This window comes from Streptococcus sp. SCPM-O-B-15294 (M123) (assembly GCF_058200455.1).
The window spans coordinates 1-57,671 of sequence record NZ_JBYQGU010000009.1; the positions used below are offsets into that span (position 1 = coordinate 1).

Sequence of the window (57,671 nt, forward strand, 5' to 3'; positions counted from 1 at the left end):
TTTTTTCCGCCATAGCTCAGTTGGTAGTAGCGCATGACTGTTAATCATGATGTCGTAGGTTCGAGTCCTACTGGCGGAGTAAGTACCCGAAAGGGTTTTTTTATTTCTCTTTTATTAATAAATTAAAAAAAGGTTCTTTCGAACCTTTTTTCTTAGTTAAAGAAAACATCGTATAGAGCTTTAATAGCCTGTTTTTCTTGTTCTTGGTTGACGACGAACATGATGGAAACTTCGCTGGATCCTTGAGAAATCATTTGGATATTGATGTTATTTTCGGATAAAGCCTTTGTGGCTGTAGCTGTTACACCGATTTGATTTTTCATATTCTCTCCGACAATCATAATAATGGAAAGATCATGTTCAATTTCGGCATGGTCCACTTGTAAATCTTGGATTAAATGTTTTAAAATTTCTTGTTCTTTAATTGGTGTTAATTCTTTTGAACGGAGAATGACTGATAAGTCGTCAATACCTGTTGGCATGTGATCCCAACTGATGTTCAAATCTTCTAAAATTTGTAATAATTTTCTACCAAAACCGACTTCTCTATTCATCAGGTATTTGGTGGTATTAATGCTGACAAATCCAGAGTCTCCTGCAATTCCAACAACTTTAACATTTTCATCGGTATGGTTCAGCACAATCTTCGTACCTGGATGTTTTGGATTGTTGGTGTTCTTGATTACCATTGGAATCTTTCCACGATATGCAGGAACGAGTGCTTCATCATGGAGGACACTAAAGCCAGCATAGGCTAATTCCCGCATCTCTTTATAGGTTAATTCAGGAATAGAATGTGGCTGTTTAATAATGCCTGGGTGAGCTGCAAAAATACCATCGACGTCTGTAAAGTTCTCGTAGAGATCTGCTTTAACTCCGGCTGCGATAATTGATCCTGTAATATCTGAACCACCTCTTGAAAAAGTACAGACTTGTCCTTCTTTTGTAATTCCAAAGAATCCAGGGATCACTAAAATTTCATTATGATTTCTCAGTTCTTCAATCTTGTCATAACTAGAAGGAAGAATGCGAGCATTGCAAGGTTCGCTTGTTACAAAGATACCTGCATCTTTTGGATGAATATATTTTGCTTCTAAACCCTTTTTAACAAAGTAAGCTGCAATGAGTTTTGCATTGTTGTTTTCTCCAGCAGCTAAGAAGGTATCATATAAGAAAGTATTGTCGGACTTGGGCAGTGTTGCAAGGGATTTGATATCTCTAGCAATCTCTTCGATAATTTCCTCGTCTAAGTCTAACTCCTCTGTAATAGATCGATAGCGATTGATAATCCATTCTTGACTTTGGTTCGTATCTTTTCCGTTGGTATATTCTTTAAAATACTTGATGAGGGCATCTGTGACTTTTGTGTCCTCCGCATTGCGTTTCCCTGGAGCAGAAACGACCACGTATTGACGGGCTTCATCTTCTTTAACGATATTGAATACTTTTTCTAACTGGGTAGCAGATGCTAATGAACTACCACCAAATTTAACTACTTTCATGTGGACTCCTTTACACAACTTTCTTTAAATTATACCAAAGATAGAGCTTGGTTACAATCTAAAACAGCACTGCTATCAAGCAAGTCTTTCGGCTGAGACACTTTGTTATGAAAATGTAATTTACTTCTCAAAGTAGTTGTGCTAAAATAATATAAAAATAAATAAGTTCAACTATCAAACAATTTGAACAGCTAATTAGTAAAGAGGTGGCTTATGGTGTTCGAAACGATTATATATTCTGTTGAAGAGGATCTCGCATCTATTATTTTAAATAGACCTGAGGTTTCAAATGGTTTTAACATTCCAATGTGTCAGGAAATCCTTGAAGCATTAGAATTAGCTGAGAAGAATCCAGATATTCGTTTTATTCTATTTAAAGCAGTCGGTAAGGTTTTTTCGGTTGGTGGTGATTTAGCAGAGATGAAGCGGGCTGTCGATGCCGATGATATCGATTCGTTAACGCAAATTGCGGAATTGGTTAATCAAATCTCTAAAAAAATGAAGCAACTTCCAAAACCTGTGATTATGGTAGCAGATGGTGCGGTTGCAGGAGCAACTGCTAATATGGCAGTAGCAGCAGATTTTTGTATTGCTTCTGATAAATCCAAGTTTATTCAAGCCTTTGTTGGAGTAGGTTTAGCTCCTGATGCTGGTGGTCTTTTCCTTTTAGGAAGAGCCATTGGTTTGAGTAGAGCAACTCAGTTAGCGATGACCGGTGAACCATTAGGTGCTGAAAAGGCTCTGGAATATGGCGTTGTGTATAAGGTTTCTGAAGTAGATAAATTAGACAAGACTGTTAACCAACTTCTCATGAAGTTAAGACGTAGCTCAGACAATTCTTTTGCTGCGATTAAAGAGTTGGCCTGGTCTAGCATGCTGACTGATTGGGATCGCTATGCTGAAATTGAGTTGAGATTGCAAAGAAATCTATCTTTAAAAGAAGACTTTAAAGAGGGAGTTATTGCCTATTCAGAGCGTCGACGTCCAAAATTTATAGGAAAATAAAAACGTAAAATTTTTATGTTTTTGTTGTTGAGACTTGCTATTTGCTTTGAATTTTGATAAAATTCGATTATCAAAGTAATGAATAGGGGGTGTGGTTTTTGAATTTTCAACTAGTCAATGATTACCTTACATCCATTTTTAACAACGTTTTAGTCATCGAAGAAACTAGTTTACGTAGCAGTCGATTTAATGATGTTTCTATTAAGGAAATGCACACAATAGATGTCATCGGCTCAACACCAAACGCAACTCCAAGTGATATTTCGCGTTCGTTAATGGTAACGTTAGGTACAGTCACAACCAGTTTAAATAACCTTGAACGAAAAGGTTATATTGAACGAACCAGATCTGAAGTTGATCGTCGGGTTGTCCATTTGAGTTTGACCAAAAGAGGAAAACTCTTGTATCGGCTTCACCAACAATTTCACAAGCGGATGGTTAATCAGATTATAGATGGGATGTCTCCAGATGAACGGAAAGTGATGCAAAAAGGGTTGCAGAACCTTTATCGTTTCTTGGAGGATTTGAAATAATGACTTTTGCAAAAATTAGTCAGGCAGCCCATTATGCGCCAATCCAAGTGATTTCCAATCAGGATCTTTCTGAACGGATGGATACCAGTGATGAGTGGATTGCTAGTCGGACAGGAATTCGGAAGCGTCATATTTCTCAATCAGAATCAACCAGCGATTTAGCTACGGAAGTGGCTCGTCGCTTGCTTGAAAAAAGTGGTTTACAAGCGGATCAGTTGGATTTTATCTTTGTTGCTACGATTTCACCGGATTCCATGATGCCATCTACAGCTGCTCGTGTTCAAGCTAAAATTGGTGCCTCTAAAGCCTTTGTTTTTGATTTGACCGCTGCTTGTAGTGGATTTGTATTTGCGCTTGCGACTGCTGAAAAGTATATTCGCTCTGGCCAGTACAAACGAGGAATCGTTATCGGAAGTGAAACCTTATCGAAAGTGATCGATTGGGAAGATCGGACAACAGCAGTCTTGTTTGGGGATGGTGCTGGCGGTGTTTTATTGGAAGCTTCCGAGCAACAAACTTTTTTAGCAGAAAGTCTGTTTTCAGACGGTTCCCGTGGAGAAGTTCTTCAATCATCATCTGTTGGTTTATCTTCACCATATTCTGATAAGGAAGAAGATAAAAAATATTTGTCAATGGATGGGAGAGCAGTCTTTGATTTTGCCATTCGGGATGTGGCTAAGAGTATTAAAAATACGTTAGCAGATGCTCTAGTGCCTGTTGAAGAGATTGATTTTTTTCTTCTGCACCAAGCAAATGACCGTATCTTAGATAAAATGGCTAAGAAAATCGGGGTTGATCGGGAAAAACTTCCTGCAAACATGATGGAATATGGTAACACGAGTGCCGCAAGTATTCCAATTTTATTATCGGAGTGTGTCGACCAAGGACTGATCAAATTGGATGGAAGTCAAACAATTCTTCTGTCTGGATTTGGTGGAGGTTTGACATGGGGCTCACTTCTTGTTACAATCTAGTTAAACATGTGGTAACACATTTTAAAAATTTTTTATTATTTTAAGGAGGCCAATCATGGCAGTATTTGAAAAAGTACAAGAAATTATCGTTGAAGAACTTGGTAAAGAACCATCAGAAGTAACACTTGAGTCTACTTTTGAAGATCTTGAAGCTGATTCATTGGATTTGTTCCAAGTGATTTCAGAAATTGAAGATGCATTCGACATTCAAATTGAAACTGAAGAAGGATTGTCTACTGTAGGTGACCTTGTTGCTTACGTAGAAGAAAAAACTAAATAATAATGGATGAGAGTATCGAAAGATATTCTCTCTTGTTTAGGTAATAGTTTGACGCTCAAAGCAAAGAACCGCTTTCAAACTATTACTTAAGCGAAAATGAGGAAGGTACTATGCAAACACGAATTACAGAATTATTAAACATTAAATATCCAATTTTCCAAGGTGGTATGGCTTGGGTAGCAGATGGAGATCTTGCTGGAGCTGTATCCAATGCAGGTGGTCTTGGGATCATCGGTGGAGGAAATGCACCTAAAGAAGTTGTCAAAGCGAATATTGATCGTGTCAAATCCATTACTGACAAACCTTTTGGAGTGAATATCATGCTCCTCTCTCCTTTTGCAGATGACATTGTTGACTTGGTTATCGAAGAAGGGGTTAAAGTTGTTACCACTGGTGCAGGGAATCCTGGGAAATATATGGATCGTTTCCACGAAGCTGGCATTACCGTTATTCCAGTTGTACCTTCAGTAGCTTTAGCAAAACGGATGGAAAAACTAGGTGCGGATGCTGTGATTGCTGAAGGAATGGAAGCAGGTGGGCATATTGGTAAATTGACTACCATGACCCTGGTTCGTCAAGTGGTCGAAGCTGTTTCTATTCCCGTTATTGGTGCTGGTGGTGTGGCTGATGGTGCTGGAGCAGCTGCAGTCTTCATGCTTGGAGCAGCTGCTGTTCAAGTGGGAACACGATTTGTCGTAGCTAAAGAATCAAATGCTCACCAAAACTTTAAGAATAAAATCTTGAAAGCTAAAGACATTGATACAGTAGTGTCTGCGTCAGTTGTTGGCCATCCAGTTCGTGCGATTAAGAATAAATTGGCTTCTGCCTATAACCAAGCGGAAAAAGATTTCTTGGCAGGTAAGAAGACTCAAGAAGAAATTGAAGAATTAGGAGCAGGTGCTCTTCGCAATGCTGTTGTGGACGGAGACGTTGATAACGGATCTGTGATGGCAGGACAAATTGCAGGTCTCGTAGGTAAAGAAGAAACCTGTGCTGAAATCTTGGAAGATATCTATTTTGGAGCTGCTAAAGTCATTCAGAAAGAAGCAGCTCGCTGGGCAGATGTCAAATTCTAACAAGTAAAGGAAAGGAAGAGGACAGTGACAAAACGTGCTTTCTTATTTGCTGGTCAAGGTGCCCAAAAATTGGGGATGGCTAGTGACTTGTATGCAACTTATCCGATTGTTAAGGAGACATTTGATACTGCAAGTCAGATTTTGGGCTATGATTTACGAGAATTGATTGATTCTGATGAAGACAAGCTCAATCAAACACGCTTTACCCAACCGGCTATTTTGACAACTTCAGTAGCTATTTATCGTCTATTAGCAGAAAAGGGCATGACACCGGATATTGTTGCCGGTCTTTCTCTAGGAGAATATTCTGCTTTGGTTGCTGCAGGTGCTCTTTCTTTTGAAGAAGCAGTCGCTTTGGTAGCCAAGCGGGGTGAATTTATGGAAACAGCTGCGCCTGCTGGAAGCGGGAAGATGGTAGCTGTCATGAATACTGATCCTGCCTTGATTGAAGAAATCTGTCAACAGGCTTCTGAAAAGGGAGTTGTAACACCAGCTAACTACAATACTCCTGCCCAAATTGTGATTGGTGGAGAGGTTGAAGCTGTGGATTATGCAGTTGAACTCTTACAAGAAGCAGGGGCAAAACGGTTGATTCCTCTAAATGTCTCTGGTCCTTTCCATACGGCCTTACTTGCTTCTGCTAGTGAAAAACTAGCGACTGAACTTGAAAAAGTTACTTTTAAGGACTTTAGCTTGCCTTTGGTTGGGAATACAGAAGCAAAGATCATGAAATCAGACGAAATCAAAGCTTTATTAGCTCGCCAGGTGATGGAGCCTGTTCGTTTCTATGATTCGATTGCAACGATTCAAGAGTTTGGAGTAGATGAAGTGATTGAAATTGGTCCAGGTAAGGTCTTGACTGGTTTCTTGAAAAAAATTGATAAAACTCTTCCAACGAAAAATGTTGAGGATCAAGCAAGCCTTGATGCCTTACTGAACGAATAAGATGAGGTGACTATGGAACTGAAGAATAAAAATGTATTTGTTACTGGCTCAAGTCGAGGCATTGGATTGGCTATTGCACATAAATTTGCGTCAAAAGGTGCCAACATTGTCTTAAATAGTCGTGGAGAGCTCCCTGCAGGTCTAGTGGATGAATTTGCCTCATACGGTGTGAAGGTAGTTGGCGTTACTGGGGATGTATCCCAAGCTACGGAAGCGAAACGAATGGTCGCGGAAGCGATTGAAGCACTTGGCTCAGTAGACATCCTTGTTAACAATGCTGGGATTACCAATGATAAGCTCATGTTAAAATTGACGGAAGAAGATTTTGAGCAAGTCTTGAAGGTGAATTTGACTGGTGCTTTTAATATGACACAATCAGTCTTAAAGCCGATGACCAAGGCGCGTGAAGGTGCTATCATTAACATGTCGAGTGTTGTCGGTCTAACCGGAAATGTTGGACAAGCTAACTATGCAGCCTCAAAAGCTGGTTTGATTGGTTTTTCTAAATCGGTAGCGCGTGAAGTAGCTGGTAGAAATGTCCGAGTCAATGTCATTGCGCCGGGCTTCATTGAGTCTGATATGACAGAAGGACTTCCGGAAAAAATTAAAGAAATGTCTCTCGCTCAAATTCCAATGAAACGATTTGGAAATACAGAAGAAGTAGCAGATGTTGCAGTCTTTCTTGCGACTCAAGAATATCTAACAGGGCAAGTCATCGCAATTGATGGTGGCTTAACCATGCAATAAAAAGAGGTAGGTTTTGAAATGAAATTAAATCGTGTTGTTGTAACAGGCTATGGCTTGACATCTCCAATCGGAAACACTCCAGAAGAATTTTGGAATAGCTTAAAAGAAGGAAAAATTGGAATTGGTCCGATTACAAAATTTGACCACAGTGACTTTGCTGTTCATAATGCAGCTGAAATCCAAGATTTCCCATTTGATAAATACTTTATCAAAAAAGATACAAACCGCTTTGACAACTACTCATTATATGCTTTGTATGCCGCTCAAGAAGCTGTGAATCATGCAGGTTTAGATGTAGAAGCTATTGATAAAGATCGTTTTGGTGTCATTGTTGCTTCTGGTATCGGTGGTATCAAAGAAATCGAAGATCAAGTGATTCGCTTGCATGAAAAAGGGCCAAAACGTGTCAAACCAATGACCCTTCCAAAAGCTCTGCCAAATATGGCATCTGGTAATGTTGCTATGCGTTTTGGAGCTAATGGAATTTGTAAATCGATCAATACTGCTTGTGCCTCTTCCAATGATGCGATTGGGGATGCTTTCCGTGCCATTAAATTTGGTTTCCAAGATTTGATGTTGGTAGGTGGTTCAGAAGCTTCTATTACGCCATTTGCAATTGCCGGTTTCCAAGCCCTAACAGCTCTTTCAACAACAGAAGATCCAACTCGTGCTTCTATTCCATTTGATAAAGATCGGAATGGATTTGTAATGGGTGAAGGATCAGGTATGTTGGTACTTGAAAGTTTGGAACACGCTGAAAAACGTGGTGCAACCATTCTTGCTGAAGTGGTGGGCTACGGTAATACCTGTGATGCTTACCATATGACTTCTCCACATCCAGAAGGTCAAGGTGCTATCAAGGCAATGAAGTTGGCTTTGGATGAGGCAGAAATTGAACCAGCTCAAGTTGATTATGTCAACGCCCATGGAACCTCTACTCCAGCAAATGAAAAAGGAGAAAGTGGTGCAATCGTTTCTGTATTTGGTACAGAAGTTCCAGTATCTTCTACAAAATCATTTACAGGTCACCTCTTGGGAGCAGCAGGGGCAGTTGAAGCTATTGCGACAATTGAAGCAATTCGCCATCAATATGTTCCAAAAACTGCTGGAACACAAGAGTTATCAGATTATATTGAAGCCAATGTCATCTTTGGTGAAGGGCAAGAACGTCCGATTTCCTATGCTATTTCCAATACATTTGGATTTGGAGGACACAATGCTGTCTTAGCCTTTAAACGTTGGGAGGGATAAAGTGAATATTCAAGAAATTAAAGACCTAATGAGTCAATTTGACCAATCCAGTCTTCGTGAATTTAGCTATCAAAATGCAACGGATGTGCTATCATTTAGTAAAAATACTGGCAGTGTAGCTAGCTCGCAACCTGCTACGCCAGCTCCTGTAGTTCAGGAAGTGGCGCCCGCTGTTGAAAGCCCTGTTGTTCTCGCAGAAGAACCAGCTGCTCCGTCAGCTCCAGAAGTTGCTCCAACAGTAGCAGCAGAAGGGGAAGTAGTTGAAAGTCCTCTTGTCGGTGTAGCTTATTTAGCTTCAGGTCCAGATAAACCAGCTTTTGTTCAGGTTGGAGATAGCGTTTCAAAAGGCCAAACTTTATTGATTATTGAAGCAATGAAAGTCATGAATGAAGTTCCTGCGCCAAGAGATGGAATCGTCACTGAAATCCTTGTTTCAAATGAAGAAATGGTCGAGTTTGGGAAAGGATTGGTACGGATTAAATGATCGATATTCAAGCTATTAAAGAGGCTCTTCCGCATCGCTATCCGATGTTGTTGGTGGATCGCGTCCTTGAAACAAGTGAGGATACGATTGTAGCCATTAAGAATGTGACGATCAATGAGCCCTTCTTTAATGGGCACTTTCCAAGCTACCCAGTAATGCCAGGTGTCCTCATTATGGAAGCCTTGGCACAAACTGCCGGTGTCTTAGAATTATCCAAACCAGAAAATAAAGGGAAATTAGTCTTTTACGCTGGAATGGATAAGGTTAAATTTAAAAAACAAGTCGTTCCGGGAGATCAGCTCGTGATGACGGCTACCTTTGTCAAGCGTCGTGGTTCGATTGCGGTCGTGGAAGCAAAAGCGGAAGTCGATGGGAAATTAGCTGCTAGCGGGACCCTAACATTTGCAATTGGTAACTAGGGAGGTTTCTATGTTCCGAAAAATTTTAATCGCGAATCGTGGTGAAATTGCGGTCCGGATTATTCGAGCTGCTCGTGAATTAGGAATTGAAACAGTCGCTGTCTATTCAACGGCTGATAAAGAAGCCTTGCATACCTTACTAGCGGATGAAGCAGTTTGTATTGGGCCTGCCAAGTCAACCGAGTCTTATTTGAACATGAATGCTGTTTTATCTGCAGCAGTTTTGACTGGATCAGAAGCGATTCACCCAGGATTTGGATTTTTGAGTGAAAATTCGAAGTTTGCCACCATGTGTGAAGAAGTAGGGATTAAGTTTATTGGACCATCAGGATCTGTTATGGATATGATGGGTGATAAAATTAATGCCCGAGCACAAATGATCAAAGCAGGCGTACCTGTGATTCCAGGATCAGATGGTGAAGTTCATACAGCTGAAGAAGCCTTGGAAGTTGCTGATCGGATTGGCTATCCTGTTATGCTGAAGGCGTCAGCTGGAGGTGGCGGTAAAGGTATCCGTAAAGTAGAACGGGCAGAGGACCTAGTTCCAGCTTTTGAATCTGCTTCGACAGAAGCTAAGGCGGCCTTTGGCAATGGAGCTATGTACCTTGAACGCGTCATCTACCCAGCTCGTCATATTGAGGTTCAAATTTTGGCTGACCAATTTGGACATGTGGTTCATTTGGGTGAACGGGATTGTTCCCTTCAAAGAAACAACCAAAAAGTCCTCGAAGAATCTCCATCCGTAGCAATCGGTAAGACAATTCGAGACCAAATCGGATCTGCAGCTGTCCGCGCGGCAGAATCTGTTGGCTATGAAAATGCTGGGACAATCGAGTTTCTTTACGATGAAGGTAAAGGCGAATTTTACTTCATGGAGATGAATACTCGGGTTCAAGTTGAGCATCCCGTGACAGAATTTGTCACTGGAATTGATATCGTGAAAGAGCAAATTAAAATTGCTGCTGGGCAAGAATTGTCTGTAAGCCAAGAAGATATTCAAATTTCTGGCCATGCGATTGAATGCCGGATCAATGCAGAAAATCCTGCCTTTAACTTTGCACCTAGCCCAGGAAAAATCACCAATCTCTATCTTCCAAGTGGAGGAGTCGGCTTGCGCGTGGATTCTGCTGTCTATCCTGGCTATACGATTCCACCTTACTACGATAGTATGATTGCCAAAATCATTGTCCATGGAGAGAATCGTTTTGATGCCTTGATGAAGATGCAACGCGCCCTCTATGAGTTGGAAATTGACGGTGTAATGACTAACAGTGATTTCCAATTGGATTTGATTTCAGATTCGAATGTGATTGCTGGTGATTACGATACCGCCTTTCTGATGGAGACATTTTTACCAAATTATCAGAAAAATCAATAAGCAATGAACTTTGTAAATGTGAGATTCATTTTCACAAGGAATGAACGGGCACAATTACAAAGTTCTTTTACCAAGTAAGGAGAAGTTGATGGCTTTATTTTCTAAAAAAGATAAGTACATTCGAATTAATCCCAATCGGTCGGCCATTGAAGCACCTCAGCCGAAACCAGAGGTTCCAGATGAGTTGTTTTCTCAGTGTCCGGGCTGTAAACATACGATTTATCAAAAGGATCTAGGAAGTGAACGTCTGTGTCCTAAGTGTGGTTATACCTTCCGAATATCTGCGGTAGAGCGACTTCAATTGACAATTGATCCAGGAAGCTTTATTGAATTGTTTACGGGTATTGAGACCAAGGACCCGCTTAAGTTTCCAAACTACAAGAAGAAATTGGCGGCTGTTCGTGAATTGACAGGACTTGATGAAGCTGTGCTAACAGGAACTGCAAAGATCGGGGGCCATCAAGTGGCTCTCGGTATTATGGATTCTAATTTCATCATGGCTTCTATGGGCTCTGTGGTCGGTGAAAAGATTACGCGTCTATTTGAATTGGCGACAGAAGAAAAGCTCCCAGTTGTGCTCTTTACCGCTTCTGGTGGAGCTCGGATGCAAGAAGGAATCGTCAGTTTGATGCAGATGGCTAAAATCTCTGCAGCTGTTCAAAGACACTCAAAAGCAGGCTTATTTTATCTGACAGTTCTAACAGACCCAACAACAGGAGGGGTAACGGCGTCATTTGCAATGGAAGGAGATATTATCATTGCAGAGAGTCAAGCCCTTGTGGGATTTGCAGGTCGAAGAGTGATCGAGTCTACCGTACGGGAACAGTTGCCAGATAATTTCCAAAAGGCTGAATTTTTGCAGGAGCATGGCTTTGTGGATGTGATTGTCCAGCGTAGTGAAATGCGTTCAACAATCGCAGACTTGTTAGCCTTTCATGGAGGGAAGTAATGACAAGAATAACACAAATTATTAAAGAAGCTCGTGACCAAGGACGTTTGACAGCTCTCGATTATGCACATGGAATTTTTGATAACTTTATCGAATTGCATGGAGATCGGAATTTCCGAGATGACGGTGCAGTGATTGGTGGAATTGGTTGGCTAGGAGAACAAGCGGTGACGGTGGTCGGGATTCAAAAAGGAAAGAATCTTCAAGACAATCTCAGTCGAAACTTTGGTCAACCCCATCCTGAAGGCTATCGAAAAGCCTTGCGTCTGATGAAACAGGCGGAGAAATTTGGTCGTCCAGTAGTAACCTTCATCAATACCGCGGGTGCTTATCCGGGTGTTGGCGCTGAAGAACGAGGACAAGGTGAGGCTATTGCCCGTAACCTCATGGAAATGAGTGACTTAAAAGTTCCGATTATCGCGATTATCATCGGAGAAGGTGGCTCAGGTGGGGCTCTTGCTTTAGCTGTAGCAGACAAGGTCTGGATGCTTGAGAACTCCATCTATGCAGTTTTGAGTCCAGAAGGATTTGCCTCTATTCTCTGGAAAGACGGAAGCCGTGCCATGGAAGCAGCTGAATTGATGAAGATTACTTCGCATGAGTTGTTGAATATGGATATTGTGGACAAGGTGATTCCGGAGCATGGTTTTTCCAATGGCGAATTACTAGCTCAAGTGAAGAAGGAAATCCAAGCAGAATTGAAGGAGCTACAAGCCTTGCCTCTCGAAGAACTTCTAGAGCAACGTTACCAACGTTTTCGTAAATATTAAAAAACTGAGCTTGCTATTTGCAAGACTCAGTTTTTTCTTATTTTGGTGCGATGACTTCAGCGCCACCCATGTATGGACGAAGGACTTCAGGAATGGTTACAGAACCATCTTCATTTTGATAATTTTCAAGAATAGCAGCAACGGTACGTCCAACAGCCAATCCAGAACCGTTCAAGGTGTGAAGAAGTTTGACTTTACCATCTGCTTCGTCACGGTAGCGGATTTGCGCACGGCGGGCTTGGAAATCTTCTGTGTTGGAACAGCTTGAGATTTCACGGTAGGTATTTTGCGCTGGAATCCAGACTTCCAAGTCATAAGTCTTAGCAGCTGAGAAGCCCATGTCTCCCGTTGAGAGAGCCATGACACGGTATGGAAGGTTGAGTTTTTGAAGGATATTTTCAGCGTTAGCTGTCATCTTTTCCAATTCTTCATATGATTCTTCCGGTTTGGCAAATTTAACCATTTCAACCTTGTGGAATTGGTGCAAACGAATCAAACCACGAGTATCACGACCAGCAGAACCAGCTTCAGAACGGAAAGATGGACTCATAGCAGTAAAGTAGATTGGTAGATCTTTACCATCAATGATTTCATCACGGTAGTAGTTGGTCAGTGGAACTTCAGCAGTTGGAATCAAGACATAGTTGGTGTCGCTGAGTTCAAAAGTATCTTCCTTGAATTTTGGATATTGACCAGTACCAAACATAGAATCGTGGTTGACCATGTAAGGGGTGATGACTTCTGTGTATCCTTCCTTGCCATGCTCATCCAACATAAAATTGTAGATAGCACGTTCTAAGCGAGCTCCAAGCCCCTTGTAGAAGAGGAAACGAGCGCCAGTGACTTTACCACCACGTTCCCAGTCAAGGATGTCTAAGTCTTCTCCAAGGTCCCAGTGAGCTTTTGGTTCGAAGTCAAACTCGCGAGGAGTTCCCCAACGGCGAACTTCTACGTTATCGTCTTCATCAGCCCCAACAGGCACACTATCAGCAGGGATGTTTGGAAGAGTCGTAGTAAATTCTGTCAATCTCGCATCAATTTCTGCCAATTCTGCATCCAAGGCTTTGACCTCTGCAGAAAGAGTTTGCATGGCAGCAATCTTATCATCTGCATTTTCTTTGTTGCGTTTGGCTTGGGCGATTTCAGCAGATACTGTGTTACGCTCAGCCTTGAGGCTTTCTACTTTGACCAAGATGTCACGTCGCTTGGCATCGATTTCTTTCATTTCGTTCAAGATGGCAGTATCTACACCGCGTGTCGCTAATTTTTCAGCAACTGCATCAAAGTCTGTACGAATTCGTTTAATATCTAACATAGCTTCTCCTTTAACAAAAAGCACACCTGTTACAGTGTTGGAGTGGCAGGGCCACGGTTCCATCCAACTTCACAGGTGTGCACTTGATTTGATCTTCAATTTTTTGATAAACGGTAGAATTTCAATTAAGTCCTCTATCTGCTCACAGCAACCGCAGACTTTCTGAAAGATTTCCTTAATTTACTTATCCGTTTTCGTTTATTATACAAGAAAAGGAGCTATTTTGCAAATAGATTTTTAATTTTAGCTGCGATGGTTTGGATCAAGGTCGGTAGCTTGACAATTTTATCATTTCCAAGGTGTTGACGGGCAATTTTTAAGATTTTACCCGAGTCTTTAGAAGCAAATAGAAACTTGCTTTCCTTGGTGTAAATTTCAAAATGGCGGCTAATTTTACGCCCGGATACGTTGGCTCCGATCTGTTCGATTTCTTTCCAGGGAATTTGGACGTAGTCTTCTACATTAGCATCCGCATAAAATTCAAAAGCGACATTCCCAACTAGGATTTTTCCAACCTTTCCACCAACACCTAGATAAGAGACACCAGTGGTATGGAATTCCACGGTTTTATTCTGTGATTGCGCCATGTGATCCTCCTGTAACAATGTTCATTTCATTATACCATAATAAAAAGAAGGTCGAAACCTTCTTTTTTGTTGATCTTTGCTTACATCAAGCCAGCAACGTGTGCCAAGACACCGATTACAAAGAGGGCGATGATGATAGTGATTGGAGATACTTTCTTCTTAAGCAACCACATACAAGCGAAAGTAAGAAGCAATCCCATCAAACCAGGAATCAATGAATCCAAGTTTTGTTGGAAAGTCGTAACTTTTTCAGGTGTTTGAGATAGACCTGAACCAACTTGAGCGAAGGCTTCTTGGATACCCTTGTATCCTTCAGGAAGTTTATCCCAGTGGATATAAGCTTTGTCGTCTAATTTGACAGAAGAAACATTAAAGATGAATTTAATAGATACCCAACGTTCTACCAAGACAGCAAGGATGAACATCCCGAGGATAGAAGCTCCTTTAGTGATATCTTGCAAGATCCCACCAGACATATCTTTGGTAATTTCAGAACCTGCTTTGTATCCAAGTTCTTGGGTGTACCACAAGAAGGACATACGAATCGCATTCCAAGCAAAGAAGAAGATAAGTGGACCAAGGATATTACCAGTCAAGGCAAGAGATGCACCAAGTGCTCCAAGGATTGGACGAACTGTAAACCAGAAGACAGGATCTCCGATACCCGCCAAAGGTCCCATCATACCAATCTTAACCCCTTGGATAGCGGCATCATCAATCGCAGCGCCATTTGCTTTTTCTTCTTCAAGGGCAAGAGTTACCCCGATGATTGGAGCAGCTACGTATGGGTGAGTGTTGAAGAACTCCATGTGACGCTCAAGAGCAGCCGCTTGGTCTTCTTTCTTCGTGTAAAGTTTTTTGATAGCTGGGATCAATGAGTAAGCCCAACCCAAGTTTTGCATCCGTTCATAGTTCCAAGAACCTTGCAAGAAGGTTGAACGCCACCAAACTTTTTGACGATCTGATTTAGATAATTGTAATTTTTCAGTCATGATAGTGTCACACCTTTCTTAATAGTCTTCAAGGATATCGCCGATTGGGTCATTAGAAGTAGCAACTCCGCCACCTCCATTGCCACCTTTCTTAGAGAGAGAAAGGTAGATCAAGGCAAGTGCAACACCAATTGCACCAAGAGCAATCAAGGTCAATTGGCTAACGGCAGCAAGAGCAAAACCAATGGCAAAGAATGGCCAAACTTCACGGCTTGCCATCATGTTGATAACCATGGCGTAACCAACGGCTACGACCATACCACCACCGATTTGCATACCGTCTGACAACCAAGCAGGCATCGCTTCAAGAGCACCTTTAACAGTGTCAGCAGGGATCATCAAAAGAAGGGCTGCAGGAATGGCGATACGAAGACCTTGAAGGAGAAGGGCTACAAAGTGAGCGCGTTCTACGCCTTTGATATCACCTTTTTTAGCAGCAGCGTCAGCAGTGTGGACCAAACCAACGGAGAGAGTACGGACGATCATGGTCAAAAAAAGACCAGCAACTGCAAGTGGAATAGCTACACCTTGAGCCACAGCGATTCCTTTAGAGCTAAAGTCACCACCAAGAACCAAGATAATCGCAGCAGCGACTGATGCAAGAGCAGCGTCGGGTGCAACTGCGGCACCAATGTTGGCCCAGCCAAGTGCAAGTAATTGAAGGGAACCACCAAGCATAACACCGGCAGTCAAGTTACCTGTTACCAAACCGATTAAGGTACAAGCAACAAGTGGTTGGTGGAATTGGAATTGGTCAAGGATACCTTCAAGACCTGCTAAGAAGGCAACAACGACCACTAATACCATAGAAATAATAGACATGTTTAAAATCCTTTCGTAAGTAATCGATTATTGAACGTTAGCTTTGTTAATTAAGTCAAACAAATCTTTCTTAGAGTCATTTGGCACTTTACGGACATCAAATTCGACTCCAAGATCACGCATTTTTTCAAATGTAGCCACATCCTCTTTGTCCATTGACAACACATTGTTGACCATGGTTTTACCAGTTGAGTGGGCCATTGAACCAACGTTCAAGGTTTTAATCGGAACACCACCCTCGATGGCACGAAGGGCATCTTGAGGTGTTTCAAACAAGATCAAAGCATGTGTTTCACCAAAGCGTGGATCATTTGCAACGTCGATCAATTTTTGAATTGGGACAACGTTTGCTTTCACACCATTCGGTGCTGCTTGCTTGATCAACTCTTTACGGAGTTCATCTTTAGCAACTGAATCTGAAGCAACAATGATCCGATCGGCTTTTGAATCGGGTGTCCAAGCAGTTGCGACTTGTCCATGAAGCAGACGAGTGTCTAAGCGAGCAAGGTTGATCTTGAGCTTACCATCTCCAATCACTGTTCCTTCTGGAATAGCAGCTTGGGCAACAGGGGCAGCGGAAGCAGTGCTTGCTTCTTCGACTGGATTCAATTCTTCTGGAAGAGCTTTGATTCCATCTTTAGATTCTTTGATAATGTTTGCAGCGACTTTATCAACGCCGGCATTTGCATCCATCAATCGCTCTGTATAAGCTTGAATCAACATTGGAAGGTTTAATCCTGTGATGATCGCAAATTTACGATCTGGATTTTCTCCCATAACGCGACTCGCTTGGTTAAATGGAGAACCACTCCAAAGGTCAGCCAAAACCAAGACTTCATCTTCTGCATCAAATGCGGCAACAGCTGCATTAAATTTAGCATAGAGATCATCCGGGCCTTCACTTGGCATGAACGTAACCACTTGAACTTTCTCTTGATCCCCAAAGATCATCGAGCCGGATTGGTGGATTCCAGCTGCAAATTCACCGTGGCTAGCAATAATGATACCAATACTCATTATTGACATTCCTCCTTATAAAATTTGTTTGACTTTCAGTTTAAGAAAACTTTAAGCTTATCTATTATAAAACGTTTTCATAATAAAGTCAATTTTTCAGTACTAAATTAAAGGAAAAAGAGACTCTTTAATATATTAAAGTATCAACATCTATCTTTAGATGTTGGTAGACTTCTTTGGTTATTAAATTCGAAAATCCTTGATAAGAGGGGAACTAAGGGGATTCTATGTTTCTGAAAAGAGTAGTAGTAGCTTCTAATATGTAAAATAAAAATATAGCAATCCTTTTCAGGTCCTGTTTGTGAGAAACTAAAAAAGACCAGCCCATTTGGGCCAGTCTAATAGGTTCGTTTATTAGTTAGTGAAGTCAAGTACCATACGTCCTTGAATGGTTCCGGCTTCCATTTCGTCAAAGACTTTGACAGCATCTTCTACTGGACGTTTTTGAACGACTGGAACAACCAAGCCTTCTGCACCAAATTGGAAGGCTTCTTCCAAGTCTTTACGAGTTCCTACAAGAGAACCTATGACTTGGATACCATCTAATACTGTTTTCACAATGCTGAGGTCCATCATTTCAGAAGGAAGTCCGACTGCGACAACGCGACCACCTGCACGAACTGAATCCACTGCTTGGTTGAAGGCTACTTTAGAAACAGCGGTTACGACAGCAGAGTGAGCTCCACCATTTGTTTTTTCTTTGATCAAGCCTGGAACATCTTCGACTTCACGACCATTTATGACAAAATCTGCGCCAACTTCTTTCGCCAATTCGAGTTTATCATTGTTGATATCGACAGCGATGACATGTGCGTTGAAGACTTTCTTAGCATATTGAACAGCCAAGTTTCCTAGTCCCCCAGCTCCGTAGATAACAACCCATTGGCCTGGTTCAGCTTTAGCTTCTTTGATAGCTTTGTAAGTTGTAACTCCTGCACAGGTAATAGAAGAAGCTTGCGCTGGATCTAATCCTTCCGGTACTTTAACCGCGTAATCCGCAGTAACGATACATTGTTCAGCCATTCCTCCATCAACAGAGTAACCAGCATTTTTTACAGTACGGCAAAGAGTTTCACGACCAGTTGTACAGTATTCACAAGTTCCACATCCTTCGAAGAACCATGCGACACTGACACGATCCCCAACTTTTAGGCTCCTAACATCTGGAGCAACTTCTTTAACAATACCGATTCCTTCGTGTCCAAGAACACGGCCTGGAACTTTACCGAAGTCTCCATGAGCAACGTGCAAGTCAGTGTGGCAGACACCACAGTATTCGATTTGAACAAGAGCTTCCCCTGTCTCAAGTGGACGCATGTCTTTGTTTGCAACGATTTCAACACCAGTACCTTCTGGATTTACAACAACAGCTTTCATAGTTTTCCTCCTCAAGAGCTTAGTTGGATTAGAGACGGTAATAAGACGAGAAGTAACATCACTTGAATCATTATCGTATGAAACGAGCTAGGCTCCTTTTTTATTTTTGTTATGTTAATTTTATCACAAACTTTATCGGTTAGCAAGCGTTTACACAGAAAATTTTCTGAAAATAAACTTAACCGGTTAAACTATTTTCAGAAAAGCCACCTATAAGGTTCCGTATGTTTGAGAAAACAAAAAAGCTTGAATCCTTTCTTGTAAAAGGTGATTCAAGCGCTTCTCTATTTATAGGAAGAGTTTTTCTAGTTGACGAGCAACACCGTCCTGATCGTTTGTATACTCGGTTTGTTTATCGGCATAGGGGAGGAGGACAGGATTGGCGTTTTTCATTGCATAACCAGTTCCTGCGAAAGCCAACATGTCTGTATCGTTTTGTTCGTCTCCAAAGGCAATCAGATTTTTCCGATCAAGTCCGTAAGTCTCGAGGAGATAGTTGAGGGCAAAGGCCTTATTGACCCCTTTTGGAGCACATTCCAGAATGTTGAGGGGACCGCCCCAGCTATTGATTTCTAGCTCGTGATGGTAGTAATCACGCATTTCTTCGGCTAAAGCATACTTATCTTCAGCGCGCGTTTGAAAGAGGATGGCGTTTGGGTTTTCGGTAACTTTACGAGCTTCGAATTTTGTTTTGGAGGAGATTTTAGAAACCCCAAATAAAGCAGGATCAATCGTATGGTGGTAGGTGTGGGTGACATAGAACTTATTGCGATACTCTCCTGCAATAAAGTCCGCTTGGATGTCATTTTCTCTCTTGACCATATCGAGGAGGTATTTTTTATCAAGGGTCATGGATAGTTCTTTGGACCATTTTTTATTTGGAATATGAGTGAGAGCGCCGTTAAAGTTAATCATGGGACTTTCCAATCCCAATTCCTTATAGATGTGATCTGCCATTCGATAGGGACGCCCAGTTGTAATAATGATCCGGTGACCTTGTTCACTGACTTTCTGGATGGTTTCAATCGTATAAGGCGATAATTTGCTCTCGGAATTTAATAAGGTGCCATCTAAATCGACAGCGATTAGTTTTTTATTCATAGGAAGATTCCTTTCATTTGTATGGTTTTTCTTACTCTAAATGAGGAGTATAGAAGTGCCATATTTTAAGAAGAATGCTACCATTATACCAGATAAACAGGAAAATTTCAGTTTTTCAAATAGTAAATGCTGAGGCACTAAAGATTATCCAGATGAATCTCTTGTAAAAGTGAATGATATTTGATAAAATATTGGTATTGTTCGTGATTGAGTCGCGAGCAGATTTATTTTTTTAAGGAGCTTATTAGAAAAATGGATAAGTTTTTCAAACTATCTGAACACGGAACGACGGTTCGTACAGAGGTATTAGCTGGTTTAACGACCTTCTTTGCCATGTCTTATATCTTATTTGTAAACCCTCAAATGCTCTCCCAAACAGGAATGCCTGCTCAGGGAGTATTTCTAGCAACCATTATTGGGTCAGTCGTCGGGACTCTCATGATGGCTTTCTATGCGAATCTGCCTTATGCCCAAGCACCAGGAATGGGCTTGAATGCTTTCTTTACCTTTACAGTGGTATTTGGGATGGGCTATTCTTGGAAAGAAGCCTTGGGAATGGTCTTTATTTGTGGATTGATTTCCTTGATTATCACATTAACTAATGTTCGGAAAATGATTATTGAGTCCATTCCAAATGCTTTGCGTTCAGCTATTTCAGCTGGTATCGGAATTTTCTTGGCTTATGTGGGAATCAAAAATGCTGGCTTGTTGAAGTTTTCGATTGATCCGCATACCTATACGGTGGCAGGAGAGGGGGCTGACAAAGCGAATGCAGCGATTACAGCAAATTCTGCAGCGGTCCCAGGACTTGTTAGTTTCAATAGTCCGACAGTCCTCCTTGCCTTGGCTGGCTTAGCCATTACTGTTTTCTTTGTCATCAAGGGCATTAAAGGAGGAATTATCCTTTCTATCCTTACGACAACAATCCTTGGTATTGTATTTGGCATTGTTGATCTTTCAACGATTGACTTTGGTAGTACCCATCTTGGAGCAGCCGTTAATGATCTTGGCAAAATTTTTGGAGCTGCACTTGGTTCAGAAGGATTAGGTTCTTTGATTACCAATACTTCTCGTCTTCCTGAAACCTTGATGGCCATCTTGGCATTCTCCTTGACAGATATCTTTGATACGATTGGTACCTTGATCGGTACAGGAGAAAAAGTCGGAATCGTGGCTACAAATGGTGAAAATCACCAATCCGCTAAATTGGATAAAGCCCTTTATTCAGACCTTGTAGCCACATCTGTTGGTGCCATTGCAGGTACTTCAAATGTGACGACTTATGTTGAGTCAGCTGCGGGTATCGGAGCTGGTGGACGGACTGGTCTGACAGCCCTTGTAGTAGCCCTCTGTTTTGCAGTGTCAAGTATCTTTAGTCCTCTTCTTGCCATCGTACCAACTGCAGCGACAGCACCGATTTTAATCATCGTTGGGATCATGATGTTAAGTAGCTTGAAAAACATCCATTGGGATGATATGGCAGAAGCTGTACCAGCCTTCTTCACCTCTATCTTTATGGGATTCAGCTATTCCATCACAAATGGGATTGCAGCAGGTTTTATTACCTATACAGTAACCAAATTGGTCAAAGGTGAAGCCAAAGAAGTTCACAGTATGATTTGGATTTTAGATGCCTTGTTTATCTTGAACTTTATCAGTATGGCCTTGCATTAAAATGAACATAAAGGAAAGCTTGGACAAAAGGTCCAAGCTTTTTTTGATTGCTCATGTGAGGCAGGAGGTTGATCGACTAAAAATAGTGGGCAATAATCAATTATTTTTGGTATAATGGAGGAATGAAAAGTCAAAATGAACAAGAGTTGATGGCCCTTGGAAAACAGTTGGGTCAACGATTAGAAAAACAGGATGTCGTGATTCTGACGGGAGATCTGGGGGCAGGGAAAACAACCTTTACAAAAGGCCTTGCTCAAGGTTTGGATATTCGTCAGATGATCAAAAGTCCCACTTATACTATCGTGAGAGAATATGAAGGTCGCTTACCCTTGTATCACTTGGATGTCTATCGTATTGGAGATGATCCAGATTCGATTGATTTGGATGACTTTTTATTTGGTGAAGGGGTGACCGTTATTGAGTGGGGAGAATTGCTAGAGACCAGTCTTCCTGCTGGATATTTAAAGGTTGAACTGCTCAAGGACGGCGACGGACGTGAGATACGCTTGTCAGCTGTCGGTGAACGTGCAGAACAATTAAAGGACTCATTTCTAACTTCTGTAGGAGCTTGAAGATGGAACAGGTGTTGGATCTCTTTTTAAAAGAGGCTGAGGTTTCAGATGCAGAGCCTTTACTCGACTTTTTTAAAGCTGTAGCGACTGAATCTGAGTTCATGACCTTGGCTCCAGAAGGGCTTGGGATGACCAAGCAAGAGTTGGAAATATTTGCTGAAACACAAGCACAAACAGGCAATCAATTATGTCTCTTATTATACTTGGGTGAGGATCTGGTAGGTGTCTTAAATATTGCAGCGGATCAAAACAGAGCCTTGCGCCATATTGGAGATGTCTTTATCGTTGTTCGGAAGGCCTATTGGAATAAAGGCTTGGGTCGTATTCTTCTAGAAGAAGGAATCGCATGGGCAGAAGGTACCAACCTCCTTCGAAAGTTAGACCTCAGTGTCCAAGTTCGAAATGAACGGGCCATCCATCTCTACCAAACGCTAGGATTTGAAATTGAAGGTCTCCGCAAGAGAGGCGTATACAAGGAAGGGGAATATCTGGATGTTTACCTAATGGGCAAACTGATAGATGGACAGAATCAATGATTAAAAAAATTCTATTAATGTTTTTTAGTTTGTTAGCTGTAACGACAATCGGGCTTGGAGCCTATGGGCTGACCATCCTCAATCAGTCAACAAACACGTTGAGTAAGACCTTTAAAGGCATTGGCGATGAAAATAATGTCATTGCAGAAAACAAACCGATGACCATCTTGCTCATGGGGGTTGATACAGGGTCAGGTTCACGAGAGGATCAGTGGGTAGGAAACAGTGATACCATGATTCTGGTGACGGTGAATCCACAGACGCGTGAAACAACGATTATGAGTTTGGAACGGGATATCTTGACCAATATCACGAAGGATGGAGAAACTGTCCAAGCGAAGCTGAATGCGGCTTATGCTCAAGGTGGGGCAGAGTTGGCCATTGAAACCATCCAAGATTTGATGAATATTCATATTGACCGTTATGCGATGATCAATATGAAAGGTCTCGTCCAACTGGTTGATAAGGTCGGTGGTATCACGGTAAACAATCCATTTGATTTTGATATTTCAATCGAAGAAAATGAACCGGAATACACAGCGAAAATTCCACCTGGTCGTCAAGAGATTGATGGAGAGCAAGCCTTGGTATATTCACGGATGCGTTATCAAGATCCAGAAGGAGACTATGGCCGTCAAAAACGACAACGGGAAGTTATCGAAAAGATCATCAAGAAAGTATTGACTCTGGACGGTTTGAGCAACTATCAAGGAATTATTGAAGCGGTTAGTGATAATATGCAGACCAATATCTCCTTGGATACGAATAGCTTGATGCAGTTGATGGGTTATCGAGATGCCTTGAAGAATATCCGTATGGAACAGTTGAAAGGGGAAGATGCCACCCTAGCGGATGGCGGAAGTTACCAAATCGTTACTTCAGAGCACCTGCTGAAGATGCAGAATATCTTGCGTAAAAGTTTGGGCTTATCACCTTTAAGCAAGCTCAAAACAAGTGCCGTTCTATTGGATGGCGACGAAACTGGGGGAGCTTCTTCATCAGAAAGTGGCGAAAGTCCAGTAGAGGCGAGCCAGGATACAGGCGGAGGCTATTATGATCCTTCCTATGCTCCAGAGACTTCTGTAAGCTCAGAAGCAGTGACACCCTATCAACCGACAGTGACACCTTATACGGATACAACGGTAGCTGGTGCTGGAGGAAACTAAAGTCAAATACTTCTATAAATAAAAAGGTTTTGAGACGACTATCTCAAAACCTTTTTGTTTATTCATGATCGCTAGATTTCTCAGACCAAATAGTTTGGATTTGTTCTACAGAAGCGTTGGCTTGCTGAGAGAAGACCCTTGCTTTATAGGAAAAGTCTTCCAGTAGTTGATTTAAAAGGACTCTTTGCTCTTGGATGATTTCAATATTCTTTTTGATTTTTGAAAGGTTTGATTGGATTCCATCCGTTAGTTGTTTGGTTTCGTTGAATTCATTTTTCAGTGGTTCACGATTTTTAACAAGTTGATAGCTGATGGTTGCTCCAGTCGCAAACCAAAATAGATCTCTTAATTTCATAGTAAGCTCCTTTTTAATGGTTTGAGATATCCTTGGCTAATTGGGCAAGGTGTTCGAAATCAGGTTCGTGGGCAATGAAATCAATCTTTAGGTCGTCTTCTTGAGAGTAGCGTGGAAGAATATGGACGTGGGTGTGGAAGACAGACTGACCCGCAATTTCTTCCATGTTACTAATGATATTCATTCCTTGAGGCTGTGTAGCACCTTCCACTTTTTTGGTGACTCTTGAAACGATGTTAAAAAGATCAGCTGTTTCATCTTGTGTCATCTCCAATAGATTACGGGCGTGTCTTTTTGGAATCACGAGGGTATGGCCTGGAGTGACCTGAGAGATATCTAAAAAAGCAAGAAAATGGTCATCCTCGTAGACCTTAGAAGCAGGAATTTCTCCGGCAACAATCTTACAAAAAATACAATCCGAAACCATAAATGCACCTCAATTTCGCTAGATTTTGTTATAATATAAGAACATTATACCAGAAAGCTAAGAAAATATGTTAGAAATAAAAAACCTGACAGGAGGCTATGTCAATATCCCTGTCTTAAAAGATGTTAGTTTTGAGGTTGGTGATGGTCAATTAATTGGATTGATTGGCTTGAATGGAGCAGGGAAATCAACGACCATTAATGAAATAATTGGCCTATTGCGTCCCTATGCTGGCGAAATCCGAATTGATGGTTTGACTTTAGCTACTTCTCCAAGTGCTTATCGCCAAAAAATTGGTTATATTCCTGAAACACCGAGCCTTTATGAAGAGTTAACCCTGCGTGAGCATATTGAGACAGTGGCGATGGCCTATGACTTGGATCAGGAAGCAGTTTTTGCGCGTGTGACTCCTCTCTTGAAGCAATTCCGACTAGAGGAAAAATTGGATTGGTTTCCTGTCCATTTTTCTAAGGGGATGAAACAAAAGGTCATGATTATTTGTGCCTTTGCTGTTGATCCAAGTTTGTTTATTGTCGACGAGCCTTTCTTAGGTTTGGATCCAGTTGCGATCTCAGATTTAATTCAATTATTGAAGGTGGAAAAAGAGAAGGGGAAATCTATTTTAATGAGTACCCATGTGCTGGATTCTGCTGAAAAAATGTGTGATGCCTTTGTCATCCTCCATAAGGGACAGGTCCGTGCTCAGGGGACTTTAGAGGATTTGCGGACAGAATTTGGAATGGCAGATGCCGATTTGAATGAAATCTACCTTGCACTAACAAAAGAGGCGGACCGATGATTGAAGTTTTACAAAAGAGGAAGACGACCTTTCGCAATCAGTGCTTGAAATATTCTCGCTATGTGTTTAATGATCACTTTGTCCTCTTCCTCCTGATCTTTCTAGGTTTTTTAGCGGTTCAGTACAGCCAATTTTTGCGCTCCCTACCAGAAGATAAGAGCCTCCTCCTCCTTGTACTTACCCTAGCTCCTTTGCTCCTGCTTCCAGTTGGTTCTATCGCTACCTATTTTGAGAAGCCAGACATGATTTTCCTCCTGGCAAAAGAAGAGCAATTGAAAGGCTATTTGAACCAACAAATTTTACGAGCGACTATTTTCTGGGGAATTGTACAAACCCTTGTGCTTGTCCTATTTGTCCCTTTGGCTTTGGCTTTAGGACTGTCTCTTACCATTGTAGTGGTTTATTTGGCTATTCTCTTCTTGTTGAAGGTTCTTGTTTTTCAAGGGAAGGGGAAAAGATTCTATAACCAGGCGGGTCTTGATTGGAAGCGAATCGTAGAGCTAGAAAACCAGAGAAAGCAAAGTATTCTAAGATTTTTCTCCCTTTTTACCACAGTAAAAGGAATGACCAACAGCGTGAAACGGCGGGCTTACTTAGATAAGCTGACAAGCATGGTTCCGAAAGTCAGTTCCAAGACTTGGAACAATCTGTATCTCCGTTCTTATCTCAGAAATGGAGATCTGTTTTCCATGAGCCTGCGTCTATTAGGACTAGCAATCGCTGTCTTTGTTTTCATCCCGCAAACGCTAGTAGCAGTAGCCGTCGCGGGGCTCTTGAATTATTTACTTGTTTTTCAATTGCTCGGACTCTACAAGGCCTTTGATTATCAATATTTGACGCGACTCTTCCCCTTGGAAATCAGTGCTAAAACACGAGGGCTTCTTCAAACGGTTCAATCGGTGACCTTGTTTGTGGTTCTTGTCGAGGGAGGACTGGGATTACTGGTCTTTGAAGAGAAAATTCTCGTCCTGGCCTTGCTAGTTTTCACAGGCTTTTTAGCCTATGGTTATGCACCTTTCAAGGTGAGACGATTAGTTGACGAAACGCTTTAAAATTAGTAAAATAGATGGGAAACTTTTTACGGAGGAAGAGATGGACTCGAACGAAAAAGAGCTAACGTTAACCCCAATTGCTGGTAAAAGCGGAAAAGCCTTTATGGGGACTTATCCGGATGGGGGGAAAGTATTTGTCAAAATGAATACGACTCCAATATTAGCAGGGTTAGCTAAAGAACAAATTGCTCCACAACTCTTATGGAGCCGACGCTTACCTGACGGAAATGTGATGAGCGCACAAGAATGGTTAAATGGAGAAATTTTAACTCCAAATGGGATGGGGAAAAAGCAAGTGGTTCATATCCTGACTCGTTTGCACCGTTCACGTCCCTTGATGACGCAATTGAGAAAGTTGGGCTACACAGCTGAGTCGCCATTGGATTTATTGAATTCTTTGAGCAGTCAGTTGCCAATCGCTTTGCGTCAAAACAATTATTTGCAATCTGTATTAAAGAGTTTACGACAGACTGTTCCAGCTTTTCGAGAAGATTATGCAACCATTGTTCACGGAGATGTCCGTCATAGTAACTGGATTGAAACGGATAGTGGATTTATCTACTTGGTAGATTGGGATTCTGTCCGCTTAACAGATCGGATGATGGATGTGGCTCATGTTTTAAGTCACTACATTCCAGATTCCCAGTGGCAGGATTGGTTGGTCTATTATGGCTATAAGTACAATGAAACTGTATTTGGTAAATTGTACTGGTTTGGTCAATACTCTTTCCTTTGTCAGATTGTAAAATACTATGAAAACAATGATTTAGAGAATGTGAACCGGGAAATTTATGCCTTGCGTAATTTCCGGTCAAAATATGGGAAGGAAGCATGAGAGTTAGAAACCGCAAAGGTGCAACTGAATTATTAGAAGCCAATCCGCAATATGTCATTTTGAAGCCAGAAGAAGCCAAAGGGAAGTGGCATGAGATTTTTGGGAATGACCATCCTATTCATATTGAAGTGGGAAGCGGTAAAGGAGCCTTTATCACTGGAATGGCCAAACAAAATCCAGACATTAACTATATCGGGATTGATATTCAAAAATCAGTATTAAGCTATGCTTTGGATAAGGTGTTAGAAGCTGACGTTCCCAATATCAAGTTGCTTTGGGTAGACGGGGATAGCTTGACCAATTACTTTGAAGACGGTGAGATTGATCAATTGTATCTTAATTTTTCAGATCCTTGGCCGAAGAAACGCCATGAAAAACGTCGTCTAACCTACAAGAGCTTTTTAGATACCTTCAAACAGATTTTGCCAGAGCATGGGGAGATTCATTTCAAGACGGACAATCGAGGACTCTTTGAATACAGTTTGGTGAGTTTTTCTCAGTATGGAATGACCTTGAAGGGTGTCTGGCTAGATCTTCATGCTAGTGATTTTGAGGGAAATGTCATGACCGAATATGAAAAGAAATTCTCAAGTAAGGGTCAGGTCATTTATCGGGTTGAAGCACAATTTTAAAGTCTAGTTAAGGATTGACGTCTCCTGAAAAAGGAGGCGTTTTTCTTTTGGATAATAGCTGGATGAATGAGGAAGGCGAAATCCTTGCATTTCGACGGAACTTGTGCTAGAATATTTAAAACGAATAGAAAAGGAGAGGCGAAGACATATCTTCGCCTCTTGTCTGTGAGGAGGTGTTGTCCTATCGCAACAATTGTTGAATTAGTAACAGAAATTCTTCAACCAGCCATCCAAGCTCCATTTGAATTGGTGGATGTGGAATATGGAAAGATGGGAGGAGATTATGTTCTAAGTATCTTTGTTGATAAGCCAGGTGGTATTACCCTGAATGATACAGCCGATTTAACAGAAGTGATTAGTCCTCTGTTGGATCAGATTCAACCAGATCCATTCCCAGAACAGTACTTCCTAGAAGTGACGAGTCCTGGTTTGGAGCGTCCCTTAAAAACCAAAGATGCAGTGGAAAAAGCTCTGGGTCAATATATCCATGTCAGCTTGTACAAGGCAGTTGACAAACAAAAGATCATTGAAGGAACACTCCTTAAGTTCGAAGATGATCAATTGACCATGGAATACATGGACAAAACCAGAAAGAAAACCATTGAAATCCCCTATAGTCTTGTATCAAAAGCAAGACTCGCTGTCAAATTATAGCAGAAAAGAAAGGAAGGCTCTTAGTAGCCTAAGAGCAAGAAAAGAATGAGTAAAGAAATGCTAGATGCTTTTCGCATCTTGGAAGAAGACAAAGGAATCAAAAAAGAAGATATCATTGAAGCTGTCACAGAATCATTGCGTTCGGCTTATCGGAGACGGTATGGTCAAGCAGAAAGTGCTGCTATCGAATTTAATGAAAAGACTGGTGACTTCCGCGTTTATACTGTTCGTGAAGTAGTGGATGAAGTATTTGATAGCCGGTTAGAAATTAGCTTGAAAGATGCTCTTGCGATTAGCTCTGCCTATGAATTGGGAGACAAAATCAAATTTGAAGAAGCACCTGCTGAGTTTGGTCGTGTCGCAGCCCAATCTGCCAAACAAACCATCATGGAAAAAATGCGCAAGCAAACTCGTGCGATTACCTATAACACTTATAAAGAACATGAAAATGAAATTATGAGTGGAACGGTTGAGCGTTTTGATAATCGCTTTATCTATGTAAATTTAGGGTCTATCGAAGCTCAATTGTCTAAACAAGACCAGATCCCGGGTGAAGTCTTCCAATCTCATGATCGCATCGAAGTCTTTGTCTACAAAGTAGAAGACAATCCTCGTGGGGTCAACGTTTTCGTAAGTCGTAGCCATCCAGAAATGATCAAACGTTTGATGGAGCAAGAAATTCCTGAAGTCTATGATGGAACCGTTGAAATCATGAGCGTGGCGCGTGAAGCTGGGGACCGGACTAAGGTGGCTGTACGTAGCCATAATCCAAACGTGGATGCGATTGGAACCATCGTTGGTCGTGGTGGATCGAATATCAAAAAGATTACTAGCAAGTTCCACCCAGCTCGTTATGATCAGAAATTGGATCGTATGGTCCCAACAGAAGAAAATATTGATGTCATTGAGTGGGTACCAGATCCAGCAGAATTTATCTACAATGCCATTGCGCCTGCTGAGGTCGATCAAGTCATCTTTGATGAAGAAGACAGCAAGCATGCCCTTGTGGTAGTACCAGATAGCAAGCTATCTCTTGCGATCGGTCGTCGTGGTCAAAACGTGCGCTTGGCGGCTCACTTAACTGGCTACCGGATTGATATCAAATCAGCTAGTGAGTACGAAGAAATGGAAGCAAGTCAAGAACCTGCTTTTGAAGAAGTAGAAAGTGATTTGAATTCTATAGACGAATAGGGAGGGAATCATGGTAAAGACAAGAAAAATCCCTTTACGCAAGTCTGTCGTTTCAAATGAGGTCATCGATAAACGAGATCTCTTGCGAATCGTAAAAAATAAAGAAGGTCAAGTTTTTATCGATCCAACTGGGAAAGCAAATGGTCGTGGTGCTTATATCAAGCTTGATAATGAGGAAGCACTTCAAGCCAAGAAGAAGAAAGTCTTCAATCGCAGCTTTAGCATGGAAGTGGATGAAGCTTTCTACGATGAATTGATTGCTTATGTGGATCATAAGGTGAAAAGAAGAGAGTTAGGCCTTGAATAAGCAAAAAGTCAGTAATTTATTGGGATTGGCTCAGCGAGCAGGGAAAATCATCTCTGGAGAAGAGTTGGTCATCAAGTCTGTTCAAGAAGGAAAGGCTCGTTTGGTCTTTCTAGCAGATGATGCAGCTCCCAATCTTACCAAAAAAATCACAGATAAATGCCACTATTATGGCGTTCCGGTATTAACCGTGTTTTCAACACTAGAATTAAGTACTGCCATTGGTCGCTCACGAAAGGTAGCGACCGTGACAGATGCTGGATTTTCAAAGAAAATGAGGTCTCTTATGGAATAGAAGAGGAGGACAGCAATTGTCTAAGAAAAGATTGTATGAGATTGCCAAAGAACTAGGCAAGGAAAGTAAAGAAGTCGTCACACGGGCGAAGGAATTAGGGTTGGAGGTAAAGAGTCACGCTTCTAGTATCGAAGGTGAAGCGGTTGAGCGTTTGGTCAATAGTTTTGCATCAAAGGCGCCCCAAACTCCTAAAGTGAAGGAAGAAAAACAAGTAAAAGTTGCACCGGTTGCAAAAGAACCTGTTGCAAACCAACCAGAAAAGAAAACGGAAACAGCGGCAGCACCTGTTGTGAAGCCAAAGAGTCGTAATTTCAAGGCGGAACGCGAAGCCCGTGCAAAAGAGCAGGCGGAACGTCGTCAACAACAAGGAAATCGACCTAAGAAACAACAAAACGACCGTCGGGATGGGGATCGTTTCCAAAATCGTAATGAGCGAAAAAATCAAGGAAATGACCGCCGCAACCAAGGGAATGATCGTCGCCGTGACCAAGCTGGCAACGGTCAAGGACGTCCAAATCCTGTAAATGGCGCTCCGAAGATTGATTTCAAAGCCCGTGCGGCAGCATTAAAGGCAGAGCAAAATGCGGAATATGCACGTGGTAGTGAAGAACGCTACAAGCAAAACCAAGCAGCCAAGGTAGAGCAAGAACGTCAACAACGTCGTAAGCGCGAAGAGGCAGTTGCGACTGAAGTTGTCGCTCCACAACCAAAGGAAGAACCAGCGAAGGCAACTCCGGTAGTTGCTCCAAGTCCTGCAGCAGTTGATACACGTCGGAAAAAGCAAGCTAGACCAGACAAAAAACGTGAAGATTTTGATCGCGAAGAAGATGGTCCAAGAAAACAACAAAAGAATCGAAGTAGTCAAAACCAAGTGAGAAATCAAAGAAATAGTAACTGGAACAACAACAAAAAGAATAAAAAAGGAAAGAATAACCGCAATGAAGCTCCAAAACCAGTAACAGAGCGTAAATTCCATGAGTTGCCAAGTGAACTTGAGTACACAGATGGAATGACGGTTGCGGAAATCGCAAAACGGATTAAGCGTGAGCCTGCGGAAATCGTTAAGAAACTCTTCATGATGGGAGTGATGGCGACACAAAACCAATCCTTAGATGGCGATACCATTGAACTTCTGTTAGTGGATTATGGAATTGAAGCCAAGAAAAAGGTTGAAGTGGACAATGCAGATATCGAACGCTTCTTCGTCGAAGATGGCTATTTGAATCCAGATGAATTGGTAGAGCGTCCACCAGTTGTCACCATCATGGGACACGTTGACCATGGTAAAACAACCCTTTTGGATACCCTTCGTAATTCACGTGTAGCAACAGGTGAAGCGGGAGGAATCACCCAGCATATCGGGGCTTATCAAATCGTGGAAAATGGCAAGAAGATTACCTTCTTGGATACACCTGGACACGCGGCCTTTACATCTATGCGGGCGCGTGGTGCATCTGTTACGGATATTACCATCTTGGTCGTAGCGGCAGATGATGGAGTTATGCCTCAGACTATCGAAGCTATTAACCACTCAAAAGCGGCTAATGTTCCAATCATTGTGGCTATTAACAAGATTGATAAACCAGGTGCCAACCCAGAACGTGTCATCGGTGAATTGGCAGAGCATGGAGTTATGTCAACTGCCTGGGGTGGAGATTCTGAGTTTGTAGAAATCTCTGCCAAGTTCAACCAAAATATCGATGAGCTCTTGGAAACGGTCCTTCTTGTGGCTGAAATCCAAGAACTTAAAGCAGATCCAACTGTTCGTGCCATTGGTACTGTTATCGAAGCGCGCTTGGATAAAGGAAAAGGTGCGGTCGCAACCCTTCTGGTTCAACAAGGTACCTTGAATGTCCAAGACCCAATCGTTGTTGGTAATACTTTCGGACGTGTCCGTGCCATGACCAATGACCTTGGCCGTCGTGTGAAAGCAGCTGGACCATCTACTCCAGTTTCTATCACTGGTTTGAACGAAGCGCCAATGGCGGGTGACCACTTTGCGGTATATGAAGATGAAAAATCTGCGCGTGCAGCCGGTGAAGAACGTGCCAAACGTGCGCTGATGAAACAACGTCAAGCAACCAACCGTGTCAGCCTTGAAAATCTCTTTGATACTTTGAAGGCTGGAGAAGTGAAATCCGTTAATGTCATCATCAAGGCCGATGTACAAGGTTCGGTTGAAGCCCTTGCTGCTTCCCTTCAAAAGATTGAAGTGGAAGGTGTGAAAGTGACCATCGTTCACTCAGCAGTTGGTGCCATCAACGAATCAGACGTCACCCTTGCAGAAGCTTCAAATGCCTTCATCATTGGATTTAACGTCCGCCCTACGCCTCAAGCACGTCAGCAAGCAGAAGCTGATGAGGTAGAAATCCGTCTTCACTCAATCATCTACAAAGTGATTGAAGAAATGGAAGATGCCATGAAGGGAATGTTGGATCCTGAGTTCGAAGAGAAAGTCATCGGGGAAGCAGTCATTCGTGAAACCTTTAAGGTCTCTAAAGTGGGTACCATCGGTGGATTTATGGTCCTCAGTGGTAAGGTCACTCGTGATTCCAAAGTTCGTGTCATTCGTGACGGTGTCGTCATTTATGATGGGGCTCTTGCTAGCTTGAAACATTATAAAGATGATGTCAAAGAAGTGACAAACGGTCGCGAAGGTGGATTGATGATCGAAGGCTACAATGATATCAAGACTGATGATACCATCGAAGCTTACATTATGGAAGAAATTAAAAAATAAACTGTTAACTAGGAAGGAAGGGAAGAAATCTCCTATTTCCTAGTTTTTAAAGACAGGGCAGAAAGGAGTTCCTATGGCAAGTCATTTTCGGACAGACCGAGTCGGTATGGAGATCAAACGGGAAGTTAACGAAATTTTGCAAAAGAAAGTTCGTGATCCGCGTGTCCAAGGCGTCACTATTACGGATGTTCAAATGCTAGGCGATTTATCGATGGCCAAGGTTTACTATTCGATTATGAGTGACCTGGCTTCAGATAATCAAAAGGCTCAGACAGGGCTGGAAAAAGCAACAGGAACCATCAAGCGCGAATTAGGTCGGAATTTAAAATTGTACAAAATTCCAGATTTAACCTTTGTCAAAGATGAATCCATTGAATATGGAAACAAAATTGATCAAATGTTACGCGATCTTGATAAAAAATAATGAACAAAACGATAGATTCTGTAGAGTCTATCGTTTTTTTATGGCAAAATTCAGAAGAAATTTCAAAAAAACCTTGTGCCGAAGGGGTGGATGTTTTAAAATAGAGTGAGTGAACTTTTATCGAATGATGATGGAGGAAAAGGAATGTCCATTGATTGGCAGAACATTTTATTTAACTTCTTAGGTGGTTTGGGACTATTTTTATATAGTATTAAAACCATGGGTGATGGCTTGCAACAGGCTGCAGGGGATCGCCTTCGTTACTATATCGACAAATATACCAGTAATCCATTTCTAGGGGTGCTCGTAGGGATTGTCGTGACTGCCCTTATCCAGTCTAGTACAGGGGTAACTGTTATTACGGTTGGATTAGTAAGTGCAGGCCTCTTAACGCTACGCCAAGCAATTGGGATCATCATGGGGGCCAATATCGGGACGACGGTTACTTCCTTCATCATTGGTTTTAAGTTGGGAACATATGCCTTGCCGATTATGTTTGTCGGTACAGTCTGTCTCTTCTTTACCAAGAATCGGATAGCTAACAATATTGGTCGGATCTTGTTTGGGGTTGGGGGAATCTTTTATGCCTTAAACCTCATCAGCGCAGGGATGAGTCCTTTGAAAGACTTGCCAGAGTTCAGCCAATATATGGTAACCCTTGGGAAGAATCCAATCCTCGGAGTGCTAGCTGGAGCCATTATCACAGTCTTGATCCAGGCTTCTTCTGCAACGATTGGGATTCTGCAAGGTCTCTACTCAGGTGGATTTTTAGATCTTAAGGGAGCATTGCCAATTTTATTTGGGGATAACATTGGGACTACCCTCACCGTTATCATTGCTGCCATGGGAGCCAATGTTTCTGCCAAACGGGTTGCAGCGACCCACGTCTTATTTAATGTCATCGGGACCATTCTGTGTATCATCTTGTTGGGACCATTTACAAGTATGGTTGAGTTCTTCCAAGCTCAGTTGCATCTCTCACCTGAGATGACGATTGCCTTTTCACATGGTGCTTTTAATGTGACCAACACCATTGTTCAATTCCCATTCATTGGAGCGTTGGCTTACTTTGTGACGAAATTGATTCCTGGTGAGGATGAAGTGGTCAAATACGAGCCACTTTACTTGGATGAAAATCTGATTACCCAAGCTCCTTCGATTGCCTTGGGAAATGCCAAAAAAGAGCTCTTGCACTTAGGAGCTTATGCTGAAAAGATTTTTGATTTATCTTATCGCTATATTTTGAATCAAGAAGAAAAGTTGGCTGAAAAAGGTCATAAAACAGAAGAAGCGATTAATACCATCGATGATCAGTTGACCAAATACTTGATCCGCTTGTCCAGTGAAGCTTTGAGTCCAAAAGAAAGCGAATCCTTGACCAATATTTTGGATTCTTCTCGAGATTTAGAGCGGATTGGAGACCACGCAGAAGCCTTGATCAACCTGACGGATTACCTCATTCGGAAGAAAGTTGTGTTTTCTGATAAAGCCTTGGCTGAATTGGAAGATATCTACCAACAAACTGCGACTTTTGTTAAAGATGCACTTCGAAGTGTAGAAGAAGATAGCCAAGAGTTGGCGGCAGAGTTGGAACAGCGCCATCAGGCAATTGAGAAGCTCGAAAAGAAATTGCGGAAGACCCATATTTCTCGTCTGAACAAGGGCGAGTGTACGCCTCAAGCGGGTGTTAACTTTATTGATATCATCTCTCACTATACACGTGTTGCAGACCATGCCATGAATTTAGCAGAGAAGGTACAATTGGAGCAAATCTAGACAAAGCAAAAATCCAGTTCTTTAGGACTGGATTTTAGAATGTAGACAAACTTTTTTAAAAAAAGCTAGATAAATTTTTCAAAAAAATAATATCAGCTAAGTAGATCTAAAACTTTCCACTGTGAGAAAAGTGGCTGAAACGCTAAAGTTTCAGCCACTCGGGAGTTTTGAGAGTAAAACAGTTTGGCGAACTGTTTTAGCCTGAGCTAAAAAATTGAAAAGCGAAGGGGTTCAAAACTAATTGAACACGGGCTGCGGATCTTGTCAAAAAGATAAGTCTTCCTAGAATCTAAAGATTCTGCGTCAAACTTCCTATTTTGACTTTTTCCGCGAACACCCTTTGTATCTTGATTAAGTCATGGAACTTCGAAGAAGTTCGCTGACGTCCGTACTCACCTAAGGAAAGTTTTAAAGAAGACTTTATATTCATTTTGAAATCCAGCTCTAAAGAACTGGTTTTTTTATCGTATTTATAGAGAATATTAATATATTTAAATAAAATAGGTCTATACCATTTACAAATACAAGACAAAGGATTATAATGTGTATGAATATATCAGTAGAAAGAGAAAGGAAATCATCATGATAACCTATATACAAGCAGATCAATTCTTTTATCCCTATGGCATTCGTAAGGGAGGATATCTAGAAATTGTCGATGGCAAATTCGGGAAACATGTGGATCAGCTGCCAGAGAGTGCTACCGTTTTGGATTATACAGGCTATAGTATTGCTCCTGGATTAGTCGATACGCACATCCATGGATTTGGTGGAGTTGACGTTATGGACAACAACATCGAAGGAACCCTTCATACTATGAGTGAGGGTCTCTTGAGTACAGGGGTCACTAGCTTTTTGCCAACAACCTTGACCTCTTCTTATGAGCAATTGTTAGCAGTCACTGAAAACATTGGGGCACGCTACCAAGAAGCGTCTGGTGCTAAGATTCGGGGTATTTACTTTGAAGGACCTTACTTTACAGAGAAGTACAAAGGGGCACAAAATCCAGCCTACATGAAAGATCCTCGAATGGATGAATTCCGTGCATGGCAAAAAGCAGCCAACGGCTTGCTCAATAAAATTGCCCTTGCTCCTGAGCGAGATGGTGTAGAAGACTTTGTCCGCACAGTGACAGGAGAAGGGGTAACGGTTGCGCTTGGTCACTCCAATGCAACCTTTGACGAAGCCAAAAAAGCAGTGGATGCTGGGGCTAGTGTCTGGGTACATGCCTATAACGGAATGCGCGGTTTGACGCACCGTGAGTTGGGAATGGTTGGGGCTATGTACCAACTTCCTCATACTTATGCAGAGTTAATCTGTGATGGCCATCACGTTGATCCAAAAGCCTGCGACATCCTTCTCAAACAAAAAGGAGTGGAAAATATCGCCTTGATCACCGACTGTATGACAGCTGGTGGCTTGGAAGATGGCGACTACATGTTAGGTGAATTCCCTGTTGTCGTAGAAAATGGAACAGCTCGTTTAAAATCGACAGGGAACCTGGCTGGTTCGATCTTGAAGCTTAAAGATGGCTTGAAGAATGTTGTTGAGTGGGGCATAGCTAATCCTCATGAAGCGGTCATGATGGCGAGTCTCAACCCCGCTAAATCTGTCCATATTGATGATGTCTGTGGCCAAATCCGTGAGGGTTATGACGCTGACTTTATTGTATTGGATAAAGATTTAGAGTTGGTAGCAACCTTCTTGGATGGCCAAAAACGATTTGAAGCCTAATGGTGAAAAAGAGGTTCAAATACGAATCTCTTACTTTCGCCAGACTCAAAATTGAATGTATCCCATAAGCTGAGATGAGAGTCTCAGCTTATTTAAATCGGATTCCTTGACCTAGCCATTTGTCTCTTTGCTCCGATACATGGTATAATGAAAGTAATTGAATCGTGAGGTAGTTTTATGAATAAGATAAACGTACGTTTTTTATTGATGGGCTTGTTTTTCTTTATCTACGGTATGTTGCGCCGTAGTCCCGTCATCTTAGTGGCAGGTAGTGCCTTTTTACTCTATGCCTTTTTTAGTAAATCGATGGTGCAGCCGAAGGAAAATATCTTTAAGCCAAAGTTGCGCTTGAATGCGAAGAATTCTAAGTCTGGTGAAAAAACCAAGGAAAGTGACGGGAAATAAGATGAAGAGCTACAAACTAAATGACGGACGCCACATTCCTGTACTAGGTTTTGGTACTTGGAAGGCAAAAGATGGCGAGGAAGCTTATCAAGCAGTAAAAGCAACCTTGGAAGCCGGTTATCGCCATATTGATACGGCAGCCATCTATCAAAACGAAGAAAGCGTCGGAAAGGCTATCAAAGATAGTGGTATTCCAAGAGAAGAGCTTTTTGTAACGACCAAGTTGTGGAATAATCGACACACCTATGAGGATGCTGTCAATGGCCTAGAAGAATCTTTGCACAAATTGGGACTAGATTATATCGATTTGTACCTCATCCACTGGCCAAATCCTGTGACTCACCGAGAAAATGAGGCTTGGAAAGAACGGAATCGTGAGGTTTGGAGAGCCATGGAAGAGATGCAGGCAGAAGGAAAGATCCGTTCTATTGGCGTGAGTAACTTCCTGCCCCATCACCTGGATGCTTTGTTGGAGAGTGCCAAAGTTCTTCCGGCAGTCAATCAGATCCGCTTGGCCCCTGGAGTCTATCAAGAGGAAGTGGTCCGTTATTGCCGTGATAAAGGAATTTTATTGGAAGCTTGGGGTCCATTTGGCCAAGGAGAGCTTTTTCAAAATGAGACAGTCCTCACATTGGCTAAGCAGTATGATGTAACTCCAGCCCAGCTTCTCTTAGCTTGGAGTTTAGCAGAAGGATTTTTGCCTTTGCCCAAGTCAGTAACTCCTGAGCGGATTGCAAGTAATCTGCAATGCACTGCGATTGCATTATCCCCAGAAGATTGTGACCTTCTTCGGAAGATCCCGGTAGAGGCGGGGGCACCGAATCCAGATACCAAAGACTTTTAAGATCGTTTATTTATAGACAGTGAGAGGTTGCTCTCGCTGTCTTTTTTTGTGCAATGATATGAAAAAACGAATGATTTGTTTTAAATATCTAATTATTTGGATAATAAAATCACCAAAAAACAAACGAAAAATAACTAATTAAAGATATTGTACGGAAATATTACAATTTGATAACAAAGTTAATGTTGAGTGAATTTTCTGAAAAATTAGGAGTATAATAAGAATAATTTAGTATATAGGGGGAATTTTATGAGTAAACAGCGTTTCTCATTGAGAAAATATAAGTTTGGTGTTGCATCGGTGCTGTTAGGATCTGTTCTTGTCTTTGGAGCAGGGAATGTAAGTGCTGATGAAGCGAAACAACCAGAGACGGCAGTCGTTGCATCTGCAGAAGCAAATCCAGTATCGCCAAGTGAGTCTGCGTCTCCTGTAACGAATCAGGCAAGTGAGCAGACTACAGGCTCAGTAGTTGAAAATGGTAAAGTTGTTGACGAGCCGGCTTCCTCAGACAAAGGGGCAACAACTCCATCTGTCGAATCAGATAGCCAAGTCCTTGCGCAGGAAGCAAAAACAGAGGGTCAAGCTACTAAAAAGCAAGCGGAAGTCGTAACTAAAACCGAAGAAAAAACTGTAGAAAAAACTGGAGAAAAAGCATCTGAAGGACAGGAAAAAACAGAAGAAAAACCTTCTTCAACAGAGGAGAAGAGTGAGGCTAAACCTGTATCGGAAGCAAGAACTGAAAAGAAAGCTGAAGATAAACCATTAAGTATCAGCAGCAATACGATTATTAATGTGCCCCAAACTTGGGAAAAAGGCTACAAGGGTGAAGGGACTGTTGTTGCGGTCATTGACTCTGGTTTAGATGTCTACCATGAAGTATTGCGGATTTCAGACCCTACAAAAGGGAAATTCAAAAATCAAACAGAATTAGAAGCTGCCAAAAAAGCAGCGGGAATTGACTACGGAAAATGGTACAACGATAAGGTTGTCTTTGCCTATGATTATATGGATGGAGATGACAATATCAAAGAAAAAGACCATGATTCACACGGTATGCACGTAACAGGGATCGCTACTGGGAACCCTGACAAAAAAGCTGGGGATGGCAACTACGTATATGGAGTTGCTCCAGAAGCCCAAGTGATGTTCATGCGAGTTTTCTCTGATCGTAGTGGATCAACCAGCGATGTTGTCTATGTGAAAGCGATTGATGACGCAGTGGCATTGGGAGCTGATGTCATTAACATGAGTCTAGGATCTGGGACAGGATCTACAGTGAATGCTAGCCCTGCTGTCCGAGAAGCGATCCAACGAGCACGCGCCAAAGGGGTTAGTGTCGTCATAGCTGCGGGTAATAGCAATACCTATGGATACGGTTATAACAACCCAAGTGCTGAAAACCCTGATTATGGTGTCGTGGGTAGTCCTTCAACCGTAGAAGAGTCTATTTCTGTTGCATCAGTAAATGATTCATTCGTAACGGAAGAAGTCTTTACAGTGCGTGGTTTGGAAGACAATGCCGACTTGGATAAAGGAAAGTTCACCTATACAGCAGCTGAAACAGATGCCAATTTCGAAAATGGGAAAGAATATGACTATGTGGATGCTGGTTTGGGGCGTGAGAGTGATTTAGAAAGTCTCGATTTGACTGGTAAAGTCGCCCTCATCAAACGTGGTGAAATCACCTTCTCAGATAAGGTCGCTAATGTCTATAAAAAAGGAGCGATTGGAGCCCTTATTTACAATAGTGTCGAAGGCGCGAATGTCAAAATGGGTCTCGAAGGCGATGCGAGAAAGATTCCTGCGGTATTTATTTCTAAGCGATATGGAGAAGCGATCAAAGACAAAGACTACAAGATAGTCTTTGATGGCAGTCTGGATAACCGTCCAAACCCTGACGCAGGAAAAATGTCTGAATTCTCTAGTTGGGGAGTGTCAACGGATGGACAATTGAAACCAGATGTTACTGCACCTGGTGGATCGATCTTCTCTTCACTAAATGACAATAGCTATGGCAGTATGAGCGGAACCAGTATGGCCTCTCCTCATGTGGCTGGGGTTTCGGCTTTGGTGAAGGAATACCTCCAAGCTCATCATCCAGAACTTTCACCAGAGGAGCTATCTGCAACGGTCAAGGCCTTGATCATGTCAACTGCAAAACCGCACTTCAACAAAGAAACGGGGGCCTACACTTCAGTACGTCAACAAGGGGCGGGGATTGTAGATACTGCTGCGGCGGTTTCAACAGACCTATATGTAACGAATGAAGATGCTTACCCAAGTGTTACGCTTGGCAATGTGGAAGATCGATTCAGTTTTGATGTGACCGTTCATAATATTTCTGATACTGACAGAGAGTTGAAGATGATTGTGAATACCACAACAGACGATGTGAAAGACGATCACTTCACCTTGAAACCACGGAAATTAACAGAGACAGTATGGCCAAATGTCACCGTAAAAGCCCATAGCAGTCAGACAGTGACAGTGACTGTCGATTCGTCTAAGTTTGCAGAAGAATTATCTAAATTGATGCCGAACGGTTACTTCTTAGAAGGTTTTGTTCGCTTTGTGGATCCAGCAGATGACGGCGATGTGGTTAGCATTCCATTTATGGGCTTCCGTGGTTCCTTCCAAGATATCCCTGCGGTTGAAAAACCAATCTACAACTTGGTAAGAGAAGGGAAATCAGGATTCTACTATGATGTTCCAGATAGCAAACACGTGCCATCCAATGCGAATGTAACATCCTTAGTCTCAAACGCCAATGACGTGCTCTATTCGACTGCTAAGAAAGAAACAGCAGAACGAAGCCCAATCGTTCTTGGAACCGTGGAAACACCAGAAGGGTTGAATGTCCTTCATTTGGATGCTGACGGCAATGTTCGTCTGGCTATTTCTCCAGATGGAGATGGAAACAAAGATTACGTGCAGTACCGTGCTGTAGTCTTGCGAAACCTAAATAATATGAAAGCGGCTGTCTACAAGGCAGATGATCAAGCTTTTGCTAATCCAATTTGGACAAGTACAGGAACTTTCTCTGCTCGTAAGAATTACTTTGACGGACGTGGGAAACAATCTTATCTAGTCGATAACACGGCTTGGGAAGGAACGGATGCCAAGGGTGAAAAGGTGGCGGATGGTCACTATGTTTATGAGGTTCGTTATACGCCAGCAGTTCCAGGAGCAGAGGAGCAAGTTGTTCGCTTTAACCTCCAAATTGATACCCAAAAACCAGTCTTGACTTCAGGTTATACGACCAAGAAGGATGGAGTAGAAACCTTCTATGCTCGTAAAACAAAAGATGTTGGCAATGGTGGAATCTTACGAGAGCAAGTCTTCTATGTCAAAGCCTTTGATGAAGAAGGAACCCTGGTTAAGGATGGGAAAGACGCCCTAGGGAAGACTAGTCGCTTTGAAAACCGTGTCTATTTAACGGCAAATGAAGATGGTGGCTATACTCTTCCAGAAGGAATCAGTAAAGACTTACTTTACTATGTGGTAGAAGACTACGCTGGAAACCGTGACTTTGCCTCTCTTGCTGATTTTGCTGGTACTGAAGATAGTGGCCGGATTAAGGTGTCAGTCCTAGATGCCGATACACATAAAGAATTAGATACCGATTTTGTCTACCGTATCAAGGATGATCAAGGACAGTATGTCAACTTAGACAAAGGGAAAGAAATCAATTTCCTTAAGTTTGGTAGCTATGTGGCAGAACTCTTTGCCTATGACAAATCAGATCTGAAACTTGTCAGCCAACGAACTCAGAAATTTGAAATCACTGCAGAGGACAGCTTTAAGACCATTGAATTCTTGGCCAAAGAGATTGTCACTGCACCATTGAGCCTGGTCTTTGATCAAGCAGTACCAAGAACAACACCAGTTGTCTTGAAAAATCAAGCTGGTGAAACCTTTGTCCTTCCAGTTCAACGCTATGGCAAGAATGCTTTTGGAAAAGATATCCCAGTTGGAACCTATACGATTTCAGTTAGTCTACCAACAGGCTATGAGTTGTTTGAGGATGCACCGACTGTGACCGTTCTAGCGAACCAAAACAATCTCACAAAACTATCTGTTGTCATTAAGACCCAATTGTTGCAATTGTTGGCTCAACAAGCTAACTTGACTAGCACTCCACAGTACTTTAATGCAACGAGTGAAAAACGTTTAGCCTATGATGCAGCTTATCAAGAAGCTCAGAAAGCTCTTGCAGCTAAGTTATCACAAGCAGAGGTTAACCAAATCTTTTCAAATCTTGGATTGGTTACAAGTCAATTAGACGGAAAAGAGTCTGATTTTACAGCGCTAAAATCAGCCATTGCTGCCTATGATGTAACCTCAAAAACAGGTCGTTATGCAAACGCTAAGGATTCCGCTCGACGTACCTTTGACCAAAGCTTTAAGGAATTGGCCCTCTTGCTCGTCCGTGAAGGTGTGACACAAGAGCAAATCAACCAAGCACTTGCGAGCTACCAAGTAGCTGATCAACAGCTAAATGGAAAAACAACCGATTTCTCAAGTCTTAAGAAATTGATTGCGGCAGAACTTCAGTTCCAAGCTAAGAACGCTAAGTTTATCTATGCAGCAGATAAGGTGAAGGTAGACTACCTTCAAGCCTTTATCCGAGCTCAAGCTGTATTGGCTAATCCTGGTGCTAGTCAACAGGAAGTTAAGGCGGCCTTAGCAGAGGTTAAAGCTGCTAAGAAAAAATTAAATGGGAAGAAACCAAAGGTTGCAAAACGCCCATAACCTTCCCCTTTCTTTGAAAGAAATTGCGACAAGTCTGAAACACCTGTTTCAGACTTGTTTTTTGTTTACACTCGGATAGAAATCTGCTATAATACTAGTCAAGAAAGAAAGGCTTATGGCGTTTTTTTAGCGAGCTTGGGATAGTGAAAGCCAAGCAGAACAAGATAGGCAAGTGGCGCTTTCTCTCAGTAAAAAGCTGAGTACAGTAGAATAAAATGAAGTAATAAATTAGGGTGGAACCGCGTTTTTGACGCCCCTAGGTCACTTGACTTAGGAGCAAAGACATGGTTTTTTTGTTTTCTGAGTTGAGCGCATAAAAAAAATAAAGGAGTAAAATATGTCCAATAAACTAACCTTTCAAGAAATAATTTTGACTTTGCAACAATACTGGAATGACCAGGGTTGTATGCTGATGCAGGCTTATGATAATGAAAAAGGTGCGGGAACCATGAGCCCTTACACCTTCCTTCGTGCCATTGGTCCTGAGCCATGGAATGCGGCTTATGTAGAGCCATCTCGTCGTCCAGCGGACGGTCGTTACGGGGAAAACCCAAACCGTCTTTACCAACACCACCAATTCCAAGTGGTCATGAAACCATCGCCTTCAAATATCCAAGAACTCTACCTTGAATCATTGGAAAAATTGGGGATCAATCCTTTAGAACACGATATCCGTTTCGTTGAAGATAACTGGGAAAACCCATCAACTGGATCAGCTGGTCTTGGTTGGGAAGTGTGGCTTGACGGTATGGAAATCACCCAGTTCACCTACTTCCAACAAGTCGGTGGTTTGGCAACTGGTCCTGTTACTGCTGAGGTCACTTATGGGTTGGAGCGTTTAGCTTCTTACATCCAAGAAGTAGATTCTGTTTACGATATTGAGTGGGCTCCAGGGGTTAAATACGGAGAAATCTTCCTTCAACCTGAATATGAGCACTCAAAATACAGCTTTGAAGTTTCTGACCAAGATATGCTTCTTGAAAACTTCGAAAAATTTGAAAAAGAAGCAGGACGTGCTTTGGAATTGGGACTTGTGCACCCAGCCTATGACTACGTTTTGAAATGTTCACACACCTTCAACTTGCTTGATGCTCGTGGAGCTGTATCCGTTACAGAACGTGCCGGCTACATTGCCCGTATCCGTAACTTGGCCCGTGTCGTAGCCAAAACCTTCGTCGCAGAACGTAAAAAACTTGGTTACCCACTTCTCGACGAAGCCACACGCGCTAAACTCCTAGCAGAAGAGGAAGAATAAAAAGAGTATATTAAAAAGGATTTGATTATAGAGGAATCCTACAGAACCAGTTGCCGCAGTGATAGAGGTATCGTTAGAGAAACTAACGATACCAGGCAAAATTGGAGACCTTAGGCTCCAATTTTAGCAATGAAACGACGCAGTCGGTTGCTTGCGTGCCAATCACATAAGGCAAACTGGAAAAAAAGATATTTTTCGGAGAAAAAACATGACAAAAAACTTATTAGTAGAACTTGGACTCGAAGAGTTGCCAGCCTACGTTGTCACACCAAGTGAAAAACAACTGGGTGAGAAAATGGCAGCCTTCTTGGACGACAACCGTCTTTCATACGAAAGCATTCAAACCTTCTCAACACCACGTCGTTTGGCCGTCCGTGTCATTGGTTTGGCGGATCAACAATCGGATTTGACCGAAGATTTTAAAGGACCTTCTAAGAAAATTGCCTTGGATGCAGATGGAAACTTCTCAAAAGCAGCGCAAGGATTCGTCCGTGGAAAAGGCTTGACGGTTGATGATATCGAATTCCGTGAAGTCAAAGGTGAAGAATACGTTTACGTGACGAAACATGAAGCTGGAAAACCTGCTAAAGAAGTCTTGGCTGGCGTTCCAGAAGTACTTGCTTCATTGACCTTCCCTGTCAGCATGCACTGGGCCAACAACACATTTGAATACATTCGCCCAGTTCACACCTTGATAGTCCTTTTGGGTGATGAAGCGCTTGACCTCGACTTCTTGGATATCCATTCAGGTCGTGTGAGTCGCGGACATCGTTTCCTTGGACATGAAGTGGAAATTACCAATGCGGATTCGTACGAAGAAGACCTTCGTACCGTTTACGTCATTGCAGACAGCAAAGAGAGTGAAAACATGATTTGTGAGCAAATCAAGGATATCGAAGCAGAACAAGGTGTGCAAGTCCAAATTGAAGAAGGACTTTTGAATGAAGTCTTGAACTTGGTCGAATATCCAACTGCCTTCATGGGAAGCTTTGACACTAAATATTTGGACGTTCCAGAAGAAGTATTGGTGACTTCAATGGAAACCCACCAACGTTACTTTGTTGTACGTGACCTTGATGGTAAGTTGAAACCAAACTTCATCTCAGTCCGTAACGGTAACGCCGAGCACTTGGAAAATGTTATCCGAGGAAATGAAAAAGTCTTGGTGGCCCGTCTTGAAGATGGTGAATTCTTCTGGCGTGAAGACAAAAAACTTAAGATTGAAGACCTGGTTGCTAAATTGGCACACGTGACTTTCCATGAAAAAATCGGTTCTCTCTCAGAACACATGGCCCGTGCCGGTGTCATTGCAGCATCACTAGCTGAACAAGCTGGTTTGACTGCCGAAGAAAGGGCAGCCGTAGCTCGTGCAGCTGAAATCTACAAATTTGACCTCTTGACTGGTATGGTCGGAGAGTTCGATGAATTGCAAGGAATCATGGGTGAAAAATACGCCCTCCTTGCTGGTGAGGATCCTGCAGTAGCGACAGCTATCCGTGAGCACTACCTTCCTGATTCAGCAGATGGAGCCCTTCCAGAGACTAAGGTTGGTGCTATCCTTGCGCTTGCAGATAAATTAGATACCCTCCTTTCCTTCTTCTCTGTTGGCTTGATTCCATCAGGTTCAAACGACCCTTATGCGCTTCGTCGTGCGACACAAGGAATTGTTCGTATCTTGGATGCCTTTGGCTGGCATATCCCTATGGATGAGTTGATCGACAGCCTATACGGACTTTCATTTGATAGTCTTTCTTATGACAATCAAGCAGAAGTGCTTAACTTCATCAAAGCGCGTGTGGACAAGATGATGGGACGCACACCAAAAGATATCAAAGAAGCTGTTCTTGCTGGTTCAAACTTTGTCGTGGCTGATATGCTGGAAGCAGCTGAAGCTCTTTCAGAAGCTGCTAAGACGGATGGTTATAAGTCGGCTGTTGAATCCCTCTCTCGTGCCTTCAACTTGGCAGAAAAAGCAGATGCTTCAGTAGCAGTAGATGCCAGTCTTTTTGAAAATGATCAAGAAAAAGCCCTTGCTAAAGCGATTGAAGAGCTTGAATTGACTGGTTCAGCTAGTGACAAATTAGCTCAACTCTTTGCTCTTAGCCCAGTCATTGATGCTTTCTTTGACAATACCATGGTTATGGCAGAGGATGAGGCTGTTAAAAACAACCGTTTGGCCCTTCTTGCAGGTCTTGTAGCCAAAGCTAACGCTGTTGCAGCCTTCAACCAATTGAACACAAAATAAGTACCTGGTAACAGGTAGAAAGTAGGTCTTATTATGACACCTGAAAAAATCGCTCGTATCAATGAGCTTGCTAAAAAGAAAAAAACCGAAGGTTTGACGCCAGAAGAAGAAGTGGAGCAAGCAAAACTTCGTGAAGAATACATTGAAGGCTATCGTCGTTCCGTTCGTCACCATATCGAAGGAATTAAGGTGGTGGACGAAGAAGGTAACGATGTGACACCTGAAAAACTACGCCAAGTGCAACGGGAAAAAGGTTTGCATGGCCGTAGTTTGGATGATCCCAATTCATAAATAGACAATAGAAAACTCGATCAGAAGTTGAACTGATCGAGTTTTCTTGTTCTATAAGGGCTACTCTGAATCCTTATCTCTATTTTTGTAGTTTTTCCATTGATTTTTAAATATCCAAATGGAGACGGCAAGAACGAAGGTTGCTGTCCAAAAAATCCAAGGGACAGGGGTGCGTAGGAAAAAGTAAACGGCAATAAGGTCGGCCACTAGCAGGCCAAGGAGGAGGTATTTCTTATCTTTCATGGAATTATTGTATCACAAATTGCTTCTCTAGGTCTATTGGTTGATAGGATGAGCTTTTGAAGAATGGGAACTTTTTATCCGAAAATGGTGAGTGGATCGAGAAGAGAATCTCAAGTGCATCCTGGTCAGATTTGTGGTAAAATAGATAGGATATGAGTAAAGAATTTCATCATGTAACGGTCTTGCTCCATGAAACGATTGATATGCTGGATGTAAAGCCAGATGGAATCTATGTGGATGCCACTTTAGGTGGAGCTGGCCATAGCGAATATTTATTAAGTCAATTAAGTGAAAAAGGGCATTTATATGCTTTTGACCAGGATCAGCATGCGATTGATAATGCGGAGAAACGATTAGCTCCTTATGTTGAAAAGGGCATGGTAACCTTCATCAAAGACAATTTCCGGAATCTTCAAGCACGTCTCCAAAAATTGGGAGTCAATGAGATTGATGGAATCTGTTATGATTTAGGAGTTTCTAGTCCCCAGTTAGATGAGCGGTCTCGCGGTTTTTCTTATAAAAAAGATGCTCCCTTGGACATGCGGATGAATCAAGAAGCCTCTTTGACGGCTTATGACGTGGTCAACAACTATGATTACCACGATCTAGTCCGAATCTTTTTCAAGTATGGGGAAGATAAGTTTTCCAAGCAAATTGCTAGAAAGATCGAACAAGCGCGTGCGGTAAAACCGATTGAAACGACGACAGAATTGGCTGAAATCATCAAATCTGCAAAACCTGCTAAGGAACTAAAGAAAAAGGGGCATCCAGCCAAACAAATTTTCCAGGCGATTCGAATTGAAGTCAACGATGAATTGGGAGCGGCGGATGAATCAATCCAGCAGGCCATGGATTTATTGGCAGTTGGTGGTCGTATCTCAGTCATTACCTTTCATTCCTTGGAAGATCGTTTGACCAAACAATTGTTTAAAGAAGCTTCTACAGTAGAAGTACCGAAGGGCTTGCCTTTCATCCCAGAGGACCTAAAACCAAAAATGGAATTAGTCTCTCGAAAGCCGATTCTTCCAAGCCAAGAAGAGTTAGAGAAGAACAACCGAGCTCATTCTGCAAAATTGCGGGTTGCTCGAAAAATTCATAAGTAAGAGGAAATAAACATGGCAGATCAACCATTACGATCTCGTGGCAGTCAGTTGCAAGATCGTATTCGTCGCTTTACTAGAGTAGAAAAAGCTTTTTATGGCTCGATTGTCCTAACAGGGATTATTCTCGCTGTCAGTATTATTTTTATGCAGACGCGGATTCTACAAGTACAAAGCGATTTGACAAACCTCAATACGGAACTAAAAACAAAAGAGACAGAACTAGAAGATATCCGGCAAGAAGTCAATGAGTTGACTCGATATGAACGCTTGTCTAAGTTAGCTAGTTCTCAGGGGATGACCCTCCAAAAAGAAAATCGAAAAGTGGTGAGTTCAAGTAGCGATGAGTAAATTAAAGAAGAAAATCATTCGTTATTCCCTTAAAAAAAGGAAACTTCCAGACCAAAATCGTCGGCAAGTAGCTAAGAATTTAAGTTTGCTTTCCATTCTTGTTTTCTTCATCTTTCTCATTAATTTTGCAGTTATCATAGGCACAGATAGCAAATTCGGAAAAAATTTATCTGAGTTATCCCATCAAGTCCATCAGAAAACAGAGATTGTTCCAGCCAAACGAGGAACAATTTATGACCGAAATGGAGCTGTTATTGCTGAGGATGCGACGACTTATAATGTTTATGCGATTATTGACAAAACCTATAAATCGGCAAAAGGTGAAGTTTTATACGTTGAAGAAAGTCAATACAACCAAGTAGCGGACGTTTTTAATCGTTATTTGGGCATGGAAAAAGACTATGTCGTCCAACAACTGTCTCAGAAGAAGCTCAACCAGGTTTCTTTTGGTGCAGCGGGGAACGATATCAGTTATAGCAATATGGATGCTATCCGGAGTGAACTAGAAGCTGCCAACATTAAAGGTGTTGATTTTACGACGAGTCCAAACCGGAGTTATAAAAATGGGACCTTTGCCTCTCAATTTATCGGTCAAGCTCAATTGATAGAAGATAAAGAAGGCAATAAAACCCTGCAGGGAACAACGGGAATCGAAAAGTCTTTGGATCGCATCCTAGGTGGTCAGGATGGCGTCGTGACCTATGAAAAGGATCGCAACGGAAATATTGTGCCGGGATCAGATAAGGTTGCCGTGAAGACAGAAGATGGGAAGGATGTATACACAACCCTTTCTGCGGAACTTCAAACCTATCTCGAAACGCGTATGGATGTCTTCCAAGAAAAGGTGAAAGGTAAATATGTCAGTGCGACCCTGGTCAGTGCCAAAACAGGGGAAATTCTTGCAACGACGCAACGTCCAACCTATAATGCAGATACCAAAGAAGGCTTGGATATTAAGAATCTGAGAACCTGGAACACGATTCTGTACCAGGATCAATACGAACCAGGTTCGACTATGAAGGTCATGACCTTGGCAGCGGCGATTGATCATGGGACTTTCCCAGCCTATAATGAGGTTTATTTTAATAACGAATTACAAGTGAAGGATGCGACCATCAAAGACTGGGAAATCAATATGGGCTTGTCAGAAGGTCGCTATATGAATATTGCCCAAGGTTTTGCCTATTCAAGTAACATTGGGATGACCAAGCTTGAACAGAAGATGGGCAATAATGTCTGGATGAATTACCTCACACTCTTTAAGTTCGGACTTCCTACACGTTTTGGAATGGGAGACGAAAGTTTTGGAGGCCTACCAGGTGATAACTATGTCACTCAAGCTATGTCTTCCTTCGGTCAAGGGATTTCGGTGACCCAAACGCAGATGTTGCGTGCATTTTCTGCCATTGCAAATGATGGGGAAATGTTGGAGCCTAAATTTATCAGTGCGATCTACGACGGCAAGCATGAAACTGCTCGTAAATCACAAAGAGAGATTGTCGGCAATCCAGTATCCGCTTCGGCTGCCCAACAGACCCGTAATTACATGATTACGGTAGGGACAGACCCTCAATTTGGTACTCTCTATTCATCGGATGGTCCCATTATCCAAGTAGCTGGACAAAATGTTGCTGTTAAATCAGGGACAGCCCAAATTGCGACAGCTAATGGCTACTTGGAAGGCGAAAATGATAATATCAACTCGATTGTTGTCATGACACCTGCTGAAGACCCAGATTTTATTATGTATGTGACAGTTCAACAGCCTGAAGTTAGCTTTAGTCCAAAGAGCTGGCAAGAACTGGTCAATCCAGTATTGGAAGATGCGGTTGCTTTGAAGGATGAGTTGAATCTGGTAACGGAAACCAAAGCCTTGGATGGAGTCACGAAAGAGGACACCTATAAGATGCCGTCGGCAGAATCCTTGTCGAAAGAATTGAACTTGAAGCAGACCATCAGCCCAGGTGGCTTCGCAGATGAACTGCGTCGCAATCTGATCCAGCCTGTTGTCCTAGGAACTGGAAAGAATATTAAAAAGATGTCTGTATCAGCAGGAACGAAATTAAAAGCAAATGAGCAAGTGTTATTATTAACAGATGACTTGGATTCAGTTCCGGATATGTATGGATGGACCAAGGAAAATGTTGATAAATTTGCGGAATGGACGGGCATTGAGATCACCTATAAAGGGGAAGGTTCTCGTGTGAGCAAACAAAACGTCAAAGTAGAAACTGCTTTAAAGAAGACGAAGAAAATAACAATTACATTAGGAGATTGATATGTTACTTGCTACCCTAGTAGTATCATTTATTCTAACGGTTATTGGCATTCCTGCCTTTATCCGTTTCTATCAACGGGCCCATATTTCGGGCCAACAAATGCACGAAGATGTGAAGCAACACAAAGCCAAAGCAGGCACTCCAACTATGGGGGGAGTGGTCTTCTTGATCACTTCAGTTTTTGTCACCCTTGTCTTTAGCTTCCTAACTGGGAACTTTACGCGTCCTGTTCAATTGATCCTCTTTATTTTGGTCTTGTATGGAATCGTCGGTTTCTTGGATGACTTCTTAAAGGTCTTTCGTAAGATCAATGAAGGGTTAAATCCCAAGCAAAAATTAGCCCTGCAATTGTTGGGAGGGATCATTTTCTATCTCTTCTCTGAACGTCATGGAGCTGGTAGTCTTCTCAATGTCTTTGGTTGGGATGTCTATTTGGGACATTTCTATATTATCTTTGCCTTGTTCTGGTTGGTTGGTTTTTCAAACGCAGTCAATTTAACGGACGGGATTGATGGCTTGGCAAGCATTTCGGTAACCATCAGCTTGATCGCTTATTCCATCATCGCTGTTTGGCAAAGACGAATCGATATCCTTTTTGTGACCATCAGTATGATTGGAGCTCTATTAGGTTTCTTCGTCTACAACCACAAGCCGGCCAAGATTTTCATGGGAGATGTTGGAAGCCTAGCACTAGGTGGGATGCTTGCGACTCTATCCATGGCTCTCCACGTAGAGTGGACCTTGCTCTTGATTGGGATTGTCTACGTCTTTGAGACTAGCTCTGTCATGCTCCAAGTGTCCTATTTCAAATGGACCAAGAAAAGGACAGGGGAAGGACGCCGAATCTTCCGCATGACGCCTTTCCATCACCATTTAGAATTAGGTGGTCTGTCAGGTAATGGTCCTAAATGGTCTGAGTGGAAGGTCGATGCCTTTCTCTGGAGTGTTGGTGCAGGAATGAGCGCCTTGACCCTCTTGATCTACTATTTGACCAATTCATAAGCCATGAATCATAAAAGGTTGGGATGTGATCTCAGCCTTTTTCGCTGGCTAGGAATTGCTGTCCAAAAGAAGAGCGGGAAGAGGAGTTTTTTGATATAATAGTGGAGATGATGAAAGGATAAGAGAATGAAATTTACAGATTTTAAGTTTAAGGACTATATCCAAGAGGCCTTAAAAGAAATTAATTTTATCGAAGCAACAGAAGTTCAAGAAAAGCTGATACCGATTGTTTTAGCAGGCCGTGATCTGGTCGGTGAATCTAAAACAGGATCAGGGAAGACCCATACTTTCCTCTTGCCAATTTTTCAAACTTTAAATGAGGAAAGTAGCAATGTCGAAGTGGTCATTACTGCGCCTAGTCGGGAATTGGCCACACAGATTTACCAAGCGGCTCGTCAGATTGCTAGCCACTGTGAAAAAGAAATTCGGATTGCCAACTACGTTGGAGGAACTGATAAGGCTCGCCAGATCGATAAGCTCCAAGTAGCCCAACCCCATATTGTCATTGGGACACCTGGACGGATATATGATTTGGTCGCTTCTGGAGACTTGGCTATTCATAAGGCTCACACTTTTGTGGTTGATGAGGCGGATATGACTCTCGATATGGGCTTTTTGACGACGGTAGACAAGATTGCATCCAGTCTTCCCAAGAAGCTTCAGTTTTTAGTCTTCTCAGCAACGATTCCACAAAAGTTACAACCCTTCTTGAAGAAATATTTGTCTAACCCTGTCATGGAGCAGATCAAAACCAAAACGGTAATCTCGGACACCATTGATAACTGGTTGGTATCGACAAAGGGGCGTGACAAAAACGAGCAGATTTATCAACTGACGCAGGCTCTTCAACCTTATCTGGCTATGATCTTTGTAAATACCAAGGACAGAGCGGACGATTTGCATGCTTTTCTAGTAGAGAAGGGGCTCAAGGTCGCTAAAATCCATGGGGGGGTTCCTCCACGGGAGCGCAAGCGAATCATGAACCAAGTTAAAAATCTGGATTTTGAATATATCGTGGCAACGGACTTGGCAGCGCGTGGGATTGATATCGAAGGGGTCAGTCATGTCATCAACGATGCTATTCCACAAGACTTATCCTTCTTTGTTCACCGCGTTGGCCGGACTGGTCGGAATGGTCTTCCTGGTACAGCCATCACCCTCTATCAACCGAGTGATGACTCAGACATTCGGGAGCTTGAAAAATTGGGGATCCAGTTTGTCCCTAAGGTCTTGAAGGCTGGAACTATCGAAGATACCTATGACCGGGACCGTCGGGCTAATCGTGAAAAACGCCAAGAAAAACTCGACATTGAGATGATCGGCTTGGTCAAGAAGAAAAAGAAAAAAATCAAACCAGGCTACAAGAAAAAAATCAAATGGGCTGTGGACGAGAAACGTCGCAAAGCCAAGCGAGCTGAGAATCGTGCTCGAGGTCGAGCAGAAAGAAAGGCGAAACGCCAAACCTTTTAGTGATAAAGAAATTTAAAGATTTCCATAAAAATTAACTATTTGGTCGCTGATTTATTTTGTGACAGACTATCTATAGATAGTCTATTTTTTTGCTCTTAGGGGAGATGCTTGCTTGTTATCACATCAGACCTGAAGCATGATTTACGAACGATCAGTAGCAAAACTCAGCATTTTAACTGTAAATATGATAGAATGATTCATTATCGAGGGAGGAAGTAACGAAGATGTTTACAACTACTTATCTGGCATCTGGCTGGTACGAAGAGTTTTTAAAATGGATACCAGAAGGAGAAATCTTTAACCTACGCGTCGTTTTTGAAGCTATTCCCGGAATTTTAAAAGAGCTTCCAAATACGATTTTGTTAACCTTGGCAGGAGCCTTTTTTGGTTTATTGCTAGCCCTATTGTTTGCCATTGTCAAAATCAATCGGGTAAAAATCCTCTACCCGATCCAAGCCTTGTTTGTGAGTTTTTTAAGAGGGACACCAATTTTGGTCCAGTTGATGCTGACCTACTATGGAATCCCGCTCCTATTGAAGGCCATTAACCAACAATATGGGACAGCCTTTAATATCAACGATGTGCCAGCCCATTTATTTGTCATTGTAGCCTTTGCCTTCAATGAGGCAGCCTATGCCAGTGAGACCATTCGGGCAGCAATTTTATCTGTTGATGCGGGTGAAATCGAAGCAGCGAAGAGTCTCGGCATGACCAATGCTCAAGTTTATCGTCGGATTATTATTCCAAATGCAGCCGTGGTTGCGACTCCGACCTTGATCAACTCTTTGATTGGTTTGACCAAGGGGACTTCCCTGGCCTTTTATGCAGGTGTTTTGGAAATCTTTGCCCAAGCCAAGATTATGTCGGGGAATGACAGTCGTTACTTCGAGCGCTTTATCTCTGTTTCATTGATTTACTGGGCCATTAATATTTTGATTGAACAATTGGGGCGCTGGATCGAACAGGTACTCGCTATCAAAGATCCAAAAGTTGTTACCCAAACCTTGCAAGAGGAGGAACGAGCAGCATGATTCGGATTTCACAATTATCAAAATCTTTTTCCGGTCAAGTGGTCCTAGACCATCTCGATTTGGAAGTCCAAAAAGGGGACGTTGTTGCCTTGATCGGTTCTTCTGGAGCTGGGAAATCAACCTTCTTGAGAAGCTTGAACTATTTGGAAGCCCCAGATAGTGGCAGCATTGAGATCAATGGGGAGAAGGTGGACTTTGAAAACATCAGTAAGGACGAGATCCTGACCCTTCGAAGAAAGCTAGCTATGGTCTTTCAACAGTTTAATCTTTTCAGTCGCAAGACTGCTTTGGACAATGTCAAGGAAGGACTGATCGTCGTCAAAGGCTTATCCGACCAGGAAGCGACCAAGATTGCCAAAGAAGAACTCGCAAAAGTCGGTCTGTCGGACCGCGAAACCCATTACCCTCGTCATTTGTCCGGAGGGCAGAAGCAACGGGTAGCCTTGGCGCGTGCCCTAGCCATGAAGCCGGAAGTCCTCTTGTTGGATGAGCCAACTTCAGCCCTCGATCCGGAATTGGTCGGAGAGGTAGAAAAAGCCATCGCAGCAGCAGCTCAGGCAGGTCAAACCATGATTCTGGTCAGCCATGATATGAGCTTTGTTTCCCAGGTGGCAGACAAGGTCTTGTTCCTCGACAAGGGGAAAATTATTGAATCTGGCACTCCAGAAGAGATTATGAAAGCTCCTAAAGAAGAGCGGACAAAAGAATTCTTTGCTAGTTACAAACGAACATTTGTTTGATATAATATATAAGAGCTCGAGTCTGGAACGCGATGTTTCAGACTCGGATTTTTCTTTGAGTAGGTGCCTTAGGAGAAGAGGATTATATGTAGTTCATTTTTCCGCATAGATAGAAGTTTCAAGTTGATTTAATAGTGAACGAAACGAATCGGCATCTCGTCCCCTCATTCCAATCTTGGATACTAAGGAGATCTTATGTTAAACCAATTGCTATCTCTCTATATCGAGAGCCTAATCATCACTTCAATTGGGGTGTTGGTTGCCTCAGCTATTTGGATAGGCTTGCGAGCGGCTCGTAAGACGGATAAAACAGCTAAGGAACGCCAATTACACCTCTATGATATTTTATTAATTGATATTATGACAATTCCAGTCCTCACCTTTGCAGTTATCGGAGTTCTGTTTATTCTTCGAGCAAGATAATTGCAAAATGGTTCAATTGGAGTTAGAATCAAGATAGTTACAACTAAAGGAGAAGCTTATGTATGATACACTGATTATCGGTGCAGGACCTGCGGGTATGACTGCAGCCCTGTATGCAGCCCGTAGCAATCTAAAGGTTGCCTTGTTAGAAGCTGGAATTCCTGGCGGACAGATGAACAATACGTCCGATATCGAGAATTATCCAGGCTATGCCAATATCAGTGGACCTGAATTGGCTGAAAAAATGTTCGAGCCACTAGAAGCCCTAGGTGTGGAACACTTGTTCGGTAGAGCCGAAAACATTGTGGATCAAGGAAGCTACAAGGAAATTACGACAGATGATGGCCTCTTGCAAGCCAAGACCGTTATTATTGCGACTGGTTCTAACCATCGCTTGTTGGGAGTTCCAGGTGAAGAAGAATTAAATAGTCGTGGGGTTTCTTATTGCGCTGTCTGTGATGGTGCCTTCTTCCGTGATGAAGACCTCATGGTTGTTGGTGGAGGAGATTCTGCGGTTGAAGAGGCAATCTTCCTGACGCAGTTTGCTAAGTCTGTTACCATTGTTCATCGCCGCGATGCCCTACGTGCCCAAAAAGTTCTTCAAGACCGAGCTTTTGCCAATGAAAAGATTCACTTTGCTTGGAATACAGTGGTCGAAGAGATCAAAGGGGACAACCGTGTGACCAGTCTGGTCTTAAAAGATGTTCAAACAGGTGAGGTTCGCGAGCAAGCAGCTGGGGGTGTCTTTATCTATGTGGGCTTGGATCCTGTCAGTGACTTTGCCAAAGACCTCGGTATTCTAGACGACCAAGGTTGGGTGATTACTGATGATCATATGAAGACCTCCGTGCCGGGTGTCTTTGCGGTTGGAGATGTCCGCCAAAAAGATCTTCGTCAGGTCACTACAGCTGTTGGTGATGGCGCTGTCGCCGGTCAAGAAGCTTATAAATATATTACTGAACACGAAGAATAAGAGAGAAGAAAGGGATGTTCGTCTGATGGAAAGAGGCGAAGATCCCTTCTTTTTTACGATAAAAAATGGGGATTAGCCCGGATTAAAGTCATGTGGTCCTGCTTAAAATGTGCTATAATGTGTTTAATATTATTTTGGACTGTGTCAGTTAACAGAGCGTGACTGGTGCCATGACGTAAGAAAAAAGAAGAGGGATCAAATATGTACCCAGATGATAGTTTAACTCTCCATACTGATTTGTACCAAATCAATATGATGCAGGTTTACTTTGAGCAAGGCATCCACAATAAAAAGGCGGTCTTCGAAGCCTATTTCCGCCAGCAACCCTTTAAAAATGGCTATGCCGTCTTTGCAGGTCTTGAGCGCATTGTCAACTATTTGAAGAATCTACGTTTTTCAGAGTCGGATATTGCCTACTTAGAATCCTTAGGCTACGAAGGAGCCTTCCTGGATTACTTGAAAAATTTCAAAATGGAATTGACTGTTCGTTCTGCCAAAGAAGGGGACCTGGTCTTTGCCAATGAGCCGATTGTCCAAGTAGAAGGACCGCTTGCCCAGTGTCAGTTGGTTGAAACGGCCCTCCTCAATATTGTCAATTTCCAAACCTTGATTGCCACAAAAGCCGCTCGGATCAAGGCTGTGATCGAAGACGAACCTTTGATGGAGTTCGGAACTCGTAGAGCGCACGAAATGGATGCGGCTATTTGGGGAACCCGTGCAGCCGTTATTGGAGGCGCTAGCGGAACCAGTAACGTACGTGCAGGAAAACTCTTTGACATCCCTGTCCTTGGGACCCATGCCCATGCCTTGGTGCAGGTCTATGGCGATGATTATAAAGCCTTCAAGGCCTATGCTGAGACCCATCGCAACTGTGTCTTCCTAGTGGATACCTATGATACATTGCGTATCGGAGTTCCGGCTGCGATTCAGGTGGCGCGTGAGATGGGCGATCGTATCAACTTCCTAGGAGTGCGGATTGACTCTGGAGATATTGCCTACATTTCGAAAAAGGTTCGCCAACAGTTGGATGAAGCTGGTTTTACAGAAGCGAAGATCTATGCTTCAAATGATTTGGATGAGAACACCATCCTCAACTTGAAGATGCAAAAGGCTAAGATTGATGTCTGGGGTGTCGGAACTAAGTTGATCACAGCCTATGACCAACCAGCTCTCGGAGCAGTCTATAAGATTGTTGCTATCGAAGACGAAAATGGTCAAATGCGAAACACCATCAAGCTGTCTAACAATGCTGAAAAAGTTTCAACCCCAGGGAAGAAGCAAGTTTGGCGGATTACCAGTCGGGAAAAAGGCAAATCTGAAGGGGATTACATCACTTACGATGGAGTAGATGTCAATGAACTGACAGAAATTAAGATGTTCCATCCGACCTATACCTATATCAAGAAGACGGTTCGAGATTTCGATGCCATCCCGCTCTTGGTCGATATTTTCAAAGATGGGGAACAAGTCTACGAATTGCCAGCTTTGATGGATATCCAAGCCTATGCTCGGAAGGAATTCGATAAGCTCTGGGATGAGTACAAACGTGTCCTCAATCCACAACATTATCCAGTGGA

At 42.3% G+C, this 57,671-nt stretch carries 54 protein-coding genes, 1 tRNA gene and 2 pseudogenes (1 of these 57 running past the window's edge); 47 read left to right on the top strand and 10 right to left on the bottom strand.

Annotated features, from left to right (window positions below; all coding sequences use genetic code 11):
* Window positions 1-5 precede the first annotated feature (5 nt).
* Window positions 6-79 (top strand) — tRNA-Asn (locus tag AC3E8G_RS06720).
* Between the two features lie 73 nt (window positions 80-152).
* Here the strand turns inward: AC3E8G_RS06720 and AC3E8G_RS06725 are convergent.
* Window positions 153-1,502, bottom strand: a complete 1,350-nt coding sequence (locus tag AC3E8G_RS06725) for an aspartate kinase (protein ID WP_490677320.1) — start codon at window positions 1,500-1,502, stop codon at window positions 153-155.
* Window positions 1,503-1,715: 213 nt separating this feature from the next.
* On the opposite strand from AC3E8G_RS06725, the gene AC3E8G_RS06730 reads away from it, so the two are divergent.
* The 13 genes from AC3E8G_RS06730 (at window position 1,716) to AC3E8G_RS06790 (ending at window position 12,313) form a co-directional block, all read left to right on the top strand.
* On the top strand, window positions 1,716-2,507 hold the full coding sequence (locus AC3E8G_RS06730; protein WP_129822877.1) for an enoyl-CoA hydratase: 792 nt from the start codon (window positions 1,716-1,718) through the stop codon (window positions 2,505-2,507).
* Window positions 2,508-2,605: 98 nt separating this feature from the next.
* The gene (gene fabT / locus AC3E8G_RS06735; protein WP_042507432.1) at window positions 2,606-3,040 is read left to right on the top strand and encodes a fatty acid biosynthesis transcriptional regulator FabT; all 435 of its coding nucleotides are present in this window, start codon (window positions 2,606-2,608) and stop codon (window positions 3,038-3,040) included.
* On the top strand, window positions 3,040-4,014 hold the full coding sequence (locus AC3E8G_RS06740; RefSeq protein ID WP_490677321.1) for a beta-ketoacyl-ACP synthase III: 975 nt from the start codon (window positions 3,040-3,042) through the stop codon (window positions 4,012-4,014). The genes fabT and AC3E8G_RS06740 overlap by 1 nt, the downstream gene beginning before the upstream one ends.
* Before the next feature lie 55 nt (window positions 4,015-4,069).
* Window positions 4,070-4,294: an acyl carrier protein gene (locus AC3E8G_RS06745; protein WP_003003892.1), complete on the top strand. Its 225-nt coding sequence runs from the start codon at window positions 4,070-4,072 to the stop codon at window positions 4,292-4,294.
* Window positions 4,295-4,404: 110 nt separating this feature from the next.
* Window positions 4,405-5,370: an enoyl-[acyl-carrier-protein] reductase FabK gene (gene fabK, locus AC3E8G_RS06750; protein WP_023027704.1), complete on the top strand. Its 966-nt coding sequence runs from the start codon at window positions 4,405-4,407 to the stop codon at window positions 5,368-5,370.
* A 24-nt stretch (window positions 5,371-5,394) separates the two neighbouring features.
* Entirely contained in the window at window positions 5,395-6,315 is a 921-nt protein-coding gene (gene fabD, locus AC3E8G_RS06755; protein ID WP_023027705.1) for an ACP S-malonyltransferase, read from the top strand.
* A gap of 12 nt (window positions 6,316-6,327) precedes the next feature.
* Window positions 6,328-7,062 (top strand): 3-oxoacyl-[acyl-carrier-protein] reductase, encoded by a 735-nt coding sequence (gene fabG, locus AC3E8G_RS06760; protein WP_006596905.1) that lies wholly within the window; start codon window positions 6,328-6,330, stop codon window positions 7,060-7,062.
* Between the two features lie 18 nt (window positions 7,063-7,080).
* A complete protein-coding gene (gene fabF / locus AC3E8G_RS06765; protein WP_023022242.1) occupies window positions 7,081-8,313 on the top strand; it encodes a beta-ketoacyl-ACP synthase II in 1,233 nt (410 codons plus the stop codon).
* Window position 8,314: 1 nt separating this feature from the next.
* Entirely contained in the window at window positions 8,315-8,797 is a 483-nt protein-coding gene (gene accB / locus AC3E8G_RS06770) for an acetyl-CoA carboxylase biotin carboxyl carrier protein (RefSeq protein WP_023027706.1), read from the top strand.
* Entirely contained in the window at window positions 8,794-9,216 is a 423-nt protein-coding gene (gene fabZ, locus AC3E8G_RS06775; RefSeq protein WP_006596902.1) for a 3-hydroxyacyl-ACP dehydratase FabZ, read from the top strand. The genes accB and fabZ overlap by 4 nt, the downstream gene beginning before the upstream one ends.
* A gap of 10 nt (window positions 9,217-9,226) precedes the next feature.
* Window positions 9,227-10,594 carry an acetyl-CoA carboxylase biotin carboxylase subunit gene (locus AC3E8G_RS06780; RefSeq protein WP_048715214.1) on the top strand — a complete coding sequence of 456 codons (1,368 nt, stop codon included), beginning with the start codon at window positions 9,227-9,229 and terminating at the stop codon, window positions 10,592-10,594.
* 88 nt (window positions 10,595-10,682) lie between these two features.
* Complete coding sequence (gene accD / locus AC3E8G_RS06785) at window positions 10,683-11,543, top strand: acetyl-CoA carboxylase, carboxyltransferase subunit beta (RefSeq protein WP_006597410.1); 861 nt, start codon at window positions 10,683-10,685, stop codon at window positions 11,541-11,543.
* On the top strand, window positions 11,543-12,313 hold the full coding sequence (locus AC3E8G_RS06790; protein ID WP_006596899.1) for an acetyl-CoA carboxylase carboxyl transferase subunit alpha: 771 nt from the start codon (window positions 11,543-11,545) through the stop codon (window positions 12,311-12,313). Before accD ends, AC3E8G_RS06790 begins: the two co-directional genes overlap by 1 nt.
* Before the next feature lie 37 nt (window positions 12,314-12,350).
* Here the strand turns inward: AC3E8G_RS06790 and serS are convergent, their stop codons facing one another.
* From serS to AC3E8G_RS06825, 7 genes are all read right to left on the bottom strand, one after another.
* The gene (gene serS, locus AC3E8G_RS06795; RefSeq protein ID WP_006597414.1) at window positions 12,351-13,628 is read right to left on the bottom strand and encodes a serine--tRNA ligase; all 1,278 of its coding nucleotides are present in this window, start codon (window positions 13,626-13,628) and stop codon (window positions 12,351-12,353) included.
* Between the two features lie 218 nt (window positions 13,629-13,846).
* On the bottom strand, window positions 13,847-14,215 hold the full coding sequence (locus AC3E8G_RS06800; RefSeq protein ID WP_006596897.1) for a DUF956 family protein: 369 nt from the start codon (window positions 14,213-14,215) through the stop codon (window positions 13,847-13,849).
* An 80-nt stretch (window positions 14,216-14,295) separates the two neighbouring features.
* A complete protein-coding gene (locus AC3E8G_RS06805; RefSeq protein ID WP_006596896.1) occupies window positions 14,296-15,207 on the bottom strand; it encodes a PTS system mannose/fructose/sorbose family transporter subunit IID in 912 nt (303 codons plus the stop codon).
* An 18-nt stretch (window positions 15,208-15,225) separates the two neighbouring features.
* Window positions 15,226-16,029 (bottom strand): PTS mannose/fructose/sorbose transporter subunit IIC, encoded by an 804-nt coding sequence (locus AC3E8G_RS06810; RefSeq protein ID WP_006596895.1) that lies wholly within the window; start codon window positions 16,027-16,029, stop codon window positions 15,226-15,228.
* Between the two features lie 27 nt (window positions 16,030-16,056).
* Window positions 16,057-17,046: a PTS sugar transporter subunit IIB gene (locus AC3E8G_RS06815; protein ID WP_490677322.1), complete on the bottom strand. Its 990-nt coding sequence runs from the start codon at window positions 17,044-17,046 to the stop codon at window positions 16,057-16,059.
* Between the two features lie 354 nt (window positions 17,047-17,400).
* Window positions 17,401-18,423 carry an alcohol dehydrogenase AdhP gene (gene adhP / locus AC3E8G_RS06820; protein WP_490677323.1) on the bottom strand — a complete coding sequence of 341 codons (1,023 nt, stop codon included), beginning with the start codon at window positions 18,421-18,423 and terminating at the stop codon, window positions 17,401-17,403.
* 288 nt (window positions 18,424-18,711) lie between these two features.
* On the bottom strand, window positions 18,712-19,524 hold the full coding sequence (locus AC3E8G_RS06825) for a Cof-type HAD-IIB family hydrolase (protein ID WP_490677324.1): 813 nt from the start codon (window positions 19,522-19,524) through the stop codon (window positions 18,712-18,714).
* 252 nt (window positions 19,525-19,776) lie between these two features.
* On the opposite strand from AC3E8G_RS06825, the gene AC3E8G_RS06830 reads away from it, so the two are divergent.
* From AC3E8G_RS06830 to lytR, 4 genes are all read left to right on the top strand, one after another.
* The gene (locus AC3E8G_RS06830; protein WP_154854892.1) at window positions 19,777-21,198 is read left to right on the top strand and encodes an NCS2 family permease; all 1,422 of its coding nucleotides are present in this window, start codon (window positions 19,777-19,779) and stop codon (window positions 21,196-21,198) included.
* 122 nt (window positions 21,199-21,320) lie between these two features.
* The gene (tsaE, locus tag AC3E8G_RS06835) at window positions 21,321-21,770 is read left to right on the top strand and encodes a tRNA (adenosine(37)-N6)-threonylcarbamoyltransferase complex ATPase subunit type 1 TsaE (protein WP_006596890.1); all 450 of its coding nucleotides are present in this window, start codon (window positions 21,321-21,323) and stop codon (window positions 21,768-21,770) included.
* A 2-nt stretch (window positions 21,771-21,772) separates the two neighbouring features.
* On the top strand, window positions 21,773-22,306 hold the full coding sequence (locus AC3E8G_RS06840) for a GNAT family N-acetyltransferase (RefSeq protein ID WP_490677325.1): 534 nt from the start codon (window positions 21,773-21,775) through the stop codon (window positions 22,304-22,306).
* Window positions 22,303-23,472 carry a glycopolymer--peptidoglycan transferase LytR gene (gene lytR, locus AC3E8G_RS06845; RefSeq protein ID WP_006596888.1) on the top strand — a complete coding sequence of 390 codons (1,170 nt, stop codon included), beginning with the start codon at window positions 22,303-22,305 and terminating at the stop codon, window positions 23,470-23,472. Before AC3E8G_RS06840 ends, lytR begins: the two co-directional genes overlap by 4 nt.
* A gap of 58 nt (window positions 23,473-23,530) precedes the next feature.
* Here the strand turns inward: lytR and AC3E8G_RS06850 are convergent, their stop codons facing one another.
* Together AC3E8G_RS06850 and AC3E8G_RS06855 are read right to left on the bottom strand one after the other, a co-directional pair.
* A complete protein-coding gene (locus tag AC3E8G_RS06850; RefSeq protein ID WP_006596887.1) occupies window positions 23,531-23,827 on the bottom strand; it encodes a hypothetical protein in 297 nt (98 codons plus the stop codon).
* Between the two features lie 13 nt (window positions 23,828-23,840).
* Window positions 23,841-24,254: an HIT family protein gene (locus tag AC3E8G_RS06855; protein ID WP_490677326.1), complete on the bottom strand. Its 414-nt coding sequence runs from the start codon at window positions 24,252-24,254 to the stop codon at window positions 23,841-23,843.
* Window positions 24,255-24,321: 67 nt separating this feature from the next.
* Here AC3E8G_RS06855 and AC3E8G_RS06860 point away from each other — a divergent pair, with 67 nt between their 5' ends.
* The 29 genes and pseudogenes from AC3E8G_RS06860 to AC3E8G_RS07000 form a co-directional block, all read left to right on the top strand.
* A complete protein-coding gene (locus AC3E8G_RS06860; RefSeq protein WP_125336180.1) occupies window positions 24,322-25,053 on the top strand; it encodes an ABC transporter ATP-binding protein in 732 nt (243 codons plus the stop codon).
* Window positions 25,050-26,105: an ABC transporter permease gene (locus AC3E8G_RS06865; RefSeq protein ID WP_490677327.1), complete on the top strand. Its 1,056-nt coding sequence runs from the start codon at window positions 25,050-25,052 to the stop codon at window positions 26,103-26,105. Before AC3E8G_RS06860 ends, AC3E8G_RS06865 begins: the two co-directional genes overlap by 4 nt.
* Before the next feature lie 40 nt (window positions 26,106-26,145).
* Complete coding sequence (ccrZ, locus tag AC3E8G_RS06870; RefSeq protein ID WP_023022280.1) at window positions 26,146-26,940, top strand: cell cycle regulator CcrZ; 795 nt, start codon at window positions 26,146-26,148, stop codon at window positions 26,938-26,940.
* On the top strand, window positions 26,937-27,572 hold the full coding sequence (gene trmB / locus AC3E8G_RS06875) for a tRNA (guanosine(46)-N7)-methyltransferase TrmB (RefSeq protein WP_048688825.1): 636 nt from the start codon (window positions 26,937-26,939) through the stop codon (window positions 27,570-27,572). Before ccrZ ends, trmB begins: the two co-directional genes overlap by 4 nt.
* A gap of 165 nt (window positions 27,573-27,737) precedes the next feature.
* Window positions 27,738-28,226 carry a ribosome maturation factor RimP gene (rimP, locus tag AC3E8G_RS06880; RefSeq protein ID WP_490677354.1) on the top strand — a complete coding sequence of 163 codons (489 nt, stop codon included), beginning with the start codon at window positions 27,738-27,740 and terminating at the stop codon, window positions 28,224-28,226.
* Window positions 28,227-28,271: 45 nt separating this feature from the next.
* A complete protein-coding gene (gene nusA, locus AC3E8G_RS06885) occupies window positions 28,272-29,417 on the top strand; it encodes a transcription termination factor NusA (protein ID WP_154859380.1) in 1,146 nt (381 codons plus the stop codon).
* Between the two features lie 10 nt (window positions 29,418-29,427).
* Complete coding sequence (rnpM, locus tag AC3E8G_RS06890; protein ID WP_006596879.1) at window positions 29,428-29,724, top strand: RNase P modulator RnpM; 297 nt, start codon at window positions 29,428-29,430, stop codon at window positions 29,722-29,724.
* Window positions 29,717-30,016 carry a YlxQ-related RNA-binding protein gene (locus tag AC3E8G_RS06895; RefSeq protein ID WP_154859378.1) on the top strand — a complete coding sequence of 100 codons (300 nt, stop codon included), beginning with the start codon at window positions 29,717-29,719 and terminating at the stop codon, window positions 30,014-30,016. Before rnpM ends, AC3E8G_RS06895 begins: the two co-directional genes overlap by 8 nt.
* A gap of 16 nt (window positions 30,017-30,032) precedes the next feature.
* Window positions 30,033-30,192, top strand: a pseudogene (locus tag AC3E8G_RS06900) (translation initiation factor IF-2 N-terminal domain-containing protein); the annotation flags it as partial.
* A 356-nt stretch (window positions 30,193-30,548) separates the two neighbouring features.
* Window positions 30,549-32,756, top strand: a pseudogene (gene infB, locus AC3E8G_RS06905) (translation initiation factor IF-2); the annotation flags it as partial.
* Window positions 32,757-32,829: 73 nt separating this feature from the next.
* Complete coding sequence (gene rbfA / locus AC3E8G_RS06910) at window positions 32,830-33,180, top strand: 30S ribosome-binding factor RbfA (protein WP_006596876.1); 351 nt, start codon at window positions 32,830-32,832, stop codon at window positions 33,178-33,180.
* A 144-nt stretch (window positions 33,181-33,324) separates the two neighbouring features.
* Window positions 33,325-34,956, top strand: coding sequence for a Na/Pi cotransporter family protein (locus tag AC3E8G_RS06915; RefSeq protein WP_154859375.1), 1,632 nt, complete (start codon window positions 33,325-33,327; stop codon window positions 34,954-34,956).
* A gap of 582 nt (window positions 34,957-35,538) precedes the next feature.
* On the top strand, window positions 35,539-36,690 hold the full coding sequence (nagA, locus tag AC3E8G_RS06920) for an N-acetylglucosamine-6-phosphate deacetylase (protein WP_485769556.1): 1,152 nt from the start codon (window positions 35,539-35,541) through the stop codon (window positions 36,688-36,690).
* Between the two features lie 177 nt (window positions 36,691-36,867).
* Window positions 36,868-37,095: a hypothetical protein gene (locus tag AC3E8G_RS06925; RefSeq protein WP_485769557.1), complete on the top strand. Its 228-nt coding sequence runs from the start codon at window positions 36,868-36,870 to the stop codon at window positions 37,093-37,095.
* A 1-nt stretch (window position 37,096) separates the two neighbouring features.
* The gene (locus tag AC3E8G_RS06930) at window positions 37,097-37,939 is read left to right on the top strand and encodes an aldo/keto reductase (protein ID WP_490677328.1); all 843 of its coding nucleotides are present in this window, start codon (window positions 37,097-37,099) and stop codon (window positions 37,937-37,939) included.
* A 249-nt stretch (window positions 37,940-38,188) separates the two neighbouring features.
* The gene (locus AC3E8G_RS06935; protein WP_490677329.1) at window positions 38,189-42,691 is read left to right on the top strand and encodes a S8 family serine peptidase; all 4,503 of its coding nucleotides are present in this window, start codon (window positions 38,189-38,191) and stop codon (window positions 42,689-42,691) included.
* Between the two features lie 337 nt (window positions 42,692-43,028).
* A complete protein-coding gene (gene glyQ / locus AC3E8G_RS06940) occupies window positions 43,029-43,946 on the top strand; it encodes a glycine--tRNA ligase subunit alpha (protein WP_070678117.1) in 918 nt (305 codons plus the stop codon).
* A 208-nt stretch (window positions 43,947-44,154) separates the two neighbouring features.
* A complete protein-coding gene (gene glyS / locus AC3E8G_RS06945) occupies window positions 44,155-46,191 on the top strand; it encodes a glycine--tRNA ligase subunit beta (protein WP_490677330.1) in 2,037 nt (678 codons plus the stop codon).
* A gap of 33 nt (window positions 46,192-46,224) precedes the next feature.
* Window positions 46,225-46,482 carry a DUF896 family protein gene (locus AC3E8G_RS06950; protein WP_023920274.1) on the top strand — a complete coding sequence of 86 codons (258 nt, stop codon included), beginning with the start codon at window positions 46,225-46,227 and terminating at the stop codon, window positions 46,480-46,482.
* A 395-nt stretch (window positions 46,483-46,877) separates the two neighbouring features.
* Window positions 46,878-47,828 (top strand): 16S rRNA (cytosine(1402)-N(4))-methyltransferase RsmH, encoded by a 951-nt coding sequence (rsmH, locus tag AC3E8G_RS06955; RefSeq protein ID WP_490677331.1) that lies wholly within the window; start codon window positions 46,878-46,880, stop codon window positions 47,826-47,828.
* Window positions 47,829-47,840: 12 nt separating this feature from the next.
* A complete protein-coding gene (gene ftsL / locus AC3E8G_RS06960; RefSeq protein WP_006596866.1) occupies window positions 47,841-48,176 on the top strand; it encodes a cell division protein FtsL in 336 nt (111 codons plus the stop codon).
* A complete protein-coding gene (gene pbp2x / locus AC3E8G_RS06965) occupies window positions 48,169-50,454 on the top strand; it encodes a penicillin-binding protein PBP2X (RefSeq protein ID WP_490677332.1) in 2,286 nt (761 codons plus the stop codon). Before ftsL ends, pbp2x begins: the two co-directional genes overlap by 8 nt.
* Before the next feature lies 1 nt (window position 50,455).
* Entirely contained in the window at window positions 50,456-51,457 is a 1,002-nt protein-coding gene (gene mraY, locus AC3E8G_RS06970) for a phospho-N-acetylmuramoyl-pentapeptide-transferase (RefSeq protein ID WP_023022314.1), read from the top strand.
* 126 nt (window positions 51,458-51,583) lie between these two features.
* Window positions 51,584-52,927, top strand: coding sequence for a DEAD/DEAH box helicase (locus tag AC3E8G_RS06975; protein ID WP_490677333.1), 1,344 nt, complete (start codon window positions 51,584-51,586; stop codon window positions 52,925-52,927).
* A gap of 224 nt (window positions 52,928-53,151) precedes the next feature.
* A complete protein-coding gene (locus AC3E8G_RS06980) occupies window positions 53,152-53,958 on the top strand; it encodes an amino acid ABC transporter permease (RefSeq protein ID WP_120701202.1) in 807 nt (268 codons plus the stop codon).
* Window positions 53,955-54,698 (top strand): amino acid ABC transporter ATP-binding protein, encoded by a 744-nt coding sequence (locus tag AC3E8G_RS06985; RefSeq protein WP_490677334.1) that lies wholly within the window; start codon window positions 53,955-53,957, stop codon window positions 54,696-54,698. Before AC3E8G_RS06980 ends, AC3E8G_RS06985 begins: the two co-directional genes overlap by 4 nt.
* A gap of 195 nt (window positions 54,699-54,893) precedes the next feature.
* The gene (locus AC3E8G_RS06990) at window positions 54,894-55,121 is read left to right on the top strand and encodes a DUF4059 family protein (RefSeq protein WP_006596860.1); all 228 of its coding nucleotides are present in this window, start codon (window positions 54,894-54,896) and stop codon (window positions 55,119-55,121) included.
* Window positions 55,122-55,179: 58 nt separating this feature from the next.
* Window positions 55,180-56,094, top strand: a complete 915-nt coding sequence (gene trxB / locus AC3E8G_RS06995) for a thioredoxin-disulfide reductase (protein ID WP_023027724.1) — start codon at window positions 55,180-55,182, stop codon at window positions 56,092-56,094.
* Window positions 56,095-56,295: 201 nt separating this feature from the next.
* A protein-coding gene (locus AC3E8G_RS07000) for a nicotinate phosphoribosyltransferase (RefSeq protein ID WP_414279914.1) crosses the window boundary here: on the top strand, window positions 56,296-57,671 show its 5' portion. 82 nt of this gene lie beyond the right edge of the window; 1,376 of the gene's 1,458 nt are visible here — the first part of the coding sequence; the start codon lies at window positions 56,296-56,298; the stop codon falls past the right edge of the window.

What these genes read in the sequence shown, in the direction of transcription:
- AC3E8G_RS06725 (WP_490677320.1), bottom strand. Translation starts at nt 1,502, where the DNA reads ATGAAAGTAGTTAAATTTGGTGGTAGTTCATTAGCATCTGCTACCCAG.
- AC3E8G_RS06730 (WP_129822877.1), top strand. Translation starts at nt 1,716, where the DNA reads ATGGTGTTCGAAACGATTATATATTCTGTTGAAGAGGATCTCGCATCT.
- AC3E8G_RS06740 (WP_490677321.1), top strand. Translation starts at nt 3,040, where the DNA reads ATGACTTTTGCAAAAATTAGTCAGGCAGCCCATTATGCGCCAATCCAA.
- AC3E8G_RS06745 (WP_003003892.1), top strand. Translation starts at nt 4,070, where the DNA reads ATGGCAGTATTTGAAAAAGTACAAGAAATTATCGTTGAAGAACTTGGT.
- fabK (WP_023027704.1), top strand. Translation starts at nt 4,405, where the DNA reads ATGCAAACACGAATTACAGAATTATTAAACATTAAATATCCAATTTTC.
- fabG (WP_006596905.1), top strand. Translation starts at nt 6,328, where the DNA reads ATGGAACTGAAGAATAAAAATGTATTTGTTACTGGCTCAAGTCGAGGC.
- fabF (WP_023022242.1), top strand. Translation starts at nt 7,081, where the DNA reads ATGAAATTAAATCGTGTTGTTGTAACAGGCTATGGCTTGACATCTCCA.
- fabZ (WP_006596902.1), top strand. Translation starts at nt 8,794, where the DNA reads ATGATCGATATTCAAGCTATTAAAGAGGCTCTTCCGCATCGCTATCCG.
- AC3E8G_RS06780 (WP_048715214.1), top strand. Translation starts at nt 9,227, where the DNA reads ATGTTCCGAAAAATTTTAATCGCGAATCGTGGTGAAATTGCGGTCCGG.
- accD (WP_006597410.1), top strand. Translation starts at nt 10,683, where the DNA reads ATGGCTTTATTTTCTAAAAAAGATAAGTACATTCGAATTAATCCCAAT.
- AC3E8G_RS06790 (WP_006596899.1), top strand. Translation starts at nt 11,543, where the DNA reads ATGACAAGAATAACACAAATTATTAAAGAAGCTCGTGACCAAGGACGT.
- serS (WP_006597414.1), bottom strand. Translation starts at nt 13,628, where the DNA reads ATGTTAGATATTAAACGAATTCGTACAGACTTTGATGCAGTTGCTGAA.
- AC3E8G_RS06800 (WP_006596897.1), bottom strand. Translation starts at nt 14,215, where the DNA reads ATGGCGCAATCACAGAATAAAACCGTGGAATTCCATACCACTGGTGTC.
- AC3E8G_RS06805 (WP_006596896.1), bottom strand. Translation starts at nt 15,207, where the DNA reads ATGACTGAAAAATTACAATTATCTAAATCAGATCGTCAAAAAGTTTGG.
- AC3E8G_RS06810 (WP_006596895.1), bottom strand. Translation starts at nt 16,029, where the DNA reads ATGTCTATTATTTCTATGGTATTAGTGGTCGTTGTTGCCTTCTTAGCA.
- AC3E8G_RS06815 (WP_490677322.1), bottom strand. Translation starts at nt 17,046, where the DNA reads ATGAGTATTGGTATCATTATTGCTAGCCACGGTGAATTTGCAGCTGGA.
- adhP (WP_490677323.1), bottom strand. Translation starts at nt 18,423, where the DNA reads ATGAAAGCTGTTGTTGTAAATCCAGAAGGTACTGGTGTTGAAATCGTT.
- AC3E8G_RS06825 (WP_490677324.1), bottom strand. Translation starts at nt 19,524, where the DNA reads ATGAATAAAAAACTAATCGCTGTCGATTTAGATGGCACCTTATTAAAT.
- AC3E8G_RS06830 (WP_154854892.1), top strand. Translation starts at nt 19,777, where the DNA reads ATGGATAAGTTTTTCAAACTATCTGAACACGGAACGACGGTTCGTACA.
- tsaE (WP_006596890.1), top strand. Translation starts at nt 21,321, where the DNA reads ATGAAAAGTCAAAATGAACAAGAGTTGATGGCCCTTGGAAAACAGTTG.
- AC3E8G_RS06840 (WP_490677325.1), top strand. Translation starts at nt 21,773, where the DNA reads ATGGAACAGGTGTTGGATCTCTTTTTAAAAGAGGCTGAGGTTTCAGAT.
- lytR (WP_006596888.1), top strand. Translation starts at nt 22,303, where the DNA reads ATGATTAAAAAAATTCTATTAATGTTTTTTAGTTTGTTAGCTGTAACG.
- AC3E8G_RS06850 (WP_006596887.1), bottom strand. Translation starts at nt 23,827, where the DNA reads ATGAAATTAAGAGATCTATTTTGGTTTGCGACTGGAGCAACCATCAGC.
- AC3E8G_RS06855 (WP_490677326.1), bottom strand. Translation starts at nt 24,254, where the DNA reads ATGGTTTCGGATTGTATTTTTTGTAAGATTGTTGCCGGAGAAATTCCT.
- AC3E8G_RS06860 (WP_125336180.1), top strand. Translation starts at nt 24,322, where the DNA reads ATGTTAGAAATAAAAAACCTGACAGGAGGCTATGTCAATATCCCTGTC.
- AC3E8G_RS06865 (WP_490677327.1), top strand. Translation starts at nt 25,050, where the DNA reads ATGATTGAAGTTTTACAAAAGAGGAAGACGACCTTTCGCAATCAGTGC.
- ccrZ (WP_023022280.1), top strand. Translation starts at nt 26,146, where the DNA reads ATGGACTCGAACGAAAAAGAGCTAACGTTAACCCCAATTGCTGGTAAA.
- trmB (WP_048688825.1), top strand. Translation starts at nt 26,937, where the DNA reads ATGAGAGTTAGAAACCGCAAAGGTGCAACTGAATTATTAGAAGCCAAT.
- nusA (WP_154859380.1), top strand. Translation starts at nt 28,272, where the DNA reads ATGAGTAAAGAAATGCTAGATGCTTTTCGCATCTTGGAAGAAGACAAA.
- rnpM (WP_006596879.1), top strand. Translation starts at nt 29,428, where the DNA reads ATGGTAAAGACAAGAAAAATCCCTTTACGCAAGTCTGTCGTTTCAAAT.
- rbfA (WP_006596876.1), top strand. Translation starts at nt 32,830, where the DNA reads ATGGCAAGTCATTTTCGGACAGACCGAGTCGGTATGGAGATCAAACGG.
- AC3E8G_RS06915 (WP_154859375.1), top strand. Translation starts at nt 33,325, where the DNA reads ATGTCCATTGATTGGCAGAACATTTTATTTAACTTCTTAGGTGGTTTG.
- nagA (WP_485769556.1), top strand. Translation starts at nt 35,539, where the DNA reads ATGATAACCTATATACAAGCAGATCAATTCTTTTATCCCTATGGCATT.
- AC3E8G_RS06925 (WP_485769557.1), top strand. Translation starts at nt 36,868, where the DNA reads ATGAATAAGATAAACGTACGTTTTTTATTGATGGGCTTGTTTTTCTTT.
- AC3E8G_RS06930 (WP_490677328.1), top strand. Translation starts at nt 37,097, where the DNA reads ATGAAGAGCTACAAACTAAATGACGGACGCCACATTCCTGTACTAGGT.
- AC3E8G_RS06935 (WP_490677329.1), top strand. Translation starts at nt 38,189, where the DNA reads ATGAGTAAACAGCGTTTCTCATTGAGAAAATATAAGTTTGGTGTTGCA.
- glyQ (WP_070678117.1), top strand. Translation starts at nt 43,029, where the DNA reads ATGTCCAATAAACTAACCTTTCAAGAAATAATTTTGACTTTGCAACAA.
- glyS (WP_490677330.1), top strand. Translation starts at nt 44,155, where the DNA reads ATGACAAAAAACTTATTAGTAGAACTTGGACTCGAAGAGTTGCCAGCC.
- AC3E8G_RS06950 (WP_023920274.1), top strand. Translation starts at nt 46,225, where the DNA reads ATGACACCTGAAAAAATCGCTCGTATCAATGAGCTTGCTAAAAAGAAA.
- rsmH (WP_490677331.1), top strand. Translation starts at nt 46,878, where the DNA reads ATGAGTAAAGAATTTCATCATGTAACGGTCTTGCTCCATGAAACGATT.
- ftsL (WP_006596866.1), top strand. Translation starts at nt 47,841, where the DNA reads ATGGCAGATCAACCATTACGATCTCGTGGCAGTCAGTTGCAAGATCGT.
- pbp2x (WP_490677332.1), top strand. Translation starts at nt 48,169, where the DNA reads ATGAGTAAATTAAAGAAGAAAATCATTCGTTATTCCCTTAAAAAAAGG.
- mraY (WP_023022314.1), top strand. Translation starts at nt 50,456, where the DNA reads ATGTTACTTGCTACCCTAGTAGTATCATTTATTCTAACGGTTATTGGC.
- AC3E8G_RS06975 (WP_490677333.1), top strand. Translation starts at nt 51,584, where the DNA reads ATGAAATTTACAGATTTTAAGTTTAAGGACTATATCCAAGAGGCCTTA.
- AC3E8G_RS06980 (WP_120701202.1), top strand. Translation starts at nt 53,152, where the DNA reads ATGTTTACAACTACTTATCTGGCATCTGGCTGGTACGAAGAGTTTTTA.
- AC3E8G_RS06985 (WP_490677334.1), top strand. Translation starts at nt 53,955, where the DNA reads ATGATTCGGATTTCACAATTATCAAAATCTTTTTCCGGTCAAGTGGTC.
- AC3E8G_RS06990 (WP_006596860.1), top strand. Translation starts at nt 54,894, where the DNA reads ATGTTAAACCAATTGCTATCTCTCTATATCGAGAGCCTAATCATCACT.
- trxB (WP_023027724.1), top strand. Translation starts at nt 55,180, where the DNA reads ATGTATGATACACTGATTATCGGTGCAGGACCTGCGGGTATGACTGCA.